Annotated in this window: 52 protein-coding genes and 1 tRNA gene (2 of these 53 cut by a window edge); 21 read left to right on the forward strand and 32 right to left on the reverse strand. The window is 70.6% G+C overall.

Features of this window, described 5'->3' with window-relative positions; genetic code table 11:
* From AC6CKD_RS22120 to AC6CKD_RS22145, 6 genes are all read right to left on the reverse strand, one after another.
* A protein-coding gene (locus AC6CKD_RS22120; RefSeq protein ID WP_498329226.1) for a helix-turn-helix transcriptional regulator crosses the window boundary here: on the reverse strand, window positions 1-450 show its 5' end (the start). Its footprint begins 564 nt before the window's first position; 450 of the gene's 1,014 nt are visible here — the first part of the coding sequence; its start codon is at window positions 448-450; its stop codon lies off the left edge, out of view.
* A gap of 80 nt (window positions 451-530) precedes the next feature.
* Window positions 531-1,493 carry a helix-turn-helix transcriptional regulator gene (locus tag AC6CKD_RS22125; RefSeq protein WP_498329227.1) on the reverse strand — a complete coding sequence of 321 codons (963 nt, stop codon included), beginning with the start codon at window positions 1,491-1,493 and terminating at the stop codon, window positions 531-533.
* Window positions 1,494-1,638: 145 nt separating this feature from the next.
* Entirely contained in the window at window positions 1,639-2,025 is a 387-nt protein-coding gene (locus AC6CKD_RS22130) for an FKBP-type peptidyl-prolyl cis-trans isomerase (RefSeq protein ID WP_498329229.1), read from the reverse strand.
* 48 nt (window positions 2,026-2,073) lie between these two features.
* Window positions 2,074-3,015: an FKBP-type peptidyl-prolyl cis-trans isomerase gene (locus AC6CKD_RS22135; RefSeq protein WP_498329231.1), complete on the reverse strand. Its 942-nt coding sequence runs from the start codon at window positions 3,013-3,015 to the stop codon at window positions 2,074-2,076.
* Window positions 3,016-3,141: 126 nt separating this feature from the next.
* Window positions 3,142-4,503 carry a Pup--protein ligase gene (pafA, locus tag AC6CKD_RS22140; RefSeq protein ID WP_053678744.1) on the reverse strand — a complete coding sequence of 454 codons (1,362 nt, stop codon included), beginning with the start codon at window positions 4,501-4,503 and terminating at the stop codon, window positions 3,142-3,144.
* A 124-nt stretch (window positions 4,504-4,627) separates the two neighbouring features.
* Window positions 4,628-5,926: an MFS transporter gene (locus tag AC6CKD_RS22145; RefSeq protein ID WP_498329233.1), complete on the reverse strand. Its 1,299-nt coding sequence runs from the start codon at window positions 5,924-5,926 to the stop codon at window positions 4,628-4,630.
* Window positions 5,927-6,070: 144 nt separating this feature from the next.
* Between AC6CKD_RS22145 and AC6CKD_RS22150 the strand changes: the two genes are divergently transcribed.
* Window positions 6,071-7,072 carry a LacI family DNA-binding transcriptional regulator gene (locus AC6CKD_RS22150; RefSeq protein ID WP_498329235.1) on the forward strand — a complete coding sequence of 334 codons (1,002 nt, stop codon included), beginning with the start codon at window positions 6,071-6,073 and terminating at the stop codon, window positions 7,070-7,072.
* 76 nt (window positions 7,073-7,148) lie between these two features.
* Here the strand turns inward: AC6CKD_RS22150 and prcA are convergent, their stop codons facing one another.
* The 6 genes from prcA to arc all read right to left on the reverse strand — a co-directional run bounded on the left by prcA (window position 7,149) and on the right by arc (window position 13,316).
* The gene (gene prcA / locus AC6CKD_RS22155) at window positions 7,149-7,913 is read right to left on the reverse strand and encodes a proteasome subunit alpha (RefSeq protein WP_403713293.1); all 765 of its coding nucleotides are present in this window, start codon (window positions 7,911-7,913) and stop codon (window positions 7,149-7,151) included.
* A 51-nt stretch (window positions 7,914-7,964) separates the two neighbouring features.
* Window positions 7,965-8,804: a proteasome subunit beta gene (prcB, locus tag AC6CKD_RS22160; RefSeq protein ID WP_243334024.1), complete on the reverse strand. Its 840-nt coding sequence runs from the start codon at window positions 8,802-8,804 to the stop codon at window positions 7,965-7,967.
* On the reverse strand, window positions 8,756-9,349 hold the full coding sequence (locus tag AC6CKD_RS22165) for an endonuclease VII domain-containing protein (RefSeq protein WP_498329237.1): 594 nt from the start codon (window positions 9,347-9,349) through the stop codon (window positions 8,756-8,758). The genes prcB and AC6CKD_RS22165 overlap by 49 nt, the downstream gene beginning before the upstream one ends.
* Window positions 9,350-9,379: 30 nt before the next feature.
* Window positions 9,380-9,592, reverse strand: coding sequence for a ubiquitin-like protein Pup (locus tag AC6CKD_RS22170; RefSeq protein ID WP_133898495.1), 213 nt, complete (start codon window positions 9,590-9,592; stop codon window positions 9,380-9,382).
* Between the two features lie 194 nt (window positions 9,593-9,786).
* Window positions 9,787-11,298, reverse strand: a complete 1,512-nt coding sequence (gene dop, locus AC6CKD_RS22175) for a depupylase/deamidase Dop (protein ID WP_498329239.1) — start codon at window positions 11,296-11,298, stop codon at window positions 9,787-9,789.
* Window positions 11,299-11,549: 251 nt separating this feature from the next.
* Window positions 11,550-13,316, reverse strand: coding sequence for a proteasome ATPase (arc, locus tag AC6CKD_RS22180; RefSeq protein WP_385373510.1), 1,767 nt, complete (start codon window positions 13,314-13,316; stop codon window positions 11,550-11,552).
* 264 nt (window positions 13,317-13,580) lie between these two features.
* On the opposite strand from arc, the gene AC6CKD_RS22185 reads away from it, so the two are divergent.
* Window positions 13,581-13,901 carry a ferredoxin gene (locus AC6CKD_RS22185; RefSeq protein WP_266910134.1) on the forward strand — a complete coding sequence of 107 codons (321 nt, stop codon included), beginning with the start codon at window positions 13,581-13,583 and terminating at the stop codon, window positions 13,899-13,901.
* Window positions 13,902-13,905: 4 nt separating this feature from the next.
* Here AC6CKD_RS22185 and AC6CKD_RS22190 read toward each other — a convergent pair whose 3' ends face one another.
* The 3 genes from AC6CKD_RS22190 to AC6CKD_RS22200 form a co-directional block, all read right to left on the reverse strand.
* Entirely contained in the window at window positions 13,906-14,532 is a 627-nt protein-coding gene (locus AC6CKD_RS22190) for a hypothetical protein (protein ID WP_498329242.1), read from the reverse strand.
* A gap of 248 nt (window positions 14,533-14,780) precedes the next feature.
* Window positions 14,781-15,749, reverse strand: coding sequence for a tRNA (adenine-N1)-methyltransferase (locus tag AC6CKD_RS22195; protein WP_498329244.1), 969 nt, complete (start codon window positions 15,747-15,749; stop codon window positions 14,781-14,783).
* An 18-nt stretch (window positions 15,750-15,767) separates the two neighbouring features.
* Window positions 15,768-16,967, reverse strand: a complete 1,200-nt coding sequence (locus AC6CKD_RS22200; protein WP_478687995.1) for a site-2 protease family protein — start codon at window positions 16,965-16,967, stop codon at window positions 15,768-15,770.
* 176 nt (window positions 16,968-17,143) lie between these two features.
* Between AC6CKD_RS22200 and AC6CKD_RS22205 the strand changes: the two genes are divergently transcribed.
* Both AC6CKD_RS22205 and AC6CKD_RS22210 read left to right on the forward strand, forming a co-directional pair.
* The gene (locus AC6CKD_RS22205; RefSeq protein WP_498329246.1) at window positions 17,144-18,055 is read left to right on the forward strand and encodes a RecB family exonuclease; all 912 of its coding nucleotides are present in this window, start codon (window positions 17,144-17,146) and stop codon (window positions 18,053-18,055) included.
* 65 nt (window positions 18,056-18,120) lie between these two features.
* A complete protein-coding gene (locus AC6CKD_RS22210; protein WP_478687997.1) occupies window positions 18,121-18,795 on the forward strand; it encodes a response regulator in 675 nt (224 codons plus the stop codon).
* Window positions 18,796-18,921: 126 nt separating this feature from the next.
* On the opposite strand, the gene AC6CKD_RS22215 is transcribed toward AC6CKD_RS22210, so the two are convergent.
* The 4 genes from AC6CKD_RS22215 to metH form a co-directional block, all read right to left on the reverse strand.
* Entirely contained in the window at window positions 18,922-20,502 is a 1,581-nt protein-coding gene (locus tag AC6CKD_RS22215; RefSeq protein WP_498329248.1) for an ABC transporter substrate-binding protein, read from the reverse strand.
* 117 nt (window positions 20,503-20,619) lie between these two features.
* A complete protein-coding gene (locus AC6CKD_RS22220; protein WP_498329250.1) occupies window positions 20,620-22,224 on the reverse strand; it encodes an ABC transporter substrate-binding protein in 1,605 nt (534 codons plus the stop codon).
* 479 nt (window positions 22,225-22,703) lie between these two features.
* The gene (locus tag AC6CKD_RS22225) at window positions 22,704-23,405 is read right to left on the reverse strand and encodes an HAD family hydrolase (protein WP_498329251.1); all 702 of its coding nucleotides are present in this window, start codon (window positions 23,403-23,405) and stop codon (window positions 22,704-22,706) included.
* A gap of 142 nt (window positions 23,406-23,547) precedes the next feature.
* On the reverse strand, window positions 23,548-27,057 hold the full coding sequence (gene metH, locus AC6CKD_RS22230) for a methionine synthase (RefSeq protein ID WP_498329253.1): 3,510 nt from the start codon (window positions 27,055-27,057) through the stop codon (window positions 23,548-23,550).
* A 261-nt stretch (window positions 27,058-27,318) separates the two neighbouring features.
* Between metH and AC6CKD_RS22235 the strand changes: the two genes are divergently transcribed.
* The 5 genes from AC6CKD_RS22235 (at window position 27,319) to AC6CKD_RS22255 (ending at window position 33,606) form a co-directional block, all read left to right on the forward strand.
* Window positions 27,319-28,086 (forward strand): IclR family transcriptional regulator, encoded by a 768-nt coding sequence (locus tag AC6CKD_RS22235; RefSeq protein WP_498329255.1) that lies wholly within the window; start codon window positions 27,319-27,321, stop codon window positions 28,084-28,086.
* A 341-nt stretch (window positions 28,087-28,427) separates the two neighbouring features.
* Window positions 28,428-29,210: an MIP/aquaporin family protein gene (locus AC6CKD_RS22240; protein WP_498329257.1), complete on the forward strand. Its 783-nt coding sequence runs from the start codon at window positions 28,428-28,430 to the stop codon at window positions 29,208-29,210.
* A 78-nt stretch (window positions 29,211-29,288) separates the two neighbouring features.
* Window positions 29,289-30,830, forward strand: coding sequence for a glycerol kinase GlpK (gene glpK, locus AC6CKD_RS22245; protein WP_498329258.1), 1,542 nt, complete (start codon window positions 29,289-29,291; stop codon window positions 30,828-30,830).
* Between the two features lie 45 nt (window positions 30,831-30,875).
* On the forward strand, window positions 30,876-32,483 hold the full coding sequence (locus AC6CKD_RS22250) for a glycerol-3-phosphate dehydrogenase/oxidase (protein ID WP_498329260.1): 1,608 nt from the start codon (window positions 30,876-30,878) through the stop codon (window positions 32,481-32,483).
* Window positions 32,484-32,610: 127 nt separating this feature from the next.
* On the forward strand, window positions 32,611-33,606 hold the full coding sequence (locus tag AC6CKD_RS22255; protein WP_498329262.1) for a PAC2 family protein: 996 nt from the start codon (window positions 32,611-32,613) through the stop codon (window positions 33,604-33,606).
* Window positions 33,607-33,758: 152 nt separating this feature from the next.
* Here the strand turns inward: AC6CKD_RS22255 and mshC are convergent, their stop codons facing one another.
* From mshC to AC6CKD_RS22275, 4 genes are all read right to left on the reverse strand, one after another.
* Entirely contained in the window at window positions 33,759-34,988 is a 1,230-nt protein-coding gene (gene mshC / locus AC6CKD_RS22260; RefSeq protein ID WP_498329264.1) for a cysteine--1-D-myo-inosityl 2-amino-2-deoxy-alpha-D-glucopyranoside ligase, read from the reverse strand.
* A gap of 120 nt (window positions 34,989-35,108) precedes the next feature.
* Window positions 35,109-35,954 (reverse strand): SCO1664 family protein, encoded by an 846-nt coding sequence (locus AC6CKD_RS22265; protein WP_498329348.1) that lies wholly within the window; start codon window positions 35,952-35,954, stop codon window positions 35,109-35,111.
* Window positions 35,918-36,508, reverse strand: a complete 591-nt coding sequence (locus AC6CKD_RS22270) for a DUF3090 domain-containing protein (RefSeq protein ID WP_243333987.1) — start codon at window positions 36,506-36,508, stop codon at window positions 35,918-35,920. The genes AC6CKD_RS22265 and AC6CKD_RS22270 overlap by 37 nt, the downstream gene beginning before the upstream one ends.
* A gap of 104 nt (window positions 36,509-36,612) precedes the next feature.
* Window positions 36,613-37,335 (reverse strand): histidine phosphatase family protein, encoded by a 723-nt coding sequence (locus tag AC6CKD_RS22275; protein WP_498329266.1) that lies wholly within the window; start codon window positions 37,333-37,335, stop codon window positions 36,613-36,615.
* A 62-nt stretch (window positions 37,336-37,397) separates the two neighbouring features.
* Between AC6CKD_RS22275 and corA the strand changes: the two genes are divergently transcribed.
* Entirely contained in the window at window positions 37,398-38,381 is a 984-nt protein-coding gene (gene corA, locus AC6CKD_RS22280) for a magnesium/cobalt transporter CorA (RefSeq protein WP_498329268.1), read from the forward strand.
* A gap of 29 nt (window positions 38,382-38,410) precedes the next feature.
* On the opposite strand, the gene AC6CKD_RS22285 is transcribed toward corA, so the two are convergent.
* Together AC6CKD_RS22285 and AC6CKD_RS22290 are read right to left on the reverse strand one after the other, a co-directional pair.
* Window positions 38,411-39,193, reverse strand: a complete 783-nt coding sequence (locus AC6CKD_RS22285) for a ferritin-like domain-containing protein (protein ID WP_498329270.1) — start codon at window positions 39,191-39,193, stop codon at window positions 38,411-38,413.
* A gap of 249 nt (window positions 39,194-39,442) precedes the next feature.
* The gene (locus AC6CKD_RS22290) at window positions 39,443-40,492 is read right to left on the reverse strand and encodes an LLM class F420-dependent oxidoreductase (RefSeq protein WP_243333982.1); all 1,050 of its coding nucleotides are present in this window, start codon (window positions 40,490-40,492) and stop codon (window positions 39,443-39,445) included.
* A 100-nt stretch (window positions 40,493-40,592) separates the two neighbouring features.
* On the opposite strand from AC6CKD_RS22290, the gene AC6CKD_RS22295 reads away from it, so the two are divergent.
* On the forward strand, window positions 40,593-41,585 hold the full coding sequence (locus tag AC6CKD_RS22295; protein WP_498329272.1) for an aldo/keto reductase: 993 nt from the start codon (window positions 40,593-40,595) through the stop codon (window positions 41,583-41,585).
* Window positions 41,582-43,876 (forward strand): helix-hairpin-helix domain-containing protein, encoded by a 2,295-nt coding sequence (locus tag AC6CKD_RS22300; protein WP_498329274.1) that lies wholly within the window; start codon window positions 41,582-41,584, stop codon window positions 43,874-43,876. The genes AC6CKD_RS22295 and AC6CKD_RS22300 overlap by 4 nt, the downstream gene beginning before the upstream one ends.
* Window positions 43,877-43,953: 77 nt before the next feature.
* On the opposite strand, the gene AC6CKD_RS22305 is transcribed toward AC6CKD_RS22300, so the two are convergent.
* Entirely contained in the window at window positions 43,954-44,619 is a 666-nt protein-coding gene (locus AC6CKD_RS22305) for a hypothetical protein (protein ID WP_498329275.1), read from the reverse strand.
* Window positions 44,620-44,666: 47 nt separating this feature from the next.
* On the opposite strand from AC6CKD_RS22305, the gene AC6CKD_RS22310 reads away from it, so the two are divergent.
* A complete protein-coding gene (locus AC6CKD_RS22310; protein WP_243333977.1) occupies window positions 44,667-44,855 on the forward strand; it encodes a DUF5703 family protein in 189 nt (62 codons plus the stop codon).
* A gap of 39 nt (window positions 44,856-44,894) precedes the next feature.
* Here AC6CKD_RS22310 and AC6CKD_RS22315 read toward each other — a convergent pair whose 3' ends face one another.
* The 3 genes from AC6CKD_RS22315 to AC6CKD_RS22325 form a co-directional block, all read right to left on the reverse strand.
* The gene (locus tag AC6CKD_RS22315; protein WP_498329277.1) at window positions 44,895-45,722 is read right to left on the reverse strand and encodes a chaplin; all 828 of its coding nucleotides are present in this window, start codon (window positions 45,720-45,722) and stop codon (window positions 44,895-44,897) included.
* Window positions 45,723-45,899: 177 nt separating this feature from the next.
* Window positions 45,900-46,133: a chaplin ChpH gene (chpH, locus tag AC6CKD_RS22320; RefSeq protein ID WP_356507660.1), complete on the reverse strand. Its 234-nt coding sequence runs from the start codon at window positions 46,131-46,133 to the stop codon at window positions 45,900-45,902.
* Between the two features lie 190 nt (window positions 46,134-46,323).
* Window positions 46,324-47,649 carry a M20/M25/M40 family metallo-hydrolase gene (locus tag AC6CKD_RS22325; protein WP_385373553.1) on the reverse strand — a complete coding sequence of 442 codons (1,326 nt, stop codon included), beginning with the start codon at window positions 47,647-47,649 and terminating at the stop codon, window positions 46,324-46,326.
* 168 nt (window positions 47,650-47,817) lie between these two features.
* Between AC6CKD_RS22325 and AC6CKD_RS22330 the strand changes: the two genes are divergently transcribed.
* Together AC6CKD_RS22330 and AC6CKD_RS22335 are read left to right on the forward strand one after the other, a co-directional pair.
* Window positions 47,818-47,902 (forward strand) — tRNA-Leu (locus AC6CKD_RS22330).
* A 92-nt stretch (window positions 47,903-47,994) separates the two neighbouring features.
* The gene (locus tag AC6CKD_RS22335) at window positions 47,995-48,354 is read left to right on the forward strand and encodes a zinc ribbon domain-containing protein YjdM (protein WP_498329278.1); all 360 of its coding nucleotides are present in this window, start codon (window positions 47,995-47,997) and stop codon (window positions 48,352-48,354) included.
* Window positions 48,355-48,459: 105 nt separating this feature from the next.
* Here AC6CKD_RS22335 and AC6CKD_RS22340 read toward each other — a convergent pair whose 3' ends face one another.
* Window positions 48,460-50,043 (reverse strand): APC family permease, encoded by a 1,584-nt coding sequence (locus tag AC6CKD_RS22340; protein ID WP_498329280.1) that lies wholly within the window; start codon window positions 50,041-50,043, stop codon window positions 48,460-48,462.
* 135 nt (window positions 50,044-50,178) lie between these two features.
* Entirely contained in the window at window positions 50,179-51,126 is a 948-nt protein-coding gene (locus AC6CKD_RS22345; RefSeq protein WP_498329281.1) for a hypothetical protein, read from the reverse strand.
* Between the two features lie 228 nt (window positions 51,127-51,354).
* Here AC6CKD_RS22345 and AC6CKD_RS22350 point away from each other — a divergent pair, with 228 nt between their 5' ends.
* Window positions 51,355-51,786, forward strand: a complete 432-nt coding sequence (locus tag AC6CKD_RS22350; protein WP_498329282.1) for an ASCH domain-containing protein — start codon at window positions 51,355-51,357, stop codon at window positions 51,784-51,786.
* A 39-nt stretch (window positions 51,787-51,825) separates the two neighbouring features.
* Here AC6CKD_RS22350 and AC6CKD_RS22355 read toward each other — a convergent pair whose 3' ends face one another.
* Window positions 51,826-53,481, reverse strand: a complete 1,656-nt coding sequence (locus AC6CKD_RS22355; protein WP_498329284.1) for an FAD-binding dehydrogenase — start codon at window positions 53,479-53,481, stop codon at window positions 51,826-51,828.
* Window positions 53,482-53,564: 83 nt separating this feature from the next.
* On the opposite strand from AC6CKD_RS22355, the gene AC6CKD_RS22360 reads away from it, so the two are divergent.
* The 5 genes from AC6CKD_RS22360 to AC6CKD_RS22380 all read left to right on the forward strand — a co-directional run.
* Entirely contained in the window at window positions 53,565-54,086 is a 522-nt protein-coding gene (locus AC6CKD_RS22360; RefSeq protein ID WP_498329285.1) for an NUDIX hydrolase, read from the forward strand.
* A gap of 88 nt (window positions 54,087-54,174) precedes the next feature.
* Complete coding sequence (locus AC6CKD_RS22365) at window positions 54,175-54,573, forward strand: YidH family protein (protein ID WP_498329286.1); 399 nt, start codon at window positions 54,175-54,177, stop codon at window positions 54,571-54,573.
* The gene (locus AC6CKD_RS22370) at window positions 54,570-54,914 is read left to right on the forward strand and encodes a DUF202 domain-containing protein (protein ID WP_498329288.1); all 345 of its coding nucleotides are present in this window, start codon (window positions 54,570-54,572) and stop codon (window positions 54,912-54,914) included. The genes AC6CKD_RS22365 and AC6CKD_RS22370 overlap by 4 nt, the downstream gene beginning before the upstream one ends.
* Before the next feature lie 92 nt (window positions 54,915-55,006).
* Entirely contained in the window at window positions 55,007-55,309 is a 303-nt protein-coding gene (locus AC6CKD_RS22375; RefSeq protein ID WP_498329289.1) for a hypothetical protein, read from the forward strand.
* Window positions 55,310-55,414: 105 nt separating this feature from the next.
* Window positions 55,415-56,130: the 5' portion of an MBL fold metallo-hydrolase gene (locus AC6CKD_RS22380; protein ID WP_498329291.1), read on the forward strand. The gene runs 196 nt beyond the window's last position; only the first 716 of its 912 coding nucleotides appear in the window; the start codon lies at window positions 55,415-55,417; its stop codon lies off the right edge, out of view.

A 56,130-nucleotide genomic window follows, 5' to 3' on the forward strand; every position in this document is an offset into this window, starting at 1 on the left:
GGCGAAGACCCCGCCCTCGGACTCGAAGGTCACCGAGAGCCGGGAACTGGCCCCGGCGGCCTCGCCCGCGGCCGCCTCCAGCTTGGCGGTGGCCCGCAGCAGGGCCTGGCGGTCCCCCTCGCGCAGCCCGGGCAGCGTGGCCACGGCCCGCGCGGCCACCAGCAGCGCCGTCGCCTCGTCGGCGGCCAGCCGCAGCGGCTCCGCGGTCGACTCCCCCGAGGCGTCGGGATTGCGCCACCAGATGCGCTCCCCGTCGGTGTCGATGTCGAGCAGGTCACCGCCCCGGAAGCTGGTCCCGCACATGGGCAGCACGTCGAGGTCCGAGATCAGCTCGTCCTCGGTGATCCCGAAGGCCCGGGCCACGTCCGCGACGTGCGCCCCCGGGCGCTCGCGCAGGTACGTCACCAGGGACAGCATCCGGCGCGTCTGGTCGATGGCGTTGGCAGCCATGCTGGTACGTCTCCCCCTCAGGGCGTTGCTCACTGATCTTGCCCGGTCCACCCGCTCCCGCGCGTCTGCGCGCGGCCGGGTCAGCCCTTGGCCACGGCCCGCAGCCGGTCCACCACGTCGGCCCGCAGGTCCGCCGGCTCCAGCACCACGACATCGGGACCGAACTCCACCAGCCAGGCGTCCAAACCGTGCCCGTACGGGATCTCCAGCTCGTCCCAGCCCCCGCCGTCGGCCCCCTCGCGCACCGCCGTGGCCTTGGCCCGCAGCGGATAGCCGGCCCCCGCCCGCAGCCGGATCAGCGCGGAGCGCTCCGCGCTCTCCCCGGCCCAGCTCGCCACGGTCTCCCGCACGGTCACCACGTCCGGGACCTCGGCGGTGTACTTGGCCGCCCGCGAGCGGACCTTGCCCGTGATCCGGGAGAGCCGGAACACGCGCTCCGCCCCGCGGTCGCGGTCGAATCCCGCCAAGTACCAGTGGCCGCGCCAGCACTCCAGCGCCCACGGCTCGACCTGCCGCGTCTCGGGACGGGCCGCGGTGGACTTGCGGTAGTCGAAGACGACGGGACGTCGGTCGCGGCAGGCGAGCATCAGCGGCTCGAAAGCCGCCTCGTGCACCGGGATCCGCGGCTCGATGGCACTGTGCTGGCCCTCGTACGGATCCGAGGCCTCCGGCATCCCGCCGGCCCGCAGCTTCTGCAGGGCACCACTCGCCGCCCCGGCCAGCCGGGCCTGCTGCCAGACCTTGGCGGCGAGCCCCAGGGCCGCGGCCTCCTCGGCGTCCAGCGCCACGGGCGGCAGCCGGTTGGAATCACGGCGGGCCAGATAGCCGGTGTCGCCGTCCAGGTTCTCCACGGTCTCGATGACCAGCCCGAGCTCCCGCAGATCATCCTTGTCCCGCTCGAACATGCGGTTGAAGGACTCGTCGTTCCCGGCTTCCATGTAGGCCTCGATGGAACCGCGCAGTTCCCGCTTGCTGAGCGGCCGGCGCGTCCCCAGCAGACACAGCGCCAGATTCATCAGCCGCTCGGCCTTGGCAATCGCCATCGACGCCCATCCGCCCTTCCAGACCTTCGAGTCGTGTCCCCGGTACACCCTCGTGACCGCTGACCGTACCGCCCCGACGGTCCTGGGCAAAAGCGAGGGCCCCCGCCTCGAAGGCAGGGGCCCCGCACGTCTCGCAGCGGACCGATCAGGCGCCCATCAGGTCGCACACGAAGATCAGCGTCTCGCCCGGCTTGATGGCACCGCCGGCGCCACGGTCGCCGTACGCCAGGTGGGCCGGGATCGTCAGCTTGCGACGGCCGCCGACCTTCATGCCCTGAACGCCCTGGTCCCATCCGGAGATGACCTGGCCGACACCGAGCTGGAACTGCAGCGGCGCGCCGCGGCCCCAGGAAGCGTCGAACTCCTCACCGGAGGAGAAGGCCACGCCCACGTAGTGGACGGAGACGCGGGAACCGGCCTTGGCCTCGGCTCCGTCGCCCTCCCAGATGTCCTCGATGACGAGGTCGGCCGGGACCGGACCCTCGGGGAAGTCGATCTCGGGCTTCTCGATCTTCTCGGGCTTGTTGCTCACGGAACTGCTCCTCAAAAACTTACGAACAGGGGTACAACCCGGACAGTCTTACACCACGGCGAGGATGTCGAGACTGAAGACCAGCGTCGAGTTGGCCGGGATGGTCCCCTGCTCCTTGTCACCGAAACCCTGGTCCGGCGGGATGACCAGCAGGACGCGGCTGCCGACCTTCTTGCCGACGATCCCGTCCTTCAGACCCTTGACCGAGAGCTCCGCCAGCGGCCACGTCACCGACTGGTCGGAGGTGTAGGTGCTCTCGAAGGTCTTGTCGTCCTTCCACGTCTTGCCGTGGAACTTGACGACCACGCTGTCGGTGTCCTTCACGGCCGCGCCGTCGCCGGACTCCAGGACGTAGTTCGAGACGAGCTTGGCCGGCGCCGCCCCGTCCTTCGGGACGGTCACGGAGACCTCCTTGCCGTCCGTGTTCGTACCGACCTTCGGCAGGGCGGCGTCCGTCTGCGGGACCTCCTTGCCCGTGGCCGAAACCGGGACGGTGGTGGCCTTGACGACGTCCACGACGAACACCAGCGTGGCGTTCGGCTTGATCTTGTCGCCCGAACCCTGCTCGCCGTAACCGAGGTCCGGCGGAATCACGAGCTCCAGCCGGCTGCCGACCTTCTTGCCCTCAAGGCCCTGGTCCCAGCCCTTGATGACCTGGCCCGCGCCGATGGTCACGTCGAACGGCTTGCCCTTGCCGAAGCTCTGGTCGAACGGCTCCTTGCCGTCCCAGACCTGGCCGAGGTAGTTGACCTGGGCGATGTCGCCCTTCTTCAGCACCGGGCCGTCACCCTCGCTGACGGTCACCACCTTCAGTTCCTTCGGCGGGGCACCCGTCCCCTTCGCCAGGGTGGGGGTCTCACCGAACTTGGCACCCTTGGTGATCGCGGGCGCCCCGTTCTTCATCTCGGCGGAGTCGGAGCCGCTGTCGCCACACGCCGCTGTCGACAGCAGCAGAAGGGGTACGACAAGCAGGCCGGCAAGTCGGCGCACGTGTTCCTCAGATCTCAGACGGCACATAGGTCGTCGCCACTCTAAGGCGTGGACAGGGCCCCGTACGAGATCCGCACGGGGCCCTGGCCAAGATCAGCGCGATGTCACACCACGCCACGAGGCGTCCTACATCCCCGCGATCAGCTTCTCCACCCGGTCGTCCACCGACCGGAACGGGTCCTTGCACAGCACCGTCCGCTGCGCCTGGTCGTTCAGCTTCAAATGCACCCAGTCGACCGTGAAGTCCCGCCGCTGCTCCTGCGCACGACGGATGAAGTCACCCCGCAACCTCGCCCTCGTCGTCTGCGGAGGCACCGACTTCCCCTCGAAGATCTTGAGGTCGTTGCAGATCCGCGCCGCCTGCCCCTTGCGCTCCAGCAAGTAGTACAGCCCGCGCCTGCGGTGGATGTCGTGGTACGCGAGGTCTATCTGAGCCACCCGCGGATTCGACATCGTCATGTTGTGCTTCGCCCGGTACCGCTCGATCAGCTGGTACTTCATCACCCAGTCGATCTCGGTCCCGATCCGGTCCAGATCCTCCGCGTCGATCGCGTCCAGCGTCCGGCCCCAGAGCTCCAGCACCTGGTCCACCACACCCGTACGGATGCCCCGGCGCTCCGCGAAGTCCACCGCCTTGTCGTAGTACTCCCGCTGGATCTCCAGCGCGGAGGCCTCCCGACCGCTCGCGAGCCGCACCTTGCGCTGACCCGTGATGTCGTGACTGACCTCGCGGATCGCCCGGATCGGGTTCTCCAGCGTCAGATCCCGCATCACCGTGCCCGCCTCGATCATGCGCAGCACCAGATCGGTCGCCCCGACCTTCAGCAGCATGGTCGTCTCGGACATGTTCGAGTCGCCCACGATCACGTGCAGCCGCCGGTACCGCTCCGCGTCCGCGTGCGGCTCGTCCCGCGTGTTGATGATCGGCCGCGAACGGGTCGTCGCCGAGCTGACGCCCTCCCAGATGTGCTCGGCCCGCTGGCTCACGCAGTACACCGCGCCCCGGGGCGTCTGCAGCACCTTGCCCGCACCACAGATCAGCTGCCGCGTGACGAGGAACGGGATCAGAATGTCCGCCAGCCGGGAGAATTCCCCGTGCCGGGCCACCAGGTAGTTCTCATGGCAGCCGTACGAGTTTCCCGCCGAGTCGGTGTTGTTCTTGAACAGATAGACGTCGCCCGCGATTCCCTCCTCGTGCAGGCGGCGTTCGGCGTCGACGAGCAGACCTTCGAGAATGCGCTCGCCGGCCTTGTCGTGGGTGACCAGTTCGATCAGGTTGTCGCATTCGGGAGTTGCATACTCCGGATGCGAACCCACGTCGAGGTAGAGGCGGGCGCCGTTCCGCAGGAAGACATTGCTACTGCGGCCCCATGACACAACACGGCGGAAGAGGTAGCGCGCCACTTCGTCAGGAGACAGTCGGCGCTGTCCCCTGAACGTGCACGTGACGCCGTACTCGTTCTCCAGCCCGAAAATGCGGCGGTCCATGACTGAACATTACGCCTTCTGCTCTGTTCTGAAACCGAGTTCGCAGGCGCCGTTTCGATCATTTTCCCGAGAGGCCACCCCGGTGCCCGCCCGCCACGCGCCCGACACACGGCCGCCGGCCCGTCTAAGCCCCCGTCACCGAGGCCTCCGCAGAGCCCTCCAACGGCCCCGCCGAACCCACGGCAGGCCCCGCCGCCGAGCCAGCCACCGACCCCGGTGCCGAACCCGCCACCGCACGGCTCGCACCCGGACGCGCCAGCACCCGCTGAGTGACCGTCAACACCAGCAGCGCCGCGAACCCCGCCACACCCGCCACCGCGAAACCCGCCGCCGTACCCCCGGCCTCCACCGCAGGACCCGCCGCCGCCGTACCGATCGCCGCACCCACCCCGAAGAACGTCACCAGCCACGAGAACGCCTCCGTCACCGTGCCCGCCGGAGCATGCCGGTCCACCACGATGAACGCACACGCCAGAGCCGGCGCCAGGAACACCCCCGCCAACGCCGCGAACCCCGTCATCGCCACCACACCCGGCACCAGCATCAACGGCAGGTAACACACCGCCAGCAACGCCAGCAGCACCCAGAGCCGCCGCTCCGGCGCACCCGCCCACTGCCGCGCCCCGTACAGCACACCACCGAACAGCGCACCCAGACCCAGCGCCGCCATCAGCCAGCCGTACACCGCCTGACCCCCGTGCTCGTCCGCGTACGCCACGCCCGCCACCGTGATCGAACCCAGCGCCGTCCCCACGAAGAAGAACGCCCCCAGCAACGCCAGCAGACCCCGCGAACGCAGCGCCCCCAGCCAGTGCGCCTCCCGCGGCGCCGAACGCCACGTACGCGAAGGCTCCGACACCACGACGGACAGCGCCCCCAGCACCCCGATCCCGTTGAGCACCAGCAGCGCCACGGCCGGATCCCACAGCGCCACGCACAACGTCACCAGCAGCGGCCCCACCGTGAACATGACCTCCTGGGCCACCGCGTCCATCGCGTACGCCGCGTGCACCCGCTCCTCCTTGCCGCCCAGCACGCCCGGCCACAGCGCCCGCAGCCCGCCCTCCAGCGGCGGCGTGAACAACCCCGCGACCACCACCGCCGCGTACGCCACCGCCACCGACCCCGTACCGGCCAGCGCCAGCCACACCATGCCCAGCGCCGACACCACCGCCGCCGGCAACTGCACCCGCGGCTGCCCGAACAGGTCCACCGCCCGCCCCAGCAGCGGCTGCCCCACCGCGTTCGACACGCCGTACGCGGCGGCCAGCGCCCCCGCCAGGCTGTAGCTGCCCCCCTCCGCCCGGGTGAACAGCACGATCGCGATCGGCCCCGTCCCGTTCGGCAGCCGGCCTATGAGCGTGCCCACCAGCAGCCTCGCGGCATGCCGGGTCCTGAGCAGCTCCGCGTAACCCGCGGCCATGTCCGCCCCCTTCCGCCCGGAACCAGCCGGGAGTACCCAAGTAATACGTATAACGTGACGGGTCATACGTACCATGACCACAGTCGGACGGTCCACCCACCCGACACCGACAACCCCCGCGACCTCGCACTACAGGAGCACCGTGTGACGAGACCCACCAGCCGCGACGTGGCCACCGCCGCCGGAGTCTCCCAGGCCACCGTCTCCCTCGTCCTCGGCGACAAATGGCGCGGCCGCGTCTCCGAACGCACCGCCGACCACGTCCGCCACACCGCCACCGAACTCGGCTACCGCCCCAACCTCGCCGCCCGCAACCTCCGCCTCGGCTCCACCCGCACCGCCCTCCTCGTCGTCCCCGCCCTCACCAACGAATTCTTCGCCCGCGTCTACACCGGAGCCGCCCGCGTCGCCGCCCGACACGGCTTCGGCGTCGTCCTCTACCCCTCCCCCGACGGCACCGGCCCCGCCCGCGACCCCTTCGCCTCCGCCCGCGCCGCCCTCGACGGAGTCATCGCCTCCTCCATGGCCGCCGACGCCCTCGAAGCCATCGGCGGCAACGAACTCCCGCTCGTCATGCTCGACAGCGACCCCGCCGCCGGCCCCGCCGCCGCCCACGTCAACCTCGCCATCGCCGACGGCATGCGCCAAACCGCCGAACACCTCCTCACCCACGGCCACCACCGCTTCCTCCACCTCGCCTCCGCCATCGACTCCTGGACCTTCGACGTCCGCGCGAACGCCCTCGCCGCCCACCTGCCGCCCACCGCGGAGCTGCGCACCGTACGGGCCCACCTCAGCGTGGAAGCCGCCCGTACGGCCATGGAGACCGCCCTGGACGCCTCCGCGGACCGCCGCCCCACCGCCGTCGTCTGCGACGACGACATCCTGGCCGCCGGCGCCTGCAAAGCCGCCCGCCGCCTCGGCCTGCGCGTCCCCGAGGACCTCTCCGTCACCGGCTTCGACGACCTCGCCCTCGCCACCGCCGTCGAACCGGAACTCACCACCATCCACCTCCCCGCCGAACGCGTCGGCGAACAGGGCATGACCGCCCTCCTCGCCGTCCTCGAAGGCACCCCCTGGACCCCCGTCGACATCCCGGTCCACCTCGTCGTCCGCGACTCCACGGGCCCGGCACCGACCACCTGAGCCCCGAGCGCCCGGAAACGCGAAAGCGCCCCCGACCCGAAGGCCAGGGGCGCTCACCCACCACTCACTGCTCGCTCTACTCGGCTTCCTCTTCGGGAGCCTCGTCGTTCGACACGGCATCCGCCTGAGCGGCCGCCGGAACGTCCGCCTCCAGCAGCCGCGACAGCTGCCGGCCACGGATCCGCTTGAACTTGCGCTGCTGAGCCCGCGTACGGTCCAGCACCGCCACCTCCAGCCGCTCCGCCGGAATCGACTTGTCCGCACCGTTCGCCTGGCTCGACAGCGCCTGCACCGCCAGCTTCAGCGCCTCGGCCAGGGTCATCCCGTCCTGGTGCCGCTGATCCAGATAGGTGCTGATCTGCTCGGCGTTGCCACCCACGGCAACGGACCCGTGCTCGTCGACGATCGACCCGTCGTGCGGCAGCCGGTAGATCTGGTCGCCCGCGGCGGTCGCACCGACCTCCGCCACCACCAGCTCCACCTCGTACGGCTTCTCCCCCGCACTCGAGAAGATCGTGCCGAGCGTCTGCGCGTAGACGTTCGCCAGCCCACGGGCCGTCACATCGTCGCGGTCGTAGGTGTATCCACGCAGATCGGCGTAGCGCACACCGCCGATGCGCAGGTTCTCGTACTCGTTGTACTTGCCGGCGGCCGCGAAGCCGATCCGGTCGTAGATCTCGCTGAACTTGTGCAGCGCGCGGGACGGGTTCTCACCGACGAACACGATGCCGTCGGCGTACTGGATCACAACAAGGCTGCGGCCGCGGGCGATGCCCTTGCGGGCGTATTCCGCCCGGTCGGCCATGGCCTGCTGGGGTGACACATAGAACGGAGTCGACACCGGCTTTCCGTCCCTTTCTTCTGGACGACGAGGAGGTCAGGGCGGGGCTGGTCAGAGCAGAGCGGCGCGCGGACCGTCCGGCTGCTCCAGCCGGCGGTTCGTGATCTTGCGGGCCAGCTCCGAGGACTCCTCGTCGGTCAGCCTGCGGAATCCCTCGTCGGTCATGACGGTGACGATGGGGTAGATGTGGCGGTAGAGGTCCGGACCGCCGGTGGCCGAGTCGTCGTCGGCGGCGTCGTACAACGCCTGCACGACGAGCGTCGTGGCCTCCTCCTCCGTCAGCTTGGAGTGGTACAGCTTCTTCATCGATCCCCGGGCGAAGATCGAGCCCGACCCGGTCGCGGCGTACCCGTGCTCCTCGGAGCGGCCGCCGGTCACGTCGTAGGAGAAGATCCGGCCCCTCTCCTTGGCCTCGTCGTACCCCGCGAAGAGCGGGACCACGGCCAGACCCTGCATCGCCATGCCCAGGTTGCTGCGGATCATGGTGGAGAGCCGGTTCGCCTTACCTTCGAGGGAGAGGGTGGCCCCCTCCACCTTCTCGAAGTGCTCCAGCTCCAGCTGGAACAGCTTCACCATCTCCACGGCCAGACCGGCGGTGCCGGCGATGCCGACGGCGGAGTACTCGTCCGCCGGGAACACCTTCTCGATGTCCCGCTGCGCGATCATGTTCCCCATGGTCGCCCGCCGGTCACCGGCGAGGACCACCCCGCCGGGGAAGGTGGCGGCCACGATGGTCGTCCCGTGCGGCGCCTCGATGACCCCGTCGGGCAGCTTCCGGTTGCCCGGGAGCATCTCGGGCTGGTGCGCGCCCAAGAAGTCCATGAAGGACGACGACCCCGGCGTCAGGAAGGCTGCCGGTAGACGCCCTGTGCTTCGAGTGTTGGGTTCCACAGGTTTCCTTCCAGATATTCGGCCGCCCGACGCATGCGGTCCGGGTTTTCCTTCAATAGGCCAAGGCCTACGTTGCAGTTGAAGCAAAGTACGCCACGGACCCTACCCGTACTGTGGGAATGATCCACATGTACGGCAGGGGCCCTGAGGCAGAGACAGCAGAGGCCACCCTGATCCGCGATCGCCTGGTCCCGCTCAGCCTCAGTAATGCCGTACTTGCGCTTGAGGTGACCTGCCCGACCTTCGCTCGCCCGACACGCCTTGCAGCGTGCATTGCGACCGTCTGGGGCGGATGCGTTGCGGTGAAACTCGACGTGCGGCTTGACCTCCCTGCAGCGCGTGCAGAGCTTGAGCCCTTCCGACACTTCCACGCCCGGACGGATCACCTTGGCCTCTACCAGTGGCGCCTTGAGGTGATACCTCCCAGCACAGTCCCGGCAGTGTTTTTGTAGGCCGTCTATGTTCGACCGCTTGATAGCGAAGGCAGTGTGCGGCCGCTCCTCACCACACCGCACACAACGCTTCGACCCCGCCCTTTCGGGCATCCACCCCACCCTTTACCTTCGATTCGAAGGCTACTGGCCGCCTTTTTGAACGAAGCTTCGAACGAAGTCCTCGGCGTTCTCTTCGAGCACATCATCGATTTCGTCGAGTACGGAGTCGACGTCGTCCGAGAGCTTTTCCTGTCGCTCCTTGAGGTCGGTCGATTCTTCGACCGCAGCCTCCTCGACCTCCTCGGTCGAGCGCTGCGCCTTCTGCTGTCCGCCGCCGGTGTCCTTGGTCGCCATGTCTAGCTCACCCCGCTCGGTTCGCACGCTCACGTCGAAAGACCCCGCGAATTCGGGATCCCTCAAGATCAGACTCTACGTCGACCCTACAAGGAGGGCCCGACATCCGTCCCGGTACTTTCACAACGTCCGGATGTGTTCATGATTCCCGGGCCGGGGGCCTTTCAGCCCCCGCGCCGGGTACCGGAAAGGCCTCAGCGTCCCGAGAGCACCCGGACCAGGTCCTCCGCCGTGCGGCAGCGGTCCAGGAGCTCCTTCACGTGGGCACGGGTGCCCCGCAGGGGTTCCAGGGTCGGGACCCGCTGGAGGGAGTCGTGGCCGGGCAGGTCGAAGATCACCGAGTCCCACGAGGCCGCCGCCACGTCGTCCGCGTACTGCTCCAGGCACCGCCCCCGGAAGTACGCCCGGGTGTCCTCCGGCGGCTTGCTCTGCGCCCGCTGCACCGCCGTCTCGTCCAGCAGGCGCTTCATCTTGCCGCGGGCCACCAGGCGGTTGTACAGCCCCTTCTCGGGCCGTACGTCCGCGTACTGGAGGTCCACCAGGTGGAGGCGGGCCGCGTCCCATTCGAGGCCGTCCCGGCGCCGGTAGCCCTCCAGGAGCTCCCGCTTCGCGATCCAGTCGAGCTCTCCCGACAGGCTCATCGGGTCGGTCTCCAGCCGGCCCAGTACGTCCTCCCAGCGGGCCAGCACATCCTTGGTCTGCTCGTCCGCGTCGGAGCCGAAACGCTCCTCCACGTACTTCCGGGCCAGCTCGTAGTACTCCATCTGGAGCTGTACGGCGGTCAGCGTCCGGCCGCTGCGCAGCGTGATGAGGTGCTGCAGGTCCGGGTCGTGGGAGACCTGGTGGAGGGTGCGCACGGGCTGGTCCACGGCGAGGTCGACGTTGATGTAGCCGTCTTCGATCATGGACAGGACGAGTGCGGTGGTGCCGAGCTTGAGGTAGGTGGAGATCTCGGAGAGGTTGGCGTCGCCGATGATCACGTGGAGCCGGCGGTACTTCTCGGCGTCCGAGTGCGGCTCGTCCCGGGTGTTGATGATGGGGCGCTTGAGGGTGGTCTCCAGGCCGACCTCGACTTCGAAGTAGTCGGCGCGCTGGCTGATCTGGAAGCCGTGTTCGCGGCCGTCCTGGCCGATGCCGACACGGCCGGCGCCGGTGAAGACGAGGCGGGAGACGAAGAAGGGGGTGAGGTGGCGCACGATGTCCGAGAAGGGGGTTTCCCGCTTCATCAGGTAGTTCTCGTGCGTGCCGTAGGAGGCGCCCTTGTTGTCGGTGTTGTTCTTGTAGAGGTGGATGGGCTGGGCTCCGGGGAGCTGGGCGGCCCGGACGGCGGCCTCGGCCATGATGCGCTCGCCGGCCTTGTCCCAGAGGACGGCGTCGAGCGGGTTGGTGATCTCCGGGGAGCTGTATTCGGGGTGTGCGTGGTCCACGTAGAGGCGTGCGCCGTTGGTGAGGATGACGTTGGCGAGGCCGATGTCCTCGTCGGTGAGCTGGCTGTTGTCGGCGGCCTCGCGGGCGAGGTCGAAGCCGCGGGCGTCCCGCAGCGGGTTCTCTTCCTCGAAGTCCCAGCGGGCGCGTCGCGCCCGGTGCATCGCCGCCGCGTAGGCGTTGACGATCTGGGACGAGGTGAGCATGGCATTGGCGTTCGGGTGCCCCGGGACGGAGATCCCGTACTCCGTCTCGATCCCCATTACTCGCCGTACGGTCATGCGGCCCTCCTTGCCCGGCGGCGCTCCCGTTCGGGAGCGGCGCTCAAGTACCGCTGGTGCTCCGGTGCGTCGTGTGCGGTGCCCGTCCCCGCACTGCGCGACCTGCGGTATGGAAGAGCCTAGAACCACTCCGCGCTGGCGGGGAGATCATTTCAGTCATTGACTTTGACCTGTCACCGGCTGAAAAGAGCAGTTGGTAAAGCAGTCGGCTGCGGGTGCCCTTGCCGGGCGCCCGCAGCCGGCCCGCTTTGTCAGAGGTACTGACCGGTGTTGGCCACCGTGTCGATGGAGCGTCCGGTGTCCGCGCCTTGCTTTCCGGTGACGAGGGTTCGGATGAATACGATCCGCTCGCCCTTCTTTCCGGAGATTCGGGCCCAGTCGTCGGGGTTGGTGGTGTTGGGCAGGTCTTCGTTCTCCTTGAACTCGTCCACGCAAGCCTGGAGGAGATGGGCGACGCGAAGGCCCTTCTGGTTGTGCTCGAGGAAGGCCTTGATGGCCATCTTCTTCGCACGGTCCACGATGTTCTGGATCATCGCGCCCGAGTTGAAGTCCTTGAAGTAGAGGACTTCCTTGTCGCCGTTGGCGTACGTGACCTCGAGGAAGCGGTTTTCCTCGGTTTCGGCGTACATCTGCTCGACGACGGTCTGGATCATGCTGTGGACGGTTTCGGCGGTGGATCCCTGGTGCTCACCGAGGTCGTCGGTGTGCAGGGGCAGGGTGGCCTTGAGGTACTTCGCGAAGATGTCCTTCGCGGCCTCGGCGCCGGGTCGCTCGATCTTGATCTTCACGTCGAGCCGGCCGGGGCGCAGGATGGCCGGGTCGATCATGTCCTCGCGGTTGGAGGCGCCGATGACGATGACGTTCTCCAGGCCTTCCACGCCGTCGATCTCGGCGAGCAGCTGGGGGACGATGGTGTTCTCCACGTCCGAGCTGACTCCGGATCCGCGGGTGCGGAAGAGGGATTCCATCTCGTCGAAGAAGACGATGACGGGGGTGCCCTCGCTCGCCTTCTCCCTCGCACGCTGGAAGACGAGGCGGATGTGCCGCTCGGTCTCGCCGACGTACTTGTTGAGGAGTTCGGGGCCCTTGATGTTCAGGAAGTAGGACTTCCCGGTGGGCTGGCCGGTGACTTCGGCGACCTTCTTGGCAAGGGAGTTGGCCACGGCCTTGGCGATGAGCGTCTTGCCACAGCCGGGAGGGCCGTAGAGCAGGATGCCCTTGGGGGGCCGCAGTTCGTGTTCCTTGAAGAGGTCGGGGTAGAGGTAGGGGAGCTCGACGGCGTCGCGGATCAGTTCGATCTGGTCGCCCAGGCCGCCGATCTTGTCGTAGTCGATGTCCGGGACCTCTTCGAGGACGAGGTCTTCGACTTCGCTCTTGGGGACGATCTCGTAGACGTAGCCGGAGCGGGGTTCGAGCAGCAGGGAGTCGCCGGGGCGGATGGTGACGTCCAGGAGCGGCTCGGCGAGCCTCACCACCCTTTCCTCGTCGGTGTGCCCGACCACCAGGGCGCGCTCGCCGTCCTCGAGGATTTCCTTGAGGGTGACGATGTCCCCGGCCCGCTCGTACTCCATGGCCTCGACCACGTTGAGGGCCTCGTTGAGCATGACCTCCTGGCCGCGCCGGAGGTCTTCCGGTTCGACGCTGGGGCTCACGTTCACTCGGAGCTTTCGGCCGCCGGTGAAGATGTCGACGGTTCCGTCTTCGTTCGATTGCAGGAAGACTCCGAAGCCGGCCGGCGGCTGTGCGAGCCGGTCGACTTCTTCCTTGAGGGCCACGATCTGGTCGCGGGCCTCGCGCAGGGTGTTCGCCAGCCGCTCGTTCTGTGCGGAGACGCCTGCCAGGTTTGTCTGGAGCTCGACGATCCGCTCTTCGAGAATCCTCGTGTGTCGCGGAGAGTCGGCGAGCTTACGTCGCAGGACGGCGATTTCCTGCTCGAGATAGGCAACCTGGCCGGCGGGGTCCTCAGACCCTCGCCCGGGCCGGATGCCGCGGTTGATGTCGTCGTCGTGGGCTGCCACGGTCCTCACCTCCTCCAAGGGGAGCTGGACGCTTTCTGACCCTACCTGGGCTGGTGGTGATTGAAACCCCTAGATCACAAAGACGGTAGGGGTGTGTCCGATCTTCACCCTTGCGTACTCCCTCACGCCAAGGAAATACCCACCCATCAAACTCGGGAAGCGGCCGGTTGTAAGGTCGAACTGTTCAACACCCGTCAGAGCTCGTGCGACTTGCCGCGAGTCGTGACCGGGATGGATCACTCGAAGCAGGGAACGGCAGGAGATATGACCGTGCAGCAGGAGGTTTCCGCGGGGGGTTCCGGCGTGGCCGGAGAGCCGCTCGAGGTCTGGATCGACCAGGACCTCTGCACTGGCGACGGCATCTGTGTGCAGTACGCGCCGGAGGTGTTCGAGCTGGACATCGATGGTCTGGCGTACGTGAAGAGCCCTGCCGACGAGTTGCTCGTGGAGGCGGGGGCGACCACTCCGGTTCCCCTGGTGCTGCTTCAGGACGTGGTGGATTCCGCGAAGGAATGTCCCGGGGATTGCATCCATGTAAGGCGGGTTTCAGACAGGGTGGAAGTCTTCGGCCCAGACGCGGAGTGACGGTTCAAACACCTGTGGGCGTCGAGTCCGTAAGCTCCTGGCGGAATTTTCCGCCGGTCCAGCGCCACTTGGCGAGCTGCTCGGTGTCGGGGCTGTAGCGGGGCACTTCGGGCGATGAGTACCCGAGGAGGCTCGCGGTGACGAGGCCGTCGCGCACGGTGAGATCGGTCGCGGTCTGCTTGCGGGCTGCTTCGAGGAGCGTGGCGACGACGCGGGGGTTCGCGGTTTTCGCCGGGTCCCGGGCGAGGACGTAGATCGCGTGGGGCGGGGTGCCGGAGCCGGCGTCGCAGCGGACGGCCGCGACGGTTTCGGGGCGGCCGTCGCCGTCGAGGTCGCCTTCGGCGGTGGCGGTGACGGCTTGTGGAGCGCCCTTGCAGTCCAGTGGGTAGGTGACGGCGTGCGCGTCGGGAGCGGCCGCGGTGGCGGCCTGTTGGCCGTGGTCCGGGCTCGCGGGGCCCGTGGGGCGTACCGGGTCCGCGGAGGCTCCGGTGGCCGGGGCGGGTTGCAGGAGTCCGGCGCCGGCTATGACGGCGGCCAGGGCCGAGGCGGTGGCCAGCCAGTGGACGGGCCGGGTCCGGTGGTGTGCCGGGGCGGGGGTGCTCGGCGCCGGCTCGGCGGGGCTGTGCGGCACGCGGGGTGTCTCCTGTGCGAAGGGTGACGGGGAGCCAGCATCGTGCCACACCTCACATGGGGGTGGAACGGGTGGGTCCGGACCGGTGGGGCCGCTCGCGCGGGACCGGCCCGTAGGGCAACGAAAAGACGCCGTGCCGCAGTTCCCGGTTGGTCCGGGGGAACTGCGGCACGGCGTCTTCGTGTTGGTGGTGCGGGTCGCCCTGCCGGGTGGCCGGGCGGTCCTCAGGCCCTCGGGCCCTCAGCGGCTCAGGCGCCGTCGCCGGTGTCGGCGGTGGTCTCGGCCGCGACCGTGGCGGCCGTGGCGGCCGTCTCCGCGGTCTTGGCTGCGGACCGGCTGCCGGGGCCGTCGTAGTCCTCGCCGTAGGCGCCCTTGGAGGGGCGGCGGCGGCGCATGGGCGGCTCGACGCCGTCCGCGAGGCGGCGGGCGGTGACGAGGAAGCCGGTGTGGCCGATCATCCGGTGGTCGGGGCGGACGGCCAGGCCCTCGACGTGCCAGTTGCGGATCATCGATTCCCAGGGCTGCGGTTCGGCGTAGCAGCCGAACTCGCGGATGGATTCGACGGTCCGGGAGAGCTGGGTGGTGGTGGCCACGTAGCAGCAGAGGATGCCGCCGGGGACCAGCGCCTTGGAGACGGCCTCCAGGCATTCCCAGGGGGCGAGCATGTCGAGGATCACGCGGTCGACGTCCGTGTCGGACAGGTTGTCCTGGAGGTCGCCGACGGTCAGCTGCCACGCGGGGTGCGGGCCGCCGAAGTAGCGCTCGACGTTGGCGGTGGCGATCTCGGCGAAGTCGGCGCGGCGCTCGTAGCTGTGGAGCATGCCCTGGTCGCCGATGGCGCGCAGCAGGAAGCTGCTCAGGGAGCCGGAGCCGACGCCTGCTTCGACGACGCGGGCGCCGGGGAAGATGTCGGCGAAGGCCAGGATCTGGCCTGCGTCCTTGGGGTAGACCACGGCGGCACCGCGGGGCATGGACAGGACATAGTCGGGGAGCAGGGGACGCAGCGCGAGGTAGGCGACGTTGCCCGTGGTACGGACAACGCTTCCCTCGGGGGAGCCGATCAGCTCGTCGTGCGGGAAGGAACCCTTGTGGGTGTGGAAATTCTTCCCGGCTTCGAGCGTGAACGTGTAGTGGCGGCCCTTGGGGTCGGTGAGCTGTACCTGGTCCCCGACCTCGAAGGGCCCGCGTCGGCGGGCGGCACCGGTCGGTTCGGACATGTGACCAGTGTATTGGCTTCAGGACTGGGGCCGCGCCATGGCCTTCACGAAGGCCTTTTCCACGTCGAGGGTGGAGAGGACTCCGTAGATCGCGCCGTCGGGCTGGAGGACGAGGTATTCGGAGGCGGGGGTGGTGCGGAGGTGGTCGAGGAGTTCTTCGCCGGTGAGGTCCGCTGAAACCTTCATGCCGTCGGTGAGGTCTTGGGCGAGGGTGCCGGCGGCGACCCAGGGGCGGCGGTGTTCGGGGACGGAGGCGATGGCGCTTTCGCGGACGATGCCGGTGGGGTCTCCGAGTCCGTCGACGATGACGAGGGCGCGGGCGCCGGCTTCGTTGGCGCGGCGCAGTGCTTCGGAGAGGGGGGTGGCGTTCTCGACGGGGATGGCGCGGCGGGTGAGTTTGCGGGCGTGGAGTTCCGGGAGGTGTTCGCGCAGGCGGGCGACGCGGAGGCTGTTGCCGGCGCCGGTCCAGATGATGGCGGCGAGGATGGCGGCGAGCAGGGCGTCCATGACGGTGTCCATGCCGCCGATGTCGTCGGTGGGGTTGCCGAGGGTCCCGGTGTAGTTCAGGAGGGGCAGGCCGAGGAGGACGGCGACGGCGAGGGCGCGGCCGGCCCAGGCGGCGGCGATGGTGCCGGTCATGGGTTTGCCGGTGATGCCCCAGATGACGGCGCGGAGCATGCGGCCGCCGTCGAGGGGGAGGCCGGGGAGGAGGTTGAAGGCGGCGACGAGGAGGTTGGAGATCATGAGGCCGGCGAGGAGGACGCCGGGGACGCTGGCGGGTTCGACGGTTTTCATGCCGAGGTAGAAGGCGCCGGCGAGGAGGAGGGAGAGGAGGGGGCCGACGAAGGCGAGGACGAATTCGCGGCCGGGGGTTTCGGATTCCTTCTCGATTTCGGAGACGCCGCCGAAGAACTGGAGCTGGATGCGTCGTACGGGGAGTTTGAAGCGGAGGGCGGCGATGGTGTGGGCGAGTTCGTGGACGAGGACCGAGGCGTAGAAGGCGACGGCGAAGAAGAGTGCCACGAGGTAGCGCAGGGTGCCGAGGTCGGGGAGGATCCGGTCGAGCTGGTCGCCGAAGACCCAGGTGATGAGGGCGGCGACGAGGAACCAGCTGGGCGAGACGTAGACGGGCACGCCGAAGGGGCGGCCCATGAGGAGTCCGCCGCCCGGTCCTGAGCGCCGGCCCGCGCGCTCGCCGGTTTCGTCGGTGTCTGCCACGGTTGTCCTTCGTTCGCTGCTGTCCGGTGCGGTGGTGCGCCGGTGGTTCTGGTGTCTTTTTCCCGTGGTGTCGGGGTGCGCCGTTGCGCGGTGTGATGCTCCGATCATGCAGTGCGAGGGGGGTCGGCGTCGATGGTATGCGCGTGCTGTCGGTGGCGGGTCGTAGGGTTTTGTCTATGACGACGAGCCCCGGCAGCGGTCCGGACGATGCAGTGAGCGGTTCCGTGCCCGGCCTGGTGCCCGAGCGGGCGGTGGCCGTGGCCGTGGCGCCTTCTTCGCTGTCGCCTTCGCGGGCGAGCGATTTCATGCGGTGTCCGTTGTTGTACCGGTTCCGGGTGATCGACAAGTTGCCGGAGAAGCCGAGTGCGGCGGCGACGCGGGGGACGTTGGTGCACGCGGTGCTGGAGCGGCTTTTCGATCATCCGGCGCCGGAGCGGACGGCGCCGCGGGCGAAAGCGTTGATTCCTGGGCAGTGGGACAGGCTGGTGGAGTCGAAGCCGGAGTTGTTGGAGCTGTTCCCGGGGGGTGACGAGGGGGCGGGGCTGGCGCGCTGGCTGACGGAGGCCGAGGCGTTGGTGGACCGGTGGTTCACGTTGGAGGACCCGACGCGGCTGGAGCCGGTGGAGCGGGAGTTCTTCGTGGAGACGGAGCTGGAGTCGGGGCTTCGGCTGCGCGGGATCATCGACCGGGTGGACGTGGCGCCGACGGGTGAGGTGCGGATCGTCGACTACAAGACGGGGAAGGCGCCGCGGCCGGAGTATGCCGAGGGCGCGCTGTTCCAGATGAAGTTCTACGCGTTGGTGGTGTGGCGGCTGAAGCGGGTGGTGCCGCGGCGGCTGCAGCTCGTGTATCTGGGCAGTGGGGACGTGGTGACGTACGACCCGGTGATCGAGGATCTGGAGCGGATGGAGCGCAAGCTGCTGGCGCTGTGGGAGGCGATCCGGGAGGCGACGGAGACGGGTGACTGGCGGCCGCGGCAGTCGAAGCTGTGCGGCTGGTGTGATCATCAGGCGGTGTGTCCGGAGTTCGGTGGTACTCCCCCGGTGTATCCGCTGGCGCTGCCGTCCGCGGGCCGGGGCGGGTCCTGATCTTCGGGTCAGGGCAGAATGGGCGGGGTTCTCCGTTGCCGTCCGACGAATACGAGGTAGACCCTGTGGCGATCCGCGTACTGCTGGTCGACGATCAGCCGCTGCTGCGCACCGGTTTCCGGATGATCCTGGAGGCCGAGCAGGACTTGGCGGTGGTCGGGGAGGCCGGGGACGGTCTGCAGGCGTTGGACCAGGTGCGGGCGTTGCAGCCCGATGTGGTGTTGATGGACATCCGGATGCCGCGGATGGACGGGGTGGAGGCGACGCGGCAGATCACGGGTCCGGGGCGGGACGGTCCGGCGAAGGTGCTGGTGCTGACGACGTTCGATCTGGACGAGTACGTGGTGGAGGCGCTGCGGGCGGGGGCCAGCGGGTTCTTGCTGAAGGATGCGCCGGCGGCGGAGTTGGTGCAGGCGATCCGGGTGGTGGCGGGTGGCGAGGCGATGCTGGCGCCGAGCATCACGCGGCGGCTGCTGGACAAGTACGCGGGGCATCTGCCGTCGGGTGAGGACCGTGTTCCGGACATGATCGGTTCGTTGACCGAGCGTGAGGTCGAGGTGCTGAAGCTGGTGGCGCGCGGGTTGTCGAACGCGGAGATCGCGGCGGATCTGTTCGTGAGCGAGACGACGGTGAAGACGCATGTGGGTCATGTGCTGACGAAGCTGGGTCTGCGGGACCGGGTGCAGGCCGCGGTGTACGCGTACGAGAGTGGTCTGGTGCGTCCGGGGGCCGGTCAGTAGGCGGCTCGGGTCGCTGTCCGGGGGTACGGGCAGCGGGTACGGGCGACGGGTAGGGGTGCATACGGGTTCGGGCCCGCTTCCGCGTGGTGCGGAGGCGGGCCCGTTGCCGTGGGAGGCGTGGGGTGGTCAGCCCTTGCTGATCTCCCAGAAGCGGAAGACGGTGGAGGCGTCCAGGGACCACTGCAGGCCGGTCACGTTCGGGCGGGTGACGGCGTACTGCTTGCCCTGCCAGAGCGGGAGGATCGGGATCTCGTCGGCGACGATGTCCTGGAGGCGGGCGTAGTCGTTGCTGGCGGAGCCGCGGTCGGACTTCGCGGAGGTCGACGGGATGATCGTCCCGGTGATCTCCTTGTTGTCGTAGTTGTTGTTCAGGACGTTGTCGGGGCCGAAGAAGGGCTGCGTGAAGTTGTCGGCGTCGGGGTAGTCGGGGACCCAGCCCTTGACGTAGACGCCGTACTTGCCTTCCTGGATGTCCTTCTCGTACTGCTCGAACTCGACGGATTTGACGTCGGCTTCGAAGAGGCCGCTGTCGTTGAGCTGCTTGGCGATGAGCCGGAATTCCTCGTCGGTCGAGGGGCCGTAGCGGCTGGGCGTGGAGTACAGGGTGAGCTTGACCTTGTCCTTGATGCCGGCTGCGCGCAGGACGGCCTTGGCCTTCTCGGGCTGGGGGGTGCCGCCGTAGCGGTCGAAGAAGGCGGTGGTGTGGGAGGCGATGCCGGCCGGGACGATGGAGTAGAGCGGCGTGGCGGTGCCGGCGTAGACCTCCTTGACGAGGGCTTCGCGGTCCACGAGGTAGGCGATGGCCTTGCGGACGGGGAGCTTTCCGGCGACGGGGTCGTTCGTGTTGAAGACGAGGTGTTCGACTTCGGCGCCGGCGCCCTGGACGACTTCGACCTTCTGGTCGCCGGTCTGGGAGGCGAGGCCGGCGATGTCCTTGGCGGCGAGGCCGCGGAAGGCGAAGTCGACGTCTCCGCTTTCGAGGACCTTCTTGAGGGCGGCCTGGTCCTCGTTGAAGAACTTCATGGTGACGCCGCTGTTCTTCGGCTTGGCCTTGCCGCTGTAGCTGTCGTTGACGGAGAAGGCGGCGCTCTTGTCGTTGATGGAGTCCAGTGTGTAGACGCCGGAGCCGAAGGCCTTGCCGTCGGTGCGGAGCTTGTCCGCGGGGTACTGGGTGTGGTCGACGATGGAGCCGGCGCCGGAGGCGATCTTGCTGGGGAAGGTCGCGTCGGGGGTCTTGAGGTGGAAGACGACGGTCTTGTCGTCGGGGGTGTCGATGGTGCCGATCGACGCGAGCATGACGGCGGGGCCGTTCTCGTCGTTGATCTTGAGCGTGCGCTCGAAGGAGTACTTGACGTCCTTGGCGGTGAGGCTGTTGCCGTTGCTGAACTTCAGGCCGCCGCGCAGGGTGCACACGTAGGTCTTGCTCTCGCCGCCCTCGAAGCCGCAGGACTGCGCGGCGTCGGGTTCGGGGGTGGTGGCGCCCTTGGGGAAGCTGAGCAGGGACTGGAAGACGTTGTTGAAGAGCAGCCAGGAGCCGGGGTCGTAGCCCGAGGCGGGGTCGGTGGCCTTCACCTTGTCGGATATGCCCATGACGACGCCCTTGCCGCTGCCGGCGTTGGAGCCGTCCGTCGCACCGCAACCGCTCAGCAGCGCGGCGGCGGTGGCCGCTCCGAGCGGGGCGGCCAACCACTGGTTCCGTGTCTTCACGCGAACGTCCTTCTCAGTCTCACTGGCTCGTCTGGTTCTGTCTGGATCGTGTTCCGGTCCGCGGTGTGGTCGCGGGGCCGGGGGTGGGGCCTGGGGCGGGGGCCGGCTGTCGGGGTGTCAGCCGCTGACGCCGCGGCCGAGTTCCCACAGCTGGAGGTCGGCGATGGCGTTGACCGACCACTCCACTCCGGTGATGCCGTCACGGGCGGCGACGTACTGCTTGCCCTGCCACAGGGGCAGGACGGGTACGTCCTCGGCGACGATGTCCTGCATCTCGGCGATCGCCGGGCCGGCGGCGGCCCGGTCGACGGCTCGGCGCGATTCGGGGATGAGCTTGGTGCGCACCGTGGTGTTGGCGTACGGCGTGCCCAGGAAGTTGTCCTGCTCCAGGAAGGGGGCGAGGAAGTTGTCGGCGTCGGGGTAGTCGGGGAACCAGCCCAGGCCGTAGGCGGCGTATTCGCCCTTCTTCTGGGCGGGCCTGAAGGCGGCCCAGTCGGCTCCCTGGACGGTGATGTCGAAGAGCTGGGTGGAGTTCAGCTGGGTCTTGAGGGCTTCGAACTCGGCCGCGGTGCCGTCGCCGTAGTGGTCGTTGGTGTAGTTGAGCGTCAGCTTGACCGGGGTTTTGATCCCGGCGGCCTTCAGCAGGTCGGCGGCCTTGGCGGTGTTGGCTTCGCCGTACTTGTTGAAGAAGGAGTTGACGTGGCCGCTCACGCTGGTGGGGACCAGTGAGTACAGGGGCTGGGCGGACTTGCCGTAGACCTTGGCGATGAGGGCGTTGCGGTCGACGGCGGCGGCGAGGGCCTGGCGTACGGCCTTGTCCTTGACACCGGGGGCCTCGGTGTTGAAGCCGAGGTAGCGGATCTCCAGGCCGGGCATGGGGACGAGCTTGATGCCCTTGGGGGGCTTGGCGGAGAGCTCGGTGATCTGGGCGGGCGACAGGGTGCGGGAGACCATGTGGACGGTGCCGCGTTCCAGGGCCTTGCCCATGGCGTCGGAGTCGTCGAAGGCGCGCAGTTCGGCCTTGTCGTTCTGCATCTTCAGATCGCCGCGGTAGTTCGGGTTCTTGCTGAAGACGGCGCGGACGAGGCGGTTGCCCTTGACTTCGGCCTTCATCGTGTAGGGGCCGGAGCCGTCGACGGCGAAGCCCGCGCGGAGCTTCTTGGCGTCGTACTTCTTGGAGCTGACGATGCCGGCGGCGGGGGTGGAGAGTTTGTACGGGAAGGTGGCGTCGGCGGTCTTCAGGTGGAAGACGATGGTGTCGGCGCCCTTGGTTTCGATGGTGTCGATGGTCGAGAGCAGCGAGGAGGGGCCGTTCTCGTCCTTGATGGCGAGGACGCGCTCGATGGAGAACTTGACGTCCTGGGCGGTGAGCGGGTCTCCGCCGGCGAAGGTGAGGCCGGGGCGCAGGACGCAGCGGTAGCTCTCGTTGCCGGTGTCGGTGAAGCGGCAGTCGGAGGCTGCTTCGGGGACGGGCTTGCCGCCGCCGCGCGGGGTGTGCATCAGCGTCTGGACGGTCTGGCGGAGGATGTTCCAGGTGCCGGCGTCGTAGGCGTAGGCGGGGTCGAGCGGGGCGGGGGCGTAGTCGGCTGCCTCGAACCGGTCGGTGGTGCCGACGACGATCGCTCCGGATCCCGCTCCTGCGCCGCTGGTGCTGCCGCAGGCGGTCAGCGCGGGGGTGAGCAGTCCGGCGGCCGCCGTCAGCGCCATGGTCTTGCGGTTCATGCTGGAAGTACTCCCTCGACCCGGCACTTGTTCAAAGCTGGCGTTGAGGGCATCGCGACGGTCGCCCGTTCTGGGCGGAACGATCGGGCCGGTGTTGTGACGATCGGTCCACGCGGTTCCGGAACAGGGGTGTGTGTCCGGGACGGCTGAGGTGCGGCGCAGTGCCCGGACCGACATTAGTGGCCTGCGGAGGGGTGGCTTGAACCGTGTGGGGCGGGGGTGTTGTCGCTCCGTCGCGGGAGTTGACCGGGGGTGTGCGCGGGGCCGTGCGCAGATCGGTCAGGTGCTGATCAATGGGGACACAAGGGGTGGTGCGGGAGGGGGGCGCAGTGGTGCGAAGGGGGCTTTGTGGGTGACAAAGGTCACCTGGGGCAACTGTCCTGGGAGGGATGGAATTTCGGCCTCCGGGGAAGGGCGCGGGAGATCCGCCCGCGGGACCTCGGTCCTGGGGCGGATCGTCCGGCACGGAGCGTGCCCGGTCAGTTCAGCGGAGTGATGAGGGAGCGCAGGAAGGGCAGGTCGACGTCTTCGAGGGAGCCGACGATGGTGCGGCCGGGGGCGGGTGCGATCCGGCCCACGGAGGGGATGGCGACGACCCGGCAGCCGGCGGCTTCGGCGGCGGCTACGCCGGTGGCGGTGTCCTCGATGACGGCGCAGCGGGAGGGGTGGGCGCCGAGGGTGCGTGCGGCGAGGAGGTAGGGGTCGGGGTGTGGCTTGGTGCGCGGGACCTCGTCGCCGGCGACGGTCATGGTGAAGCGGTCGCGGCCGAGGGTGAGCAGGACCTGGTCGATGACGCGCCGGTGGGAGGCGGAGACCAGGGCGGTGGGGACGTTGTGCCGGGCCAGTTCGCTCAGGAGGCGTTCGGCGCCGGGCATGAGGGGGACGCGGTCGGCGATGCGGGCTTCGAAGCGCTCGTTGAGCAGGACGGTGAGCTCGGCGAGGCCGATGTCGGCTCCGGTGGATTCGATGAGGAAGCCGGCGCTGCGGGTCATGGGGCCGCCGACGACGATGTCCCGCCAGGATTCTTCGAGGCGGTGGCCGAGTTCGCCGAAGACGCCGACTTCGATCTCCCACCAGAATCCCTCGGTGTCGACGAGGGTGCCGTCCATGTCGAGCAGCACCGCCTGCAGGGCGTGTCCGTCGGCCGTACGGGCGACGGGGGCGGGGACTGTGCTCGTCATGCGCGCACCTTTCCGGGGGTCCGTTGGGGACGAGAAGGCCGGTCACCTCGCCTCCGGGGGCGTGCCCGGGGGAACAGGTGACCGGCCTGTATGGGACCGACTAGTGTACGCCGGTCCGTGGCGCCGTGCGTTGAATTACGTCTCAGCGGGCGTTGAAGTACTTGGCTTCGGGGTGGTGGATGACGATGGCGTCGGTGGACTGTTCGGGGTGGAGCTGGAATTCCTCGGAGAGGTGGACGCCGATGCGTTCGGGCTGGAGGAGGTCGGCGATCTTGGCGCGGTCCTCGAGGTCGGGGCAGGCTCCGTAGCCGAGGGAGAAGCGGGCGCCGCGGTACTTCAGGTCGAACATGTCCTCGACCTGGGCGGGGTCCTCGCCGCCGAAGCCGAGTTCGGCGCGGACGCGGGCGTGCCAGTACTCGGCCATGGCCTCGGCGAGCTGGACGGACAGTCCGTGGAGTTCGAGGTAGTCGCGGTAGGAGTCGGACTCGAAGAGTTTGGCGGTGGCTTCGCCGATCTTGGAGCCGACGGTGACGACCTGGAGGCCGACGACGTCGGTTTCGCCGGATTCTTCGGGGCGGAAGAAGTCGGCGAGGCACAGGCGGCGGCCGCGGCGCTGGCGCGGGAAGGTGAAGCGGGTCCGCTCGTTGCCGGCGTCGTCGAGGATGATCAGGTCCTCGCCCTTGGAGACGCAGGGGAAGTAGCCGTAGACGACGGCGGCTTCGAGGAGGTTTTCGGTGTGGAGCTTGTCGAGGAGGCCGCGCAGCCGGGGGCGGCCCTCGCTCTCGACGAGTTCCTCGTAGGTCGCTCCGCCGGCGCGGGCCTGCTTGAGTCCCCACTGGCCCTTGAAGAGGGCGCCTTCGTCGAGCCAGGAGGCGTAGTCCTTGAGCGGGATGCCCTTGACGACGCGGGTGCCCCAGAACGGCGGGGTGGGCACGGGGTTGTCGGTGGAGGTGTCGGATCGGCCGCCGGGCTCTTCCGGCTCCTCGATGAGGGCCTCGGTGGCGCGCTTCGCGACGCGGCGCTGCTTGAGTTCGGGGAGGGAGGCGCCGGGGACTCCGCGCTTGACGGCGATGAGGGCGTCCATGAGGCGCAGGCCCTCGAAGGCGTCGCGGGCGTAGCGGACCTCGCCCTCGTAGATTTCGTGGAGGTCCTGCTCGACGTAGGCCCTGGTCAGCGCGGCGCCGCCGAGGATGACGGGGTAGTCGGCGGCCAGCTTGCGCTGGTTGAGCTCCTCCAGGTTCTCCTTCATGATCACCGTGGACTTCACCAGCAGCCCGGACATGCCGATGACGTCGGCCCTGTGTTCCTGTGCGGCTTCCAGGATCGCGGAGACCGGCTGCTTGATGCCGATGTTGACGACGTTGTAGCCGTTGTTGGTCAGGATGATGTCGACGAGGTTCTTGCCGATGTCGTGGACGTCGCCGCGGACGGTGGCCAGCACGATGGTGCCCTTGCCCTCGTCGTCGCTCTTCTCCATGTGGGGTTCCAGGTGGGCCACCGCGGTCTTCATGACCTCGGCGGACTGGAGCACGAAGGGCAGCTGCATCTGCCCGGAGCCGAACAGTTCACCGACGACCTTCATGCCCTCCAGGAGGGTGTCGTTGACGATGTCGAGGGCGGGACGCGTCTGAAGGGCCTCGTCGAGGTCGGCGTCCAGGCCGTTCTTCTCACCGTCGATGATGCGGCGCTGCAGGCGCTCGTCCAGCGGCAGGGCCAAGAGCTCCTCGGCGCGGCCGGCCTTCATGGACTTGGTGTTGACGCCCTCGAAGAGGGCCATCAGCTTCTGCAGCGGGTCGTAGCCCTCGGCGCGCCGGTCGTAGATCAGGTCGAGGGCGGTGGTGACCTGCTCCTCGTCGAAGCGCGCGATCGGCAGGATCTTGGAGGCGTGGACGATCGCGGAGTCGAGTCCCGCCTTGACGCACTCGTCGAGGAAGACGGAGTTCAGGAGGACGCGGGCGGCCGGGTTCAGACCGAAGGAAATGTTCGACAGTCCGAGGGTCGTCTGGACGTCGGGGTGGCGGCGCTTGAGCTCGCGGATCGACTCGATCGTCGCGATCCCGTCCTTGCGGGACTCTTCCTGGCCGGTGCAGATGGTGAAGGTGAGGGTGTCGATGAGGATGTCCGACTCGAGGATCCCCCAGTTCCCGGTCAGGTCCTCGATGAGGCGTTCGGCGATGGCGACCTTGTGCTCGACGGTGCGGGCCTGGCCCTCCTCGTCGATGGTCAGCGCGATCAGCGCCGCCCCGTGCTCCTGGGCCAGGCGGGTGACCTTCGCGAAACGCGACTCGGGACCGTCACCGTCCTCGTAGTTGACCGAGTTGATGACGGCGCGGCCGCCGAGCTTCTCCAGACCCGCCTGCAGGACGGGGACTTCGGTGGAGTCCAGGACGATCGGCAGCGTCGAGGCCGTCGCGAAGCGTCCGGCGAGCTCCCGCATGTCGGCGACGCCGTCACGGCCGACGTAGTCCACGCACAGGTCGAGCATGTGCGCGCCCTCGCGGATCTGGTCGCGGACCATCTCCACGCAGTCGTCCCAGCGGGCTTCCAGCATCGCGTCACGGAACTTCTTCGACCCGTTCGCGTTGGTCCGCTCGCCGATCGCCATGTAGGAGACGTCCTGGCGGAAGGGGACGGTCTGGTAGAGCGAGGACGCGCCGGGCTCGGGGCGGGGCTCGCGCACGGCGGGGTTCAGGCCGCGGACCCGCTCGACGACCTGGCGCAGGTGCTCGGGGGTGGTGCCGCAGCAGCCGCCGACCAGGGAGAGGCCGTACTCGCGGACGAAGGTCTCCTGGGCGTCGGCGAGCTCGCTCGCGGAGAGCGGGTAGTGGGCGCCGTTCTTGCCCAGGACCGGCAGGCCGGCGTTGGGCATGCAGGAGAGCGGGATGCGGGAGTTGCGCGCGAGGTAGCGCAGGTGCTCGCTCATCTCGGCGGGGCCGGTGGCGCAGTTCAGGCCGATCATGTCGATGCCCAGGGGCTCCAGCGCGGTCAGCGCGGCGCCGATCTCCGAGCCGAGCAGCATCGTGCCGGTGGTTTCCACGGTCACGGAGCAGATCAGCGGGACGGACACACCGAGGGCCTCCATGGCACGGCGGGCACCCACGATGGACGACTTGGTCTGCAGCAGGTCCTGGGTGGTCTCCACGAGGAGCGCGTCGGCGCCGCCGGTGATCAGGCCTTCGGCGTTGATCTGGTAGGCGTCGCGAATGGTTCCGTAGTCGATGTGGCCCAGGGTCGGCAGCTTGGTGCCCGGTCCCATCGAGCCGAGGACCCAGCGCTGCTGCCCGGTGGAGGCGGTGAACTCGTCGGCGATCTCGCGGGCGATCCGGGCGCCGGCGAGCGACAGCTCGTGGTTGCGGTCGGCGATGTCGTACTCGGCCAGGGCCGCGAAGTTCGTACCGAACGTGTTCGTCTCGACGCAGTCCACACCCGCTGCGAAGTACTCGCGGTGCACGTTGGCCACGATGTCGGGACGGGTGACGTTGAGGATCTCGTTACAGCCCTCGAGCTGCTCGAAGTCTTCCATCGTGGGGTCCTGCGCCTGGAGCATCGTTCCCATGGCTCCGTCGGCGACGACCACACGAGACGCCAGCGCCTGGCGCAGGGCATCGGCCCGGGTCTGTGTATCAGCGGACTGGTTCGACAACGAGACCATGGTTGAGCTCCCTGGGATGCGACGGCTGTCGGCTTTGCACCCCCTCTGTGTCAAGGGTGCACGCGGCCAGGGTAACGGTGCTGGCCCGGCCCCGGTGAGGGCGTCCCACGTTGCGGACTGCATTCTGTGCCGGGGGACGGCGGCTTTCGGCCGGGGTGTCTTGGACGACTCGGGTAGGGAGACTTTCCCTCGTCATGCACGAAGTCGGCATCGACCGATAGTGTTCAGCATTGTCGAACTACGTCAGCAGGAGGCTGCGCGATGGCACGGAACATCCAGTCGCTCGAACGAGCCGCTGCGATGCTGCGACTCTTGGCGGGCGGCGAGCGCCGGCTGGGGCTCTCGGACGTGGCCTCCTCCCTCGGGCTGGCCAAGGGCACGGCGCACGGGATCCTGCGCACGCTGCAGGCCGAGGGTTTCGTGGAGCAGGACCCGGCTTCGGGCCGCTACCAGCTCGGCGCGGAGCTGCTGCGCCTGGGAAACAGCTATCTGGACGTCCACGAGCTGCGGGCGCGCGCCCTGGTGTGGACGGACGATCTGGCCCGTGCGAGCGGGGAGAGCGTGTACGTGGGGGTGCTGCACAAGAGCGGGGTGCTGATCATGCACCACGTGTTCCGGCCCGACGACAGCCGTCAGGTGCTGGAGGTGGGCGCCATGCAGCCACTGCACTCCACGGCCCTGGGCAAGGTGCTGTCCGCGTACGACCCGGTGGCGCACACGCAGGCCCACGAGGTGGAGCGGGAGGCGTTCACCCCCCGCACCGTCACCGACGGCACCGCCTTCGAGGGCGTCTTGGAGCTGACCCGGGCGCGCGGCTGGGCCAGTGACGTCGAGGAGACGTGGGACGGGCTCGCCTCGGTGGCAGCCCCCATCCACGACCGGCGCAGGATGCCGGTCGGCGCAGTGGCCGTCGCGGGCGCCGTGGAGCGGGTGTGCGGGGAGTCCGGGGAACCCCTGCCGTCGCTGGTGGCTTCCGTACGGGACTGCGCGCGGTCGGTTTCGCGCGATCTCGGGGCGGGCCGGTTCTGACCTTGGCCTGACGCCCCTCGCTCTGCCCTGACCACCCAAGAGCCACCCAAGAGCCACGCTTAAGTGGCATTAGGGTGGTTTTTGGCGTTTGATGATCACTCATTGGCGCAATTTGTTCGATCACACCGACCGGTAACGATCCGGTTCATTGGCCTGGTCAACCCTTGACGCCTGCTTCACCTGGGCGGAAAACTGCCGTTCATCGGTCGGCATTGCCGAACACCTACCGGCAATACGCGTTAGGGTGTGGCAAGGCCAAGGACCGGTGCAGCACTCACCGAGTGCGTGGGCCGTCGGAGGGACCCGGCGGCCGACCCCCCTGAACGACAAAGGAGTCGCGGGTGTCCAGCTCCGACATCTTCATCGGCGAGACCATAGGTACCGCCCTGCTCACCCTCCTCGGCGGTGGCGTGTGCGCCGCCCTGACGCTCAAGAGCTCCAAGGCTCGGGGCGCGGGCTGGCTCGCGATCACCTTCGGCTGGGGCTTCGCCGTCCTGATCGCCGCCTACGTCTCCGCGCCGCTCTCCGGCGCGCACCTCAACCCGGCGGTCACCGTCGGCATCGCCATCAAGGACGGCGCCTGGGGCGACGTGCCGGTCTACGTCGCCGGCCAGCTGCTCGGCGCCATGATCGGCTCGGTCCTGATGTGGCTCGCCTACTACGGCCAGTTCCAGGCGCACCTCGCCGACCCGGAGCACATCCGCGACGCCAAGCTCGGCCCCGAGGACCCGCACCCGCACGACGTGGCCGGCCCGGTGCTCGGGGTCTTCTCCACGGGCCCCGAGATCCGCAACGTCGTCCAGAACCTCACCACCGAGATCATCGGCACCGCCGTCCTGGTCCTGGCCATCCTGACCCAGGGCCTGCAGGACGACGGCAAGGGCCTCGGCGTCATCGGCGTCCTGATCACCTCGTTCGTGGTCGTCGGCATCGGCCTCTCGCTCGGCGGCCCGACCGGCTACGCCATCAACCCGGTCCGCGACCTCGGCCCGCGCATCGTCCACGCCCTGCTGCCCCTGCCCAACAAGGGCGGCTCGGACTGGAGCTACTCCTGGATCCCGGTCCTCGGCCCCCTCGCGGGCGCCGCGCTCGCCGGCGGTCTGTACAACATCGCGTTCGCCTGATCAGCAATCGGCACCACGGCACCATCCGCACCGCCATTCTGATTCCGCCTACTTCGACACCTGCCAGGAGCAGCCACCATGACCACGAGCACCGGCCCCTTCATCGCCGCGATCGACCAGGGCACCACCTCCTCCCGCTGCATCGTCTTCGACCGTGACGGCCGCATCGTCGCCGTCGACCAGAAGGAGCACGAGCAGATCTTCCCGAAGCCGGGCTGGGTCGAGCACGACGCCGCCGAGATCTGGACCAACGTCCAGGAGGTCGTCGCCGGGGCCATGGCCAAGGCCGCCCACGACAATCCGGGCTTCACTTCCGCCGACGTCAAGGCCGTCGGCATCACCAACCAGCGCGAGACCACCCTGCTGTGGGACCGCCACACCGGCGAGCCGGTCCACAACGCGCTGGTCTGGCAGGACACCCGCACCGACGCCCTGTGCAAGGAGCTCGGCCGGAACGTCGGCCAGGACCGCTTCCGCCGCGAGACCGGCCTGCCGCTGGCGAGCTACTTCGCCGGCCCCAAGGTGCGCTGGCTGCTCGACAACGTCGAGGGCCTGCGCGAGCGCGCCGCGGCTGGGGACATCCTCTTCGGCACCATGGACTCCTGGGTCATCTGGAACCTCACCGGCGGCGCCCAGGGCGGTGTGCACGTCACCGACGTCACCAACGCCTCGCGCACCATGCTGATGAACCTGCACACCCTGGCCTGGGACGAGAAGATCGCCGAGTCCATGGACGTGCCGCTGGGCGTCCTGCCGGAGATCAAGTCCTCCGCCGAGGTCTACGGCCACGTCAAGGAGGGCGTCCTCGCCGGCGTCCCGGTCGCCTCGGCGCTCGGCGACCAGCAGGCCGCGCTGTTCGGCCAGACCTGTTTCGCCGAGGGCGAGGCGAAGTCCACGTACGGCACCGGAACGTTCATGCTGATGAACACCGGCGACAAGATCATCAACTCCTACAGCGGCCTGCTGACCACCGTCGGCTACCAGATCGGCGACCAGAAGCCGGTCTACGCGCTGGAGGGCTCCATCGCCGTCACCGGCTCGCTCGTCCAGTGGATGCGCGACCAGATGGGCATGATCAAGACCGCGGCCGAGATCGAGACCCTGGCCTCCTCCGTCGAGGACAACGGCGGCGCCTACTTCGTGCCCGCCTTCTCCGGCCTGTTCGCCCCGTACTGGCGCTCCGACGCCCGCGGTGTGATCGCCGGCCTCACCCGGTACGTCACCAAGGCGCACATCGCCCGTGCCGTCCTGGAGGCCACCGCCTGGCAGACCCGCGAGATCACCGACGCCATGACCAAGGACTCGGGCGTCGAGCTCGCGGCCCTCAAGGTCGACGGCGGCATGACCTCCAACAACCTGCTGATGCAGACGCTCTCCGACTTCGTGGACGCCCCCGTGGTGCGCCCGATGGTCGCCGAGACCACCTGCCTCGGCGCCGCCTACGCCGCCGGCCTGGCCGTCGGCTTCTGGCCCGACACCGACGCCCTGCGCGCCAACTGGCGCCGTGCGGCGGAGTGGACCCCGCGGATGCCCGCCGAGCAGCGGGAGCGCGAGTACAAGAGCTGGCTCAAGGCCGTGGAGCGCTCCATGGGCTGGGTCGACGACGAAGACGCCAGCTGACCGCACGGCCGGCGCAATTCGACGAGCAAGTAGGAGTCAACGGATATGAGCACCCTGCAGAGCGTTCCCACCCTGGGTACGCACCCGACCGCCGGCTCGAACGCGAGCCGCGCCGAGACCCGTGAGCAGCTGGCGAAGGCCACGTACGACCTGCTGGTCATCGGCGGTGGCATCCTGGGCACCTCGGTGGCCTGGCACGCCGCGCAGTCGGGTCTGCGGGTCGCCATGGTGGACGCCGGCGACTTCGCCGGCGCCACCTCCTCGGCCTCCTCCAAGCTCGTCCACGGCGGCCTGCGCTACCTGCAGACCGGTTCGGTCAAGCTGGTCGCCGAGAACCACCACGAGCGCCGGGTGCTGGCCAAGGACGTGGCCCCGCACCTGGTCAACCCGCTCACCTTCTACCTCCCCGTGTACAAGGGCGGTCCGGTGGGCGCGGCGAAGCTGGGCGCGGGCGTGTTCGCGTACTCGGCTCTGTCGGCCTTCGGCGACGGCATGGGCAAGATCATTTCTCCGGCCCGTGCCGCCGCCGACAACCCGGGTCTGAAGACGGACAACCTCAAGGCCGTGGCCGTCTACTACGACCACCAGATGAACGACTCGCGCGTCGCCGTCATGACGGTCCGCGCGGCCGTCGAGTCGGGCGCGGTCGTCCTGAACCACGCCGAGGTCACCGGGCTGCGGATGACGCGCGGCCGGGTGTCGGGCGCCGAGCTCAAGGACCGCCTGGACGGCACCGAGTTCGGGGTGGACGCCCGTGTCGTGCTGAACGCCACCGGCCCGTGGGTGGACCACCTGCGGCGCATGGAGGACAAGCACTCCATGCCGTCTATCCGTCTCTCCAAGGGCGCGCACATCGTGATGAAGCGCAAGTCGCCGTGGAAGGCCGCCATGGCCACCCCGATCGACAAGTACCGCATCACCTTCGCCCTGCCGTGGGAGGACCAGCTCCTGCTGGGCACCACGGACGAGGTGTACGAGGGCGACCCGGCGGACGTGCGGGCCACCGAGGGCGACATCCAGCAGATCCTGGACGAGGCGGCCTTCTCGGTGAAGGACGCCGATCTGGACCGCTCGCTGATGACGTACGCCTTCGCGGGCCTGCGCGTGCTGCCCGGCGGCCCGGGCGGGGTGGAGAAGGCCAAGCGCGAGACGGTCGTCTCCGAGGGCGCGGGCGGCATGCTGTCGGTGGCCGGCGGCAAGTGGACCACGTACCGGCACATCGGCCGCGTGGTCATGGACAAGCTGGCCAAGCTTCCGGGCAGCCCGCTGACCGAGGACATGGAGCCGGTGAAGTCCCTCGTACGCCGGATCGCGCTGCCCGGTGTCGCCAACCCGAACGCGGTGGCGCACCGGCTGCTCGTGGACCGCGAGCCGGGCTCCCGGATGGACCCGCTGACCGCGCGCCACCTGGCCTCGCACTACGGCTCGCTCGCCTTCGACATCGCGCGGATCGCGAACGAGGACCCGGCGCTGGCCGAGCGCATCCACCCGGACGGTCCGGAGATCTGGGCGCAGGTCGCCTACGCCCGGGACAACGAGTGGGCCCAGACGGCGGACGACGTGCTGCGCCGCCGTACGACGGTGACGGTCCGCGGTCTGGACAGCGCCGAAGTGCGCGGACGGGTCGAGGAGATGCTGGCGCGCAAGGCCTAAGCGGTGGCGTGAACGGGCAGAGGGGCGGTTCCAGGGGGAACCGCCCCTCTGTCGTGGGCTGTGGCCGGTGCCTCATCAAGGCTTAGGCTGACCCACGTACACAAGGGAACTTCGGAAGGAGACCTGGGTGATCGAGCTTGAGGGCGTGCCCGAGCTGATCGACCCGGTCATGGTGGCCGCGTTCGAGGGCTGGAACGACGCGGGTGACGCGGCCTCCGGTGCGGTCGCACACCTGGACCGGGAGTGGAAGGGCGAGGTCTTCGCGGCTCTGGACGCCGAGGACTACTACGACTTCCAGGTCAACCGGCCGACGGTGTGGCTGGACAACGGGGTCCGCAAGATCACGTGGCCGACGACCCGGCTGTCGGTGGTCCGGATCGGCGGGACCAAACCGCGCGACCTGGTCTTGGTGCGGGGCATCGAACCGTCCATGCGGTGGCGTTCGTTCTGCAACGAGATCCTGGGCTTCGCCCATGAGCTGGGCGTGGAGATGGTCGTCATCCTGGGGGCGCTGCTGGGCGACACCCCGCACACCCGCCCGGTGCCGGTCAGCGGGGTGACCTCGGACGCCGATCTGGCGCGGACGATGGACCTGGAGGAGACCAAGTACGAGGGCCCGACCGGGATCGTGGGCATCCTCCAGGAGGCCTGCACCCATGCCGGGGTGCCGGCGGTGTCCCTGTGGGCGGCGGTGCCGCACTACGTGTCCCAGCCGCCGAACCCGAAGGCGACCCTCGCGCTGCTCAACCGGCTGGAGGATCTGATCGACATCCGGATCCCGCTGGGCGAACTCCCCGAGGACGCGCGGGCGTGGCAGCTCGGCGTGGACCAACTGGCGGCCGAGGACAGCGAGGTGGCGGAGTACGTCCAGACGCTGGAGGAGGCGCGGGACACGGCGGACCTGCCGGAGGCTTCGGGGGATGCCATTGCCCGGGAGTTCGAGCGGTACCTGCGGCGGCGGGATCCTTCCGCGGGCGCGGAGCCGGGTGACGGGTCGTACCTGCGGGACACCTCGGGTGGTCTGCCTCGGCCGCCGAAGCGGAAGCCGGAGCCTTCGGGGGACGAGCCCTCGGCCCCTCCTGCGACCGCGCCGGACGAGGAAGACACGCCCCCGGAGGCGTAGCCGGGTGGAGGGGCGGGGCGGGGAGTTTTCTCCCCGCCCCGCCCTTTCGCCGTTTCCCGGGGCTCCGCCCCGGACCCCGCTCCTCAAACGCCGGGGGGGCTGGAATTGCCCTACGGGCACATCCAGCCCCCCCGGCTACGGCGCCGCAGGTGCTACAGGGCCACGCCCAGCAGGGCGTCCACCGTGCGCGAGACCAGGCCGGGGGCCGACTCGTCGTCGCCGTCCGTGGCGATCTGGAGCTCGACCCAGCGGTCCACCGCCGCGAGAGCGGCAGGCGCGTCCAGGTCGTTGGCGAGGGCCTCGCGGACCTCGTCGACCAGGGCGTCCGCCGCGATGCCGTCGGGGCGGGAGACGGCCGCGCGCCAGCGCTCCAGGCGGGCCACCGCCTCCGCGAGGACCGCGTCGGTCCACTCCCAGTCGGCGCGGTAGTGGTGCGAGAGCAGGGCCAGGCGGATGGCCGCCGGGTCCACGCCCGCCCGCCGCAGGGCCGATACGAAGACCAGGTTGCCCTTGGACTTCGACATCTTCTCGCCGTGCAGCGCGACCATCCCGGCGTGTACGTACGCCTTGGCCATCGGGAACTCGCCCGTCAGGACCTGGGCGTGCGAAGCGCCCATCTCGTGGTGGGGGAAGGCCAGGTCGGAGCCGCCGCCCTGGATGTCGAAGCTCATGCCCAGGTGGTCCAGGGCGATGGCCACGCACTCGATGTGCCAGCCGGGCCGGCCCCGGCCCAGCGAGCCGCCGTCCCAGCTCGGCTCGCCCGGGCGGGCGGCCATCCACAGCATCGGGTCGAGCGGGTTCTTCTTGCCCGCCCGGTCCGGGTCGCCGCCCCGTTCGGCCGACAGCAGCCGCATCGCCTCGGCGTCCAGGTTGGACACCTTGCCGAAGTTCGGGTCGGACTCCACCGAGAAGTAGACGTCGCCGTCCAGCTCGTAGGCGGCGCCCGCGTCCCGCAGCCGCTCGACCAGCGGCACGATGCCCGGTATGGCCTCGACGGCGCCGATGTAGTGCTGCGGAGGCAGCATCCGCAGGGCGGTCATGTCCTCGCGGAAGAGAGCCGTCTCGCGTTCGGCGAGCTCGGTCCAGTCCTGGTTGTCGCGCAGCGCACGCGCCAGCAGTGGATCGTCGACGTCCGTGACGTTCTGGACGTAGATGACCTGCCGCTTGGTGTCGAGCCACACGCGCTGCACGAGGTCGAACGCGTTGTAGGTCGCCGCGTGACCGATGTGCGTCGCGTCGTACGGGGTGATCCCGCAGACGTAGATACGGGCGACGGGACCGGGGGCGAGGGTGATCGTCCCTTGGGTCGCGGTGTCGTGGATCTGGAGGTCGCGGCCCTTGCCAGGCAGGGCGGGGACCTCAGAAGCGGGCCAGGCATGCATGACTCGAGACTAACCGGACGGGTGTTCCTCAAACGAACCGGACCTGCACTGTTGTCCGGATCGGCACTCTTGCGCCACGGCTGGTTCTGTGCGTTCGTCCCGCTGCGGGCCGCGGCCCGGTCAGACGGGCGGCCACGGGATCGCGGGCCACTGCCCCGAGGGCTGCGGATGCCTCCCGGTGCGCAGCAGCAGGGCCACGCGGGCCCGTACGGCGGCCAGCTCGGCGGTGGTGACCAGTTCGGCCAGCCGGGTGGCGAGGGGCTGCCCGGCGGCCAGCGCGGCCCCCAGGGCGGTCAGGACGGACTCCGCCTCCCCGGTCAGCGGCTCCCCTGCCCAGCCCCACAGGAGGGTGCGCAGCTTGTCCTCGGTGTGGAAGGTCACGCCGTGGTCGATGCCGTAGAGCCGTCCGTCGGGAGCGGGCAGCAGGTGGCCGCCCTTGCGGTCGCCGTTGTTGATCACGGCGTCGAGGACGGACATCCGGCGCAGCCGTTCGTCGTCGGCGTGCACGAGGAGCGCGGTGCGGCCCTCGCCGACTTCGGCGAAGGCGACCGGCTTCCAGCCCTCCCCGGCCTCCTCGCCGTCCACGAGCGCGAGGAGTTCCGCCTCCGGGGACTCCCCCGTCTCGATCCACTGCTGGACCATGCCCTCGCCGTACGGTCCGTCGCGCAGGACGGTCGGGGGCACCAGCCCCCAGCCGGTGGCCTCGGAGACCAGGTAGGCGGCGACCTCGCGCTGGGCGAGGTTGCCGTCGGGGAAGTCCCACAGCGGGCGCTCGCCCTTGACCGGCTTGTACACGCAGTCGGTGCTCACGCCCCCGTGGGTGACCGTGCACCGCAGGACGGCGTTGGACGCCTCCCGGATCCGGCCGACGACGGTGAGCTCCCCGTGGGCCAGCAGTGCTTCCCGTTCCGTCGTTCCCCCCGTGGTGTTCACGCCTGGCGCCGGTAGCCGTTCTGGCGCGGGCAGACGTGCCCTTCGGGGTCCAGCGGAAGGCTGCACAGCGGGCAGGGCGGCCGGCCCGCGTTGACCACGTCCAGGGCCCGCTTGGTGAAGGCCCGGGCCTGGGCGCCGGTGAGGCGGACGCGCAGCATCGGCGGCCCGTTCTCCTCGTCCTGGAGGAGCCGCTCCTCCGCCTCGGCGAGGTCCTCCTCCGAGTCGGCGTCGAGCTCCACCAGGGCCTGCGCCTCGACGATCATGCGCTGGTCCTCGCCGTCCCAGGCCAGGGCCATGGTCCCGACGCGGAACTCCTCCTCGACGGGAACGTCCAGGGGGGCGGTGTCGGTCGCCTCTGCGGGGGCCACGGCCGGGACGGGGGCATTGCCCCCGGTGCGCCGTACGACCTCGTCCAGCAGCTCTTCCATCCGCTCCGCGAGCGCCGCCACCTGGGTCTTCTCCAGGGAGACGGAGGTGACGCGGGGGCCGGTGGAGGCCTGCAGGAAGAACGTACGGCGTCCAGGCAGGCCGACCGTGCCGGCCACGAAACGGTCCGGCGGGTCGTAGAGGAACACCTGACGGGGCACGTCCAGTCTCCAAGCGTCCGGGGATGCCCCCAGACGGAGTCTGGGGGAGGCAGGGGCAGGGCTGCGCCCATGGGTTGGCCCGTCCACCCTACTGCGCCGTTCGATCACACCGCGCCCGCACCGCCCCCTACGACCGCCTCGCCGCCCGCTTCCGCGGCGTCCTGGGCCGCGGCGCCGTCCGGCGAGTCCGCTTCGCGGGGTGCGAAGGAGGCGAAGTCGCCGGTGTCGCCGAGGCGGAGCAGGAAGGGCCGGGTCGGCGTGTAGCGGATCGCGGTGACCGAACAGGGGTCGACGTGGATCCGCTGGAAGAGGTCCAGGTGCATGCCGAGGGCGTCCGCGACGAGGGACTTGATGATGTCGCCGTGCGAGCACATCAGGAACACGGCGTCCGTGCCGTGCTCCTCCTCGATCCGCGCGTTCCAGTCGCGGACGGCGTCCACGGCGCGGGCCTGCATGGCCCGCATGGACTCGCCGCCGGGGAAGGCGGCGGCCGAGGGGTGCTGCTGGACGACGCGCATCAGCGGTTCTTCGGACAGCTCGGAGAGTTTGCGGCCCGACCAGTCGCCGTAGTGGCACTCGCCGATCCGCTCGTCGGTGTGCAGCGCGAGACCGGGCCGGGCCGCCAGCAGCGGCGCGAGGGTTTCGGCGCACCGCTCCAGCGGGCTGGTGACGGCGGCGGCGAGGGGCACCGCGGCGAGCCGCCCGGGCAGCGCGGCGGCCTGTGCGGCTCCGTGCTCGTCGAGGGTCACCCCCGGGGTCCATCCGGCGAGCAGCCCTGCGGTGTTGGCGGTGGACCGCCCGTGTCGTACGAGGATCAGCGTGGCCATGGCAGAAGGGTATGCGGTGCCGTCGGTGTGCGGACGGGGCCCGGGCAGGGAACAATGCGCGGGTGATTGTGGACTGCGCCATGTACCGCGACGGCCGCCGCTCCGAGGCGCCGGACGACTTCTCCGACGCCCTCGACGAGGCACGGGCGACCGGTGACGCCTTCCTCTGGGTGGGCATGCACGAGCCGACGGAGAAGGAGTTCGAGCACGTCAGCCAGGAGTTCGGACTGCACCCGCTGGCGGTGGAGGACGCGCTGACCGCGCACCAGCGGCCGAAGATGGAGGTCTACGACGATTCGCTCTTCGTGGTCCTGAAACCAGTGATGTACGACGACGCCTCGGACACGGTGACCACGGTCGAGCTGATGGTGTTCGTCGGCGACTCCTTCGTGGTCACGGTCCGGCACGGCGAGGGGGCCGCGCTGGCCGCCGTGCGCCACCGGCTGGAGCAGGATCCCGAGGTGCTCAAGCACGGCCCCACGGCGGTGCTGTACGCGGTCGCGGACGCGGTGGTGGACCACTACATCGAGGTGGCCGCCGAGCTCCAGGCGGATCTGGAGGAGCTGGAGGCGGAGGTCTTCTCGCCGAATCCCGCGGACAGCAAGAACACCGCGGCCCGGATCTACGGGTTCAAGCGGCAGGTCCTGGAGTTCCGCCGGGCCACGAGCCCGCTGCTCCAGCCGATGGACCGGCTCGCCTTCGGGAACGTGCCCTTCGTGCACGAGCACGCCCAGCCGTTCTTCCGCGACGTCGCCGACCACTTGACGAAGGCGAACGAGTACATCGAGGGCCTGGACCGGCTGCTCTCGGACGCGCTGGCCGCGCACCTGGCGCAGATGGGCGTCCGGCAGAACGACGACATGCGCAAGATCTCCGCCTGGGCGGCCATGGCCGCGGTCCCCACCATGGTGGCGGGGATCTACGGGATGAACTTCGAGCACATGCCGGAGCTCACGCACCGCTGGGGCTATCCGCTGGTGCTGCTGGTGATGGTGGTCACGTGCCTGGGCCTGCACCGGATGTTCAAGCGCCGCGGCTGGCTCTAGGCCGCCTCTTTCGGAACGTGCCCGGCCGGTCAGGCGAACTCGGGCGTCGCGGCGCCGCCGAGGGCGTCCCGCCGCTCCGGCATGCGCAGGTCGATCATCCGGTGCCAGCCGCCGAACCGCTCGTACGCGTACATCCCGCGGATCCCGGCGGCGAGCAGGGCCGCCTTCGGGGCGGGCCAGCGCAGCAGCCGGCCCATGTGGTCCATGACGGCGAGGCTGACGTCGCGGTAGACGGCGATCTCCGCGAGGGCGCTCTCGCGCAGGACCCGGTGGATGACCGGACCGTGGCCCTCGCTGGCGAGGCGCAGCAACTCCTCGTGGCAGTAGGAGAGGTGGTTGTCCTCGTCGTGGCTGATCATGCGGACGGCCCGGCCGACCTCGGGGTGGTCGCCGAAGTACGTGACCAGCATGACCATCTGGTCGGCGGCGCGCTGTTCGGTGACCCGGCTGTGCGCCAGGTACACGACGATGTCCTCCTCGGTCAGGGGCTCGTCGCGGCGGAGCTTCTCGTGCGCGAGGCCGATGCCGCGCCGCTCCAGCAGCATCGTGTAGTCGGTCTCGGGCGGGACCGGGACGGGCGGCAGGCCGCGCTTGCGCAGCAGGGCGTTGAAGATCCGGCCGTGTTTGTCCTCGTCGGCGCCGTGCCGGGTGATCTTGGGCGCGAAGTCGCGCATGCCGTCGGGGACCAGGGCCGCGATCCGGGCGTTCTCCCAGCCGCCCTGGGACTCCCCGCTGGCGGCGATGGAGCAGAACAGCTGGAAGGAGTCGTCGTTCTCGACGATCTCCTGGAACAGGCTGCGGGCAGAGAGCATGCTCCGAGTCAAACTCGGCCCGCCCGGGCGGGCAACCCGCGGGGCGCGGTACTCGTCCGAATGAACGATGCTCCGAGATGGCCCCCGCGCGTAACCCGCGGGCCGCCCGGCGCGTTGTTGGCGGTGTCGGCCGTGGCGGGGAAGACCCCCCGAGCCCCCACCACGGCCGCAGGCTTCTCGTTCTCCACGCCGCCCCCCGCACTGCTCCGCGGGCTTCGGGCGGCTGCGCCGTACTCCGTCCGGCGGCGGTCAGGCCAGGCCGGCCAGCTCCATGGCCTCGACGCCGGCGCGCAGGGCGGCGGTCCGCTCCTCCAGGGTGAAGCCGGCCGGGGCGAGCGTCAGGGTGGTGACCCCGGCCTCGGCGTAGGCCCGCATCCCGTCGGCGATGCGCTCCACCGGGCCCAGCAGGGTGGTGGAGTCGATCAGCGAGTGCGGGACCGCGGCAGCGGCGCCCTGCTTGTCGCCGGCCAGGTACTTGTCCTGGATCTCGGCGGCTTCCTTCTCGTAGCCCATGCGCTGGGCGAGCTGGTTGTAGAAGTTCTGCTTGCGGCTGCCCATGCCGCCCACGTACAGGGCGGTGTACGGGCGGAACATGTCCGCGAGTCCGGCCACGTCCTCGCCGAGGGCGAGCGGCACGGTCGGGCAGACGTCGAAGCCGTCCATCGTCAGCCCGGCCTTCTCGCGGCCCGCCCGGATGTGGGTGAGGGCGGTGGCCTCCAGGTGCTCGGCGGCCGGGAAGATCAGCAGGGCGCCGTCGGCGATCTCGCCGGTCTGTTCGAGGTTCTTGGGCCCGATGGCGGCGATGTAGAGCGGGATGTGCTCGCGCTCGGGGTGCACGGTCAGCTTGAGCGGCTTGCCCGGCCCGCCGGGCAGCGGCAGGGTCCAGTGCTCGCCCTCGTAGGACAGCCGCTCGCGGGTCATCGCCTTGCGGACGATCTCCACGTACTCGCGGGTCCGCGCGAGCGGCTTGTCGAACTTGACGCCGTACCAGCCCTCGGAGACCTGGGGTCCGGAGACCCCGAGGCCGAGCCGGAAGCGGCCCTTGGTGAGGGAGTCGAGGGTGGCGGCCGTCATGGCCGTCATCGCGGGCTGGCGGGCTGGGATCTGCAGGATGGCGGAGCCCACGTCGATGCGCTCGGTCTGGGCGGCGACCCAGGCGAGCACGGTCGGGGCGTCGGATCCGTAGGCCTCCGCGGCCCAGCAGACGTCGTAGCCGAGGCGGTCGGCCTCCTGCGCGACGGCCAGGTTGTCGGCGTCCATGCCAGCGCCCCAGTAGCCGAGATTGATGCCGAGCCGCATGTGTCGTCCCCTTGCCTGTTTACCGATCAGTAACGTGGGTCTGCGGGGACTGTAGCGCGCCCGGGCGCCCCGCGTCAGCGCCGCAGTAGTCTCAGCGCTCATGGAGCAGAGGCATCTCGGCCGCACCGGACTGCGCGTCTCCCGGCTCGGTCTCGGCACACTGACCTGGGGCCGGTCGGCGGACGGACCGGACGAGGCGGAAGCGGCCGCGCAGTTGAAGACGTTCTGGAACGCGGGCGGCACGCTCGTGGACACCGCCGACGTGTACGGGGGCGGGGAAGCGGAGTACCTCCTCGGGCAGTTGATCGGTTCCGTCGTCCCGCGGCGGGACCTGGTGGTCGCGACGAAGGCCGGTGGTGTCGCGGACCCGGACCGCCGCTTCGACGCCTCGCGCGGTCACCTCCTCGCCGCCCTGGACGACTCCCTGGCCCGTCTGGACACGGACTACGTCGACCTCTGGCAGGTCCACGCCTTCGACCCCTGGACCCCGCTGGAGGAGACCCTCCAGGCGCTGGACATCGCGGTGAGCAGCGGCCGGGCGCGGTACGCGGGCGTGTCGAACTTCAGCGGGTGGCAGCTCGCGAAGGCGGCGACCTGGCAGCTCGCGGCGCCGGGGGTACGGACCCGGCTGGCGTCCACGCAGATGGAGTACTCGCTGCTCCAGCGCGGGGTGGAACGGGAGGTGGTCCCGGCCGCGCTGGACCTGGGGGTCTCCCTCCTGCCCTCCTCCCCGCTGGGCCGGGGCGTCCTGACCGGCAAGTACCGGGCGGGCACCCCGGCGGACTCCCGGGGCGCCTCGGAGACCCTGGCCGCTTTCGTGGACCCTTACCTGGACGAGCCGGCGAGCCGGATCGTGGACGCGGTGGCGACGGCCGCCCACGGCCTGGCGGTCACCCCGCTCCAGGTGGCCCTGGCCTGGGTCCGGGACCGCCCCGGGGTGGCCGCGCCGATCATCGGCGCGCGAACGTCGGCGCAGCTCGGGGCCGCCCTGTCGGTGGAGGCCCTTAGTCTTCCGGTGGAGATCCGCCAAGCGCTGGACGACGTCTCGGCGCCCGTCCACCGCTACCCCGATCAGGACTGGAGCACCTTGTGAGCGACACCGCCGCCGACGCCGCTGCCGCGGAGGACCCGGCCACGGCCGAGGCCGCTGCCCCGGAGGACCCGGCGACGCCCCCGGCCGCCACGCAAGACCCGGCCGACGGTGACGCTCCGGGCGAAGCCGGGCCCGCGGTGGCGGAGCCTGCGCCGGCCGTCGGCCACGACGGCTCCGACGAGGCCGAGCCCGCCGAGGCCGCCGAGGCCGCCGAGGCCGGGGCCGCCGGGGCCGAGGCCCCGGTGGACGGCTCCGGCGAAGCGCCGGACGAGGGGGCGGGGGACAGCCCCGCGGGGCCCGCGACCGGCACCGGTGCCACGGAGGCCACCGCGGCCGCCGAAGCCGTGCCCCAGCTCAGCGAAGCCGCGGCCGAACTGGCCGCGCAGAAGATCGAGCGGGAGCGCATCGCCCGCCGCAAGGCGGAGCGCGAAGCCCCCGTGGAGGCCGGCGCCAAGCTCAGCGGCACGGCCGCCGACCTGCTGGCCGCCGTACGGGCCGTGGAGGGCGGCGGCAAGCCCCCCGCCGCGTTCGACGCGCCCCCGGCGCCCCGCAGGCCGGAGCCCGCCACCGCGCCCGCCCCGGCGCGCACGCCCGCACCCGCGCCGCGGGCTCACGCCGCTCCCTCCCCCGACGCCGTCCAGGCGATCCGCGCCGTGCTGGCCAAGGGCGGGGCCCCCGAGGCCCTCGCCCCGCAGACCGCCGCCGCCCTCGGCGAGGACGCCGCCGCGCAGCTCGCCGAGTCCCCCTGGCGGCTGCTGGCCGTCGCGGGGGTCCGCCCGACCCAGGCCGACGGCTTCGCCCGCGCCCTGCTCGGCGCCGAGGCGACCGGCCCCGGCGACGAGCGGCGGTCCGCCGCCCTGGTGGGGTGGCTGCTGGCGCAGGCCGCAGCCAAGGGCCACACCGTGCTGGAGGCCCCCACCCTGGAGTCCGCACTCGCCCAGTACGGCGTGCCGGACCCCGCGGAGGCCCTGGAGGCGGCCGTCGGCGAGGGGGCCGTGCTGGCCTTCGAGGAGCCGGTCGGGCCTCCCGTCGGTGAGGATGAGGAGCAGCCTGTACGGATCCTCGTGGGCCTGGAGGGCTCCGCCATGGCCGAGGAGAGCCTCGCGGAGGGCCTGGCCCGGCTCGCCAACACCTTCACGGACCCCGCCGACTGGGACAAGGCCGCCACCGGCCCCGGCGCCGAGCTGATCCGCGCCGCCGCCGGGCACGGGCTGCTCACCCACACCGGTGGTGAGGCCGCCCGTGCCGAACCCCGCGCACTGCTCGCCGCCGCCCGGGAGTTCGGCCTGCGGGCCTGCCTGGCCGCGCACGCCCCGGCCGAGGACGCCGTCACCGTCGCGGGCCTGCTGGCCGGCGCCGAGGGCCCGGGGCGGAACGCGGACGGGCAGTTCGCGCTGGACCTGCTCATCGTCCTGGACGCCCCGCAGTTGGACGTGGAGACGGCCGCGGCTCTGGTGGAGTCCGTCCCCGACGGGGCCCGCCTGGTGCTGTCCGGCGACCCCGCGGTGCTGGGCTCCGCCGGTCCCGGCCGGGTCTTCGCCGATGTGCTCGCGGCCCGCGCCTGCCCGCAGCTCGTCTCCCGGTTCCCGGACCCGGGCCCGATCGGCGAGCTGGTCTCGGGGATCGGGGCCGGGGAGCTGAACCAGGTCGACGCCCCCGGCAAGGAAGTCGTCATCGTGCCGGTCCGCGACGCCGGGGATGCGGTGCACCGCACCGTCCAGCTGGTGGCCGAGTCGGTGCCCCGCGCCTTCGGGATCCCGGCGGACGCCGTCCAGGTGATCACCCCGGGGCACGGCGGCCCGGCGGGCACCCGCGCGCTCAACGCGGCCCTCAAGGAGCGGCTGAACCCGGGCCCCGGCCGGTTCGGCGGCTTCGACCCCGGTGACCGGGTGGTCCACGTGCCCTCCGCCGGGCGGGCGCTGCCGGCCCGGGTGGTGTCGGCCGACGCCCAGGGGCTGCACCTGGCCGGAGCCGCGGGCGCGCGGATCGTCGTACCGAAGGAGCGGGTGGAGGCGCAGGTGCGGCACGGCTGGGCGGTGACGGCGCACCAGGCCGTCGGCTCGCGCTGGCCCGCGGCCGTCGTCGTGCTGCCCGGCGACGCGGCCCAGGCCCTGTCGCGGGACTGGGTGTACACGGCGTTCGGGCGGGCCGAGCGGCACCTTTCGGTGGTGCACGGGGTGGACCAGGCGCTCCCGCACGCGGTCGCCGAGGTCCCGGCGAAGCCCCGTACGACCCGGCTGGCGGGTCTGCTGCGGGCGCTCGTGGCCTCGGCGTCGGCGCAGCCCCAGTAGCGGACGCACCGCGGCCCCCGTCCCGGTGGGACGGGGGCCGCGGTGCGTTCTCCGTAGGGGCGTCGCGCGGGGCCGGTTCAGGCCGGGGTCAGACCCCGCTCGGCCGGCTCGCCGTCCTCGGCGTCGTCCTCGTCGTCACCTTCGTCGTCCTCGTCGAAGACGGAGCTGACGTCGAACCGGTGCATCACGTCCTGCGGATCGATGTGCGCGAAGGGCGTACCGAGCCACTCCCCCGGTTCCGCGACCTCCTCCACAGCGGCGATCCACAGCGTGGAATCCCCCTCCTCCAGCCCGAAGTCCTTCGCACGGGAGGCGATTTCATCCGGCTCGTACTCGCCGAAGAGCACGCCGAGCGCGTCGGCGGTGCCGCCGTCGTGGGCGAGTTCGGCCTCGCGGTCGTGCGCGACGACGCGTTCGGCCTGGGCGATCAGGCGCGCCGGCTCGACGACGGCGTAGTCCCGGCGGATGAGCACGCTGAAGGCGGCGGGTTCGGCGGGCCCGGTGTACGGGAGGCCGTCCTCGGGCGTGGGAATCTCGAACGGGGTGACCTCGTCGTAGCGGTCGTAGAGGAGCTCGTCGTACTCCTCGGCGGCGGCGGCGAGTTCGTTGAACGCGGCGTAGACGTCCGGATCATCGTCCCCGATCCTGCTCTCGACCGCGGCGAGGTGACGGTCGAGCGCGGCCTTGACCGCCTCGGCGGCGGCGCGGACCTCGGCAACAGTGGGCAGAGCGGCATCAGACATAGTGCAGACGCTATCCGTAGCGGGGCTCTCGCGGCACAATAGATGCGATGCCGGAATACGAATTTGTCGACTTGTACGTGCCCCGTGGGGTTCCACGTCAGGAAACGACCCGCCTGCTGACCGAACACGCCGAGTACGGGCATTGGGAGCTCGACCGGCTGACCCTGCTTCGGGACGGCAGTCGCCGCGTGCGACTGCGCCGCCGGATCATCCGCCAGGTCCGCGCGACCTGGTGATGCGGGTCCCCGGGGCGGGACCCGCATCGTGAGGAACCGTCAGGCCGCGCCGCGGGCCCGGCGGTAGAGCACGGCGCCGGCCAGCAGCATGCCCGCGGCCAGGGGCAATCCGGCGGTGAGGACGTCACCGGAGCCCGTAACGGCGAGCCTCCCGGCCGGAGTTGTCCCGGTACTGGTACCCGTCCCCTGGGCGGGGTGCGTCACGGGGGTTGCCGGTCCGGTGCCGGGTCCCGTACCGGTACCGGACCCGGGGCCCGTGGGAACGCCGGGCTGCTGCCCGGCATCCGGACCGCCGGGGGTGCCGTTGCCGTCGGGGCCGCCCGGGTTGCCGTCGCCGCCGGGACCGCCCGGGTTGCCGTTGTCTTCAGGACCGCCCGGGTTGCCGTCGCCACCGGGACCGCCGGGGTTCCCGTGGTCGCCGGGGTTCTCATGGCCTCCGGGCCCGCCCGGGTGTTCCGGATGCCCCGGGCCGTCGTCCTCGTCGCACGGTTCGTCGGGGTTGCCCGGGTGTTGGGGGTGGTTCGGGTGCTGCGGGTGCTCGGGATGTTGCGGGTGCTCGGGATGTTGCGGGTGCTCGGGATGTTGCGGGTGTTGCGGGTGTCCGGCGCGGTCCGGGAGGTTCGCGCAGCGGTTCCCGAAGGCCGGGTTCAAGGCCCCCACCACCGTCACCGTGTTCCCGCAGGCGTTCAGCGGTGCGTCCACGGGTGCCTCGAGGGCGTTCCCGGACAGCAGTCCCGGCGAGTGCGCGGCACGGCCGGAAGCGCCGGAGTCCGCGTGTGCGTAACCCCCTCCGAGCGCGAGCAGACCCCCCGCGGCCGCCATGGTGATCAAGGTCTTCTTGCCGGTGACCTGTACCTGTCGTCGCATCTGTACTTCGTCCCCTGGTGTGTGCGTCGTGCACGCGCACGCACGTGCACGCCCCGGTCGGCGCACTGGCCGCACAGGCTCCCCCGCCCGGTACGCCGAAAGATCGTCATCGGGCCCGTAAAGCCCGGCAGCCCCGGAGCGCTGGAATGCGCTCCGGGGCCGAGAACTTCAGATGCGTCAGGCGTTGACGCAGGTGTTGCCGAAGGCCGGGTTCAGCAGACCGATCACGGAGATCGTGTTACCGCAGACGTTCACGGGAACGTGAACCGGAACCTGGATGACGTTGCCGGACGCGACACCGGGGGAGCCGATGGCCGCACCCTGAGCACCCGCGTCGGCGACAGCCAGACCCGCACCCGCGAGAACCAGACCACCGGTGACAGCCGCAGCAGCGGCAACCTTCTTGAGCATTGTTCCTCCTAGTAGGCAAGCGCGGTCCCAGCCGCGGACCGCACCACCTGTAACGAGGAGGGATCACCGGGGCTACGAGCGTATGAGCGCATTCACTCTTCTCAGTGGATTCCGCACACCTAACCGATTCCCGGGCGTTGGCTACGCCCCGTTCGGCTCCCGGCCAGTTTCCGGCCCGCCCCGACCCGCCTCAGGACTCGTCGATGAACCGGTCGAGCACCCGTACACCGAACTTCAGGCCCTCCACCGGCACCCGCTCGTCCACGCCGTGGAACATCCCGGCGAAGTCCAGCTCCGGCGGAAGCTGGAGCGGAGCGAAGCCGAAGCAGCGGATGCCGAGGTCGTCGAAGGACTTGGCGTCCGTACCGCCGGAGAGCATGTACGGGACCGCGCGCGCGATCGGGTCGTGCGCCTTCAGGGCTGTCTGCATGGCGTCCACGAGCTTGCCGTCGAAGCCCGTCTCCAGTGCCTTGTCCGCGTGGACGTCCTCCCGCTTCACGCGCGGGCCGAGGATCCGGTCGAGATCGGCGAAGAACTCGTCCTCGTAACCCGGCAGGAAGCGGCCGTCCACGTGGGCGGTGGCCTGGCCGGGGATGACGTTGACCTTGTAGCCGGCGCCGAGCATGGTCGGGGCGGCGGAGTTGCGCAGGGTCGCGCCGACCATCTTGGCGATGCCGCCGAGCTTGGCCAGCGTGGCGTCCATGTCGTCCGGGTCGAGCGGGGTGCCCAGCGCGTCCGACAGCTCGTCCAGGAAGTGCCGGACGGTCTTGGTGACGCGTACGGGCCACGTGTGGCGGCCCAGGCGCCCCACGGCCTCGCAGAGCTCGGTGATGGCGTTGTCGTTGTTGGTCATGGACCCGTGGCCGGCGGTGCCCTCGACCGTGAGCCGCATCCAGTGCATGCCCTTCTGCGCCGTCTCCACCAGGTACAGCCGCAGGTTCTCGTTGACGGTGAAGGAGAAGCCGCCGACCTCGCCGATCGCCTCCGTCACCCCCTCGAAGAGGCCGGGGTGCTTGTCGACCAGGTACCGGGCGCCGTAGGTGCCGCCCGCCTCCTCGTCGGCGAGGAACGCGAGCACGATGTCGCGCGGGGGCTTGCGGCCGCTGCGCATGCGGTCGCGTACGACGGCCAGCGTCATCGCGTCCATGTCCTTCATGTCGACCGCGCCGCGGCCCCACACGCAGCCGTCGGCGATCTCGCCGGCGAAGGGGTCGTAGGTCCAGTCGGCGGCGTTGGCCGGGACCACGTCGGTGTGCCCGTGGATCAGCAGCGCCGGCCGCGAGGGGTCCTCGCCCTCGATCCGAGCCACGGTCGAGGCGCGCCCCTTGTGCGATTCGAAGATCTGCGGCTCCAGCCCTACCTCGGCGAGCTGCTCGGCGACCCACTCGGCCGCCTTGCGCTCGCCGGGCCCGGAGTGGTCCCCGTAGTTGCTGGTGTCGATCCGGATGAGGTCCCGGCAGAGGTCGACGACCTCGTCCTCGCCGGAGACGGTCCTGCCCGCGCCCGATTCGCTCACGCTGCTTCCTCCCACTGATCAGTACCGAACTGACTCCATCCTCGCGCCCCGGGCCGCTTCCCCCAAGGGCGATCCCCGGCCGCCGGGGGGTGTGATCGAGGACCCCGGAATGTTTGGTAATGTTTTCCACGTCGGAACGGCCCGCGAGGGACGCGAGACAGACACCTTGTCCGGGTGGCGGAATGGCAGACGCGCTAGCTTGAGGTGCTAGTGCCCTTTATCGGGCGTGGGGGTTCAAGTCCCCCCTCGGACACAAGCGAAAACCCCACTTCACGTGGGGTTTTCTGCGTTTGGGGAACATCGCGGGGCGAGCCGTGCAGGGCGGGTCCGGGATATTCTGGGCCGGTGAACGAGAACCTTCCCCCCTGTCCGAAATGCTCCTGTGAGTACACCTACGAGATGAACGCGCTCGTGGTGTGCCCCGAGTGCGGTCACGAGTGGGTGCCCGCCGAGAGCGACGCCGAGACCGGCGGGGACGCCGGGGGTCAGGTCGTGAAGGACGCCGTCGGGAACGTACTGAACGACGGCGACACCGTGACCGTCGTCAAGGCGCTCAAGGTCAAGGGCAGCCCCTCGGGGATCAAGGCCGGCACCAAGGTGCGCAACATCCGGCTCATCGACGGGGTCGACGGGCACGACATCGACTGCAAGATCGACGGCTTCGGGGCCATGCAGCTGAAGTCCGGCGTGGTCAAGAAGGCCTGAGCTCCGCTTTCCCGCGCGAAGGACGCGAAGGACGGGAAAGACGAGAAGGACGCGCCGAAGGGGCCCCGCCGCGGCGGGGCCCCTTCGGCGTACGTCCGGTACGGGTCAGCCGCGCGGGGCCGGGATCGCCGCCTCGGCCGACTCCGACTCCGACTCCGCCGCCTGGTCGAGGCGGAAGGCCTCGTTGCCCAGGCCGATGCGGGCGTGCACCGCGGGGCGGGCGGAGCGCAGGAAGAGCCCGTACGCCAGGCCCGTGACGGCGGCGGCGGCGATGATGCCGGGCAGCGCCCAGCTCAGCGCGGAGCCCTCCTCGGCGCCGACCAGGACGCCGAAGTCCTTGACGGTGTAGACGGCGATGGCGAGCAGAGCGAGGCCGGCGAGGCCCGCCGCGCCGAGCCGCCAGAGCTGGGCGCCGGCGGTGCCGCGGCGGACGAAGAAGGCGATGACCGCGAAGGAGGCGGTGGCCATGAGGAGGGTCACGCCGAGGGCGCCGACGCTGCCCATCCAGGTGAACAGGTGCATGACGGGCACGGTGGGGTCGCCCGTCGGAGTGTCGTCGGTGAGGGCGAAGGCCAGGACGACCGCGACGGAGATCACTGTCTGCAGGAGCGAGCCGGTGGCGGGGGCGCCGGTGCCCGCGTTGGTGCGGCCGAAGGCGGCGGGGAGCAGGCCTTCGCGGCCCATGGCGAAGGCGTAGCGGGAGACGACGTTGTGGAAGCTGAGCATCGCCGCGAACATGCCGGTCACGAACAGGACGTGCAGGACGTCGGTGAAGGTGGCGCCCAGGCGGCTCTCGGTGAGCTGGAAGAGCAGGCCGGGGCCGGCCTCGGCGGAGGCCTTGACCACCTCGCCGGGGCCGGTGGCGACGCTGATGGCCCAGGCGCTGACGGCGAAGAAGAGGGCGACGAACCCGACGGCGAGGAACATCACCCGGGAGACGACGATGTGCGGCTTGCTGGTCTCCTCGGCGTACACCGGGGACTGCTCGAAGCCGACGAAGGCGGCGATGCAGAAGCACAGGGCGGTGCCGAGGCCGGCGCCCGTGAGGGTCTCGGGGTTGAAGGCGTGCAGCGAGAGGCCCTCGGGGCCGGGCTCGGCGAGGGCGGCGACGTCGAAGACGACGACGAGGAGGACCTCGATGAGCAGGAGGACGCCGAGCACCTTGGCGTTGAGGTCGATCTTGAGCCAGCCGAGCGCGCCGGTGAGGGCGACGGCGGCCAGGGCCGGTATCCACCAGGCGAGTTCGGTGTAGAGGTAGGTGGCGAAGAGCCCGGAGATCTCGAAGCCGAGGATGCCGTAGACGCCGACCTGCATGGCGCTGTAGGCGACCAGGGCGACGAGCGAGGCGCCGGCGCCGGCGGTGGGGCCGAGTCCGCGTGCGATGTAGGCGTAGAAGGCGCCGGCGTTGTGGACGTGCCGGCTCATCTCGGCGTAGCCGATGCTGAAGAGGGCGAGGACGGCGCCGAGGATCACGAACAGCAGGGGCTGTCCGACGATGCCCATGACCCCGTAGGTGGTGGGCATGACACCCGCGACGACCATCAGGGGTGCGCTCGCGGCGAGCACGGAGAGCAGCAGGCCGGCGGTGCCGAGGCGGTCGGCGCGCAGGGCGCGGTCCTGGCCCTTGTACGTACGGATCTCGGCCTGGCCGGCCGGGTCGGTGAGCGTGGTGGATCTGCCCGTCGGCATGGCGGGGGTGTCCTTTCGGGGCGGGGACTGGGCGGTACGTGCTGAGCGGGTCCGGCTGGACGTTGCTGGCTGAGCGGTGCGTGCTGTGCGGGTCCGGCCGGGCCGGGGTGTGGCCGGGGTCTGGGCGGGCCGGGGTCAGGCGGTGCCGAGCGCGGCTCGGCGTGCGGCGAGGAAGGCCTTGTGCGGGTCGAGGTCCGGGTAGGACCACGGGGCCCGGGTGGCGTGGCTGCCGATGCGCTGGAAGAGGGCGGCGGCCTCGGCGGGGCGGCCCTCGCAGAGCTTGGCGTGGGCGAGGAAGTTGAGGTCCACCCGGTTGCGGGGGTGGTCTTCGCGCTCCCACTCCAGCCACCAGTCGAAGGCGGAGCGCAGCACCTGGCGGGCGCGGCGGCCGGACCAGTGCTCGGCTCCGGCGTCCGGGCCGTGACCCTGCGCGGCGGCGAGTACGCGGTACCGCTCGGCGTGGGCGATGACGGGGAGGATGGCGAGCGGGGAGTCGGCCGGGGACTCCTCGGCGGCCCAGGCGGCGAAGTCGTAGACCTCGTGGAGGGGGTCGCGGCCGGCGGCGGGGGCCCGCTCGGCCAGTCGGGAGACCATCAGGTGGTGGGCGTGGTGGTGTTCGCGGTGGCGGGCCCGGACCTGGTCGAAGTGGCGGCTGAACTCCTCCTCGGTGCCGAAGGCGCGGGTGAGGAGCAGCAGGCCGAGCCAGGGGGTGGGGTCGGCCGGGAGCAGGGCCGCGGCGCGGCGGCAGGCCTCCTCGGCGGCCTCGGGGGTGCCCTTGCGGCGCAGGGCGCCGAAGACGGCCGCACAGGCGAGGAGGGTGACGGCGTCGGCGCTCTCCGGTTCGGCGAGGAGCCACTCGCGTGCCCAGGCGGTGGCGGCCGGGGTTTCGGCGAGGACGACGAAGCGGTGCCCGCGGCGGTCCCAGTCGTCGCCGGTGGCGACGAGGAGGGTGCGGGCCTTGGCCCAGCGGCCCTGGGTGAACTGCGCGCGGACGTCGACGAGTTCCGTGTCACAGAGGGCGGGGTCGAACAGCTGGGCGTCCCGCTTGCGGGTGCGGCCGAGGGGCGGCGGAGGGGGCGACATCCGCGGGATTCCCTCCAGGACGCGGGCGGTTGGACGGTGTGGCTGGAAGATCACGCACAGCAAAGCGGTACGCACAGCTCCGCGTCAAGGTCCAGTCCACCGCGTGGCTAGTTTCAACTGGTCGTTCGAGCCGGTGAGTTGATGCGGTTGTTCCGGTTCGTGGCAGGTTGTCGGCAGGGCGCGCGCCCGTTCGGGCCGGATCGCGCGGAGGACCGTAGGGTGGGTTCCATGACGGCCTACGAAGATCTTCCGCCCATCGAGTTCGCCTTCCCCGGACCGCTGCGCGACCTGCTGGTGGCGGCCGTCCTGAGCGGGGCCAAGACCACGACCACGGGGGTCCTCGCCGACTACGAGGCAGCGGGGGACCCGTTGCCGGTGACGGGCGAGATGCTGGTGATCGTGGACTCCGCCGAGCGTCCGGTGGGTGTCCTGGAGGTGACGGACGTACGGGTCCTGCGCCTGGCGGACGTGGGGCTCCAGCACGCGCTGGACGAGGGCGAGGGGTTCACGTCCGTGGCCGAATGGCGCTCCGGTCACGAGGAGTTCTGGCACGGCCCGCAGATGCGGGAGGCCATCGGCGACCCGCACTTCACGGTCGACGACGACACCCCGGTCGTGGCGGAGCGGTTCCGCCTGGTGACCCGCCTGCCCCTGCCCTAGGGCAGGGGCAGGACAGGGCAGGGGCAGCGCCGGCCGGGGTCAGGAAACGGCGTCGGCCGCCGCGCGGCCGGCCGCGCGGCCCGAGAAGATGCAGCCGCCGAGGAAGGTGCCCTCCAGGGCCCGGTAGCCGTGGACGCCGCCGCCGCCGAAGCCGGCCGCCTCGCCCGCCGCGTAGAGGCCCGGGAGGGGTTCTCCCGTGGCGGTCAGGACGCGGGAGGAGAGGTCGGTCTCCAGGCCGCCCAGGGACTTGCGGGTCAGGATCGAGAGCCGGACGGCGATCAGCGGGCCCGCCGCGGGGTCCAGGATCCGGTGCGGGGCGGCGGTGCGGATCAGCTTGTCGCCGAGGTACCTGCGGGCGCCGTGGATCGCTGTGACCTGGAGGTCCTTGGTGAAGGGGTTGGCGATCTCCCGGTCGCGGGCGACGATTTCGCGCCGGACCGTCTCCTCGTCGAGGAGTCCGTCCTTGGTGATCGCGTTCATGCCGCGCACCAGCGCGGAGAGGTCCTTCTCGACCACGAAGTCGGCGCCGTTGTCCATGAAGGCCTTCACCGGTCCGGGGACGGCCTGGCGCGCCCGGTCGATGACCCCGCGGACCGACTTGCCCGTCAGGTCCGGGTTCTGCTCGGACCCGGAGAGCGCGAACTCCTTTCCGATGATGCGCTGGTTGAGGACGAACCAGGTGTGGTCGTGGCCGGTCTTCACGATGTGGTCGAGCGTGCCGAGGGTGTCGAAGCCCGGGAAGAGCGGTACGGGCAGCCGCTTGCCGGTGGCGTCCAGCCAGAGCGAGGACGGGCCGGGCAGGATGCGGATGCCGTGCCTGGCCCAGATCGGGTCCCAGTTCTCGATGCCCTCGGTGTAGTGCCACATCCGGTCCTTGTTTATGTGGCTGGCGCCCGCACCCTCCGCGATGCCCAGCATCAGGCCGTCCACGTGGGCCGGGACCCCGGAGAGCAGCCGTGCGGGCGGGGTGCCGAGGCGGGCCGGCCACTGGGCCCGTACGAGGTCGTGGTTGCCGCCGATCCCGCCGCTGGTCACGATCACGGCCTGGGCGCGCAGGGAGAACTCCCCGGTGGCCTCGCGGCCGCTCGCGGTGCCGCGTACGGCGTCGGAAGGGGCCAGGACCTCGCCGGTCACGGTGTCGAGGGTGCCCGCCGTGCGGGAGAGCCCGGTGACCCGGTGGCGGAACTTCAGCTGGACCAGCCCGCGGGCCGCCCCGGCCCGTACCCGGCGCTCGAAGGGCTCCACCAGGCCGGGGCCGGTGCCCCAGGTGATGTGGAAGCGGGGGACGGAGTTGCCGTGGCCGTTCGCGTCGTAGCCGCCGCGCTCCGCCCAGCCGACGACGGGGAAGAAGCGGACGCCCTGGGCGTGCAGCCAGGGGCGCTTCTCGCCGGCCGCGAAGTCCACGTAGGCCTCGGCCCAGCGGCGCGGCCAGGCGTCCTCCTCGCGGTCGAAGCCCGCGGTGCCGGACCAGTCCTGGAGGGCCAGCTCGCGGGTGTCCTTGATCCGCATGCGGCGCTGCTCGGGCGAGTCGACGAAGAACAGGCCGCCGAAGGACCAGTGGGCCTGGCCTCCGAGGGACTGTTCGGGCTCCTGGTCGAGCAGGATGACCTTGCGGCCGGCGTCGACGAGCTCGGCGGTGGCCACGAGGCCCGCGAGCCCGGCCCCGATCACGATCACGTCTGCGTCGTACGTCATTGCGAAACCCGTCCTCCGTCGGTGGTGGGGCGATCCTTTGCTACGGAGCGGTAACCAGTCAACAGGAGCGGAGAGATCACGGGATGAGCGCGGCCGACGAGGTGCTGGACGTGGTGGACCGGGAGGACCGTGTGACGGGGCGCGCCCCGCGGGGCGAGGTGTACGCGGCCGGGCTGATCCACCGCTGCGTGTTCGTGCTGGCCCGGGACGGGCAGGGGCGGATCTTCACGCACCGGCGGACGGATTCGAAGCTGGTCTTCCCCTCGTACTACGACATGTTCGTGGGCGGGGTGGTCGGCGCCGGCGAGAGCTACGCCGAGGCGGCCCTGCGGGAGGCGCAGGAGGAGCTGGGGGTGTCGGGGCTCGGGCGGCCCGAGCCGCTGTTCAAGTTCCTGTACGAGGGCCCGGGCGGGGCCTGGTGGAGCTACGTGCACGAGGTCCGCTGCGAGCTGCCGGTCGTGCCGCAGGCCTCGGAGGTGGCCTGGCACGCGTGGCTCCCCGAGGAGGAGGTGGCGCGGCGGGTCTCGGACGGCTCCTGGCCGTGGGTGCCGGACGGGCTGGAGGCGTACCGCAGGCTGCTGGAGTTCCGCTCCGGACGCCGGTAGGTCCGCTCCGGACGCCGGTAGGTCCGCTCCGGACGCCGGTGGATCCGCTCCGGACGCCGCGGGAGCGGGACGCCAGTAGATTGGGCGGGTGATCGACTTCGTCAAGGACGTGCGGCTGTGGTTCGCGCCGGCTCGGGTGAGGGACGAGGGCGAGACCCCCGACTACCGCTTCTCGCTGGCCAACGAGCGGACCTTCCTGGCCTGGATAAGGACCGCCCTGGCCCTGATCGGCGGCGGTTTCGCCGTGGACCAGTTCCTGCCCGACCTGCGGTGGGCGGTGCGCGTGGGGATGGCCATCGCGCTGCTCGCGGTCGGCGCGGCCTGCGCGCTGCGCGCGGTGAACCACTGGGTGCGGTGCGAGCTGGCCATGCGGCGCGGCGAGGACCTGCCGATGTCCCGGTTCCCGGTGGTGCTGAGCCTGGGGGTGGGGCTGGTCGCGGCGGCGATGGTGGTGGTCGTACTGCTGGGCTGGACGAAGGGCCGGTGAGCGTCCCGGCCGACGCCGCCGACCGCGAGGGCCCCGGCGGCCGCGACGCGGGGCTGCAGCCCGAGCGGACCCGGCTCGCGTGGCGGCGTACGACGCTGTCGTGCACGGTGGTGGCGGTACTGGCGCTGCGCCAGGCCCTGAACGCGGCGGGCGGCTCCCTGGCTGCGGTCTCCGGGGTCGGGGTGATCGCGCTGCTCTGGCTGGCGTTCATGTGGGTGGCGCACCGGCGGGTGCGGGAGCTGGCGGCGGCGCGGCCCGCCGGGCTCACGGCGGGTGCGGCGCTGGCCGCGACGGCGTGCGCGGTGGTCCTGGCGGTGTTCGCGATGGCGCTCATCGTGTGAGCCGACGAACCGATGGTCCGCCTTGTGGCGCCACCCGGGCGCGCAGCGGACACAAGGGGTGATCCGGGGCGATCCGCACTAGCGTCGGCTTCATGACGACTCTGCACCAGGAACACCCCGCCCGGGAGCACGCCCACGCCCACGGCCCCGACTGCGGCCACCGGGTGGTCGAGCACGGCGACCACGTCGACTACGCGCACGACGGCCATCTGCACCGCGCGCACTCCGGGCACTGGGACGAATGCGAGCCCGCGGGGCACGCCCCGCACACCGCCCACGAGCACGCGCACGGCACGGACTGCGGTCACGACTCGGTCCGGCACGGGGACCACGTCGACTACCTGCACGACGGGCACCGGCACGCGGAGCACGACGGACACTACGACGACCACTGACGGGTCACCGACGACCGCCGGCGGCCGCTGACGAGTTCCCCCTCCCCCGGGACGCCGTGACTGGCAGGATGCCGAGGCCGTCACGTCGAACCGGGGAGAGCGCGGATGCCCGCCGAAGAGCCGTATCTCGTCCAGCCCGCGCCCGGGGTGTACGCCTACGTGCAGCCGGACGGCGGCTGGTGCCTCAACAACGCCGGCTTCGTGACCGGCGGCGGCCGCACGCTGCTCGTCGACACGGCGGCCACCGAGCGGCGGGCGCTGGCCCTGCGCGCGGCGGTCCTGGCCGCCGGGGCGCCGCTCCCCCGCACGGTGGTCAACACCCACCACCACGGCGACCACACCTACGGCAACGGCGTGTTCGCCCCGGAGGCGCTGGTCCTGGGGCACGAGAACGCGCGTTCCGAGCAGCTCGCCGCCGGGCGCCAGCTGGAGCTGATCTGGCCGGCGACCGACTTCGGCGCGCTGGACACCACCGCGCCCGATCTGACGTACGGCGACCGGATGACGCTGCACGTCGGGGAGACCGAGGTACGGGTCCTCCACCCGGGCGTCGCGCACACCACGGGCGATTCCGTGGTGTGGCTGCCCGAGCAGCGGATCGTCTTCACCGGCGACCTGGTCTTCGCGGACGGCACGCCGTTCCTGGCGATGGGTTCGCTGGCCGGTTCGCTGCGGGCGCTGGAGCTGCTGCGCTCGCTCGGGGCGGAGACGGTCGTACCGGGACACGGGCCGCTGACGGATCCCGGCGCTTACGAGGCCACCGAGCGCTATCTGCGGTACGTGGCCGAGCTGGCCCGGGAGGGCCGTACGAAGGGGCTGAC

Source organism: Streptomyces sp. GQ60, assembly GCF_059758875.1.

Excerpts from the sequence above, each read along its gene's own strand:
- AC6CKD_RS22285 (WP_498329270.1), bottom strand. The coding sequence starts at position 39,193 with ATGCTCTCTGCCCGCAGCCTGTTCCAGGAGATCGTCGAGAACGACGAC.
- metH (WP_498329253.1), bottom strand. The coding sequence starts at position 27,057 with ATGGTCTCGTTGTCGAACCAGTCCGCTGATACACAGACCCGGGCCGAT.
- AC6CKD_RS22345 (WP_498329281.1), bottom strand. The coding sequence starts at position 51,126 with ATGTCGCCCCCTCCGCCGCCCCTCGGCCGCACCCGCAAGCGGGACGCC.
- chpH (WP_356507660.1), bottom strand. The coding sequence starts at position 46,133 with ATGCTCAAGAAGGTTGCCGCTGCTGCGGCTGTCACCGGTGGTCTGGTT.
- AC6CKD_RS22305 (WP_498329275.1), bottom strand. The coding sequence starts at position 44,619 with ATGTCTGATGCCGCTCTGCCCACTGTTGCCGAGGTCCGCGCCGCCGCC.
- AC6CKD_RS22185 (WP_266910134.1), top strand. The coding sequence starts at position 13,581 with ATGACCGTGCAGCAGGAGGTTTCCGCGGGGGGTTCCGGCGTGGCCGGA.
- AC6CKD_RS22220 (WP_498329250.1), bottom strand. The coding sequence starts at position 22,224 with ATGAACCGCAAGACCATGGCGCTGACGGCGGCCGCCGGACTGCTCACC.
- glpK (WP_498329258.1), top strand. The coding sequence starts at position 29,289 with ATGACCACGAGCACCGGCCCCTTCATCGCCGCGATCGACCAGGGCACC.
- AC6CKD_RS22235 (WP_498329255.1), top strand. The coding sequence starts at position 27,319 with ATGGCACGGAACATCCAGTCGCTCGAACGAGCCGCTGCGATGCTGCGA.
- AC6CKD_RS22275 (WP_498329266.1), bottom strand. The coding sequence starts at position 37,335 with ATGGCCACGCTGATCCTCGTACGACACGGGCGGTCCACCGCCAACACC.
- AC6CKD_RS22195 (WP_498329244.1), bottom strand. The coding sequence starts at position 15,749 with ATGTCCGAACCGACCGGTGCCGCCCGCCGACGCGGGCCCTTCGAGGTC.
- AC6CKD_RS22295 (WP_498329272.1), top strand. The coding sequence starts at position 40,593 with ATGGAGCAGAGGCATCTCGGCCGCACCGGACTGCGCGTCTCCCGGCTC.
- AC6CKD_RS22290 (WP_243333982.1), bottom strand. The coding sequence starts at position 40,492 with ATGCGGCTCGGCATCAATCTCGGCTACTGGGGCGCTGGCATGGACGCC.
- AC6CKD_RS22145 (WP_498329233.1), bottom strand. The coding sequence starts at position 5,926 with ATGGCCGCGGGTTACGCGGAGCTGCTCAGGACCCGGCATGCCGCGAGG.
- AC6CKD_RS22350 (WP_498329282.1), top strand. The coding sequence starts at position 51,355 with ATGACGGCCTACGAAGATCTTCCGCCCATCGAGTTCGCCTTCCCCGGA.
- AC6CKD_RS22125 (WP_498329227.1), bottom strand. The coding sequence starts at position 1,493 with ATGGCGATTGCCAAGGCCGAGCGGCTGATGAATCTGGCGCTGTGTCTG.
- AC6CKD_RS22375 (WP_498329289.1), top strand. The coding sequence starts at position 55,007 with ATGACGACTCTGCACCAGGAACACCCCGCCCGGGAGCACGCCCACGCC.
- AC6CKD_RS22360 (WP_498329285.1), top strand. The coding sequence starts at position 53,565 with ATGAGCGCGGCCGACGAGGTGCTGGACGTGGTGGACCGGGAGGACCGT.
- AC6CKD_RS22355 (WP_498329284.1), bottom strand. The coding sequence starts at position 53,481 with ATGACGTACGACGCAGACGTGATCGTGATCGGGGCCGGGCTCGCGGGC.
- AC6CKD_RS22250 (WP_498329260.1), top strand. The coding sequence starts at position 30,876 with ATGAGCACCCTGCAGAGCGTTCCCACCCTGGGTACGCACCCGACCGCC.
- AC6CKD_RS22205 (WP_498329246.1), top strand. The coding sequence starts at position 17,144 with ATGACGACGAGCCCCGGCAGCGGTCCGGACGATGCAGTGAGCGGTTCC.
- AC6CKD_RS22170 (WP_133898495.1), bottom strand. The coding sequence starts at position 9,592 with ATGGCGACCAAGGACACCGGCGGCGGACAGCAGAAGGCGCAGCGCTCG.
- pafA (WP_053678744.1), bottom strand. The coding sequence starts at position 4,503 with ATGGACCGCCGCATTTTCGGGCTGGAGAACGAGTACGGCGTCACGTGC.
- AC6CKD_RS22310 (WP_243333977.1), top strand. The coding sequence starts at position 44,667 with ATGCCGGAATACGAATTTGTCGACTTGTACGTGCCCCGTGGGGTTCCA.
- mshC (WP_498329264.1), bottom strand. The coding sequence starts at position 34,988 with ATGCATGCCTGGCCCGCTTCTGAGGTCCCCGCCCTGCCTGGCAAGGGC.
- AC6CKD_RS22315 (WP_498329277.1), bottom strand. The coding sequence starts at position 45,722 with ATGCGACGACAGGTACAGGTCACCGGCAAGAAGACCTTGATCACCATG.
- AC6CKD_RS22340 (WP_498329280.1), bottom strand. The coding sequence starts at position 50,043 with ATGCCGACGGGCAGATCCACCACGCTCACCGACCCGGCCGGCCAGGCC.
- AC6CKD_RS22225 (WP_498329251.1), bottom strand. The coding sequence starts at position 23,405 with ATGACGAGCACAGTCCCCGCCCCCGTCGCCCGTACGGCCGACGGACAC.
- AC6CKD_RS22165 (WP_498329237.1), bottom strand. The coding sequence starts at position 9,349 with ATGCCCGAAAGGGCGGGGTCGAAGCGTTGTGTGCGGTGTGGTGAGGAG.
- dop (WP_498329239.1), bottom strand. The coding sequence starts at position 11,298 with ATGACCGTACGGCGAGTAATGGGGATCGAGACGGAGTACGGGATCTCC.